Origin of the sequence: Burkholderia sp. Bp8963, from assembly GCF_003854275.1 — a bacterium.
GTDB lineage: Bacteria > Pseudomonadota > Gammaproteobacteria > Burkholderiales > Burkholderiaceae > Burkholderia.
Genome location: NZ_QTQP01000014.1, coordinates 113,099 through 157,140, shown reverse-complemented (window position 1 = coordinate 157,140; position 44,042 = coordinate 113,099). Strand labels below are relative to the sequence as shown.

Sequence of the window (44,042 nt, the reverse complement as noted above, 5' to 3'; positions counted from 1 at the left end):
CCGCCTGTTCCGTGTTGAACGGCTCGAGCATCCCGATCAGCACCGAGCCGCGTTTCAGCGACGCCATTTCGGCATCCGTCGGCGCTTGCACCTTCAGCACGATGTCGGCGGCAAACGCAGCCGACTGCTCGGTCAATTCGGCGCCGGCGGCCGCGTACGCGTCGTCGGGATAGCTGGCGGCGGTGCCGGCCCCCTTCGCGACGCTCACGTGGTGGCCGGCGCTCGCGTATTTCTTGACGGTCTCCGGCGTCGCGGCCACGCGCGCCTCGTTTGCGCGCGTTTCAGCAGGCACTCCGATATGCATCGTCGGTTCCCCCAGTCATTGTCAGTATTTCTTTCTTTCGATTCTTACTGCAACGGCGAGCCGGACAGGCTGACAGACCGGCTCACGAGCAACGGCGGTTACGTTTCACTTTAACCGAAAGCCGTGGCCGCGCCAGCGCTTTACGCACGATCGCGCGGTATTGCTGCAATGCAACATTCGACAAGCGCGCGTCGCCAGCCCGGACGACATAAGGGGTCGGAACGTCCATTGCGCTATGGCGGGCAGCGTCCGGGCGCAACCGGTAAAATGCCCACCCATGAAACCCGAAATCTGGACCCCGCATGTGACCGTCGCGGCGCTCGTCGAGCGTGCCGGCCGCTTCCTCATGATCGAGGAAGAAACTTCGACGGGCCTGCGCATCAATCAGCCGGCCGGCCATCTCGAAGCCGGCGAATCGCTCGCCGACGCGGTGATTCGCGAGACGCTCGAGGAAACCGCGCATCCGTTCGAACCCGCCGCGCTCGTCGGCGTGTATCTCGCGCACTACGAACGCCCTGGCAACGCCGGTGCGACCTATCTGCGCTTCACGTTCTGCGGCACGGCCGGCGAGCCGCTCGCCGGGCACCCGCTCGACGACGGCATCGTCCGCACGCTGTGGATGACGGCCGACGAGCTGCGCGCGTGCAGCGAGCGCCACCGTTCGCCGGCGGTGATGCGCGGCGTCGACGACTATCTCGCCGGGCGGCGCATTCCGCTCGATTTCGTCCATACGCATTCGGTCGCGCCACGGCCGGATGCGTTCGATCGTCAGGTGGTGGGCAAATGAGCAAGCGCCGTGTGGTAGTGGGCATGTCGGGCGGCGTCGATTCGTCGGTGACCGCGTGGCTGCTGAAGGAACAGGGCTACGACGTCGTCGGCCTGTTCATGAAGAACTGGGAAGACGACGACGACGGCGAATACTGCTCGACGCGCCAGGACTGGATCGACGTCGTGTCGGTCGCCGACCTGATCGGCATCGACGTCGAGGCCGTCAACTTCGCCGCCGAATACAAGGACCGCGTGTTCGCCGAGTTCCTGCGCGAATACTCGGCAGGCCGCACGCCGAACCCGGACGTGCTGTGCAACGCCGAGATCAAGTTCAAGGCGTTCCTCGATCACGCGATGACGCTCGGCGCGGAAACGATCGCGACCGGCCACTACGCGCGCGTGCGCGAGCGCGATGGCCGCTTCGAACTGCTGAAGGCATTCGATCATACGAAAGACCAGTCGTATTTCCTGCACCGGCTGAACCAGGCGCAGCTGTCGAAGACGATGTTCCCGCTCGGCGAGATCCCGAAGACGAAGGTGCGCGAGATCGCCGCGCAGATCGGCCTGCCGAACGCGAAGAAGAAGGATTCGACGGGCATCTGCTTCATCGGCGAGCGGCCGTTCCGCGATTTCCTGAACCGTTATCTGCCGACGAAACCCGGCCCGATGAAGACGCCCGACGGCAAGACGGTCGGCGAGCACATCGGCCTCGCGTTCTACACGTTCGGCCAGCGCAAGGGCATCGGCCTCGGCGGCAGCAAGGACGGCAGCGGCGAGCCGTGGTTCGTCGCCGCGAAGGACATCGCGTCGAACACGCTGTACGTCGTGCAGGGCCACGACCATCCGTGGCTGCTGTCGCGGCAGCTCGTCGCCGGCAACGTCAGCTGGACCGCCGGCGAGCCGCCGGCAGACGGCTTTGCGTGCGGCGCGAAGACCCGCTACCGGCAGGCCGACGCGGGCTGCACGTTCGCAAGGGTGGACGGCGAGCGCTTCTCGCTCACCTTCGACGACGCGCAATGGGCCGTCACGCCCGGCCAGTCGGCGGTGCTGTACGACGGCGAAATCTGCCTCGGCGGCGGCATCATCGAGTTCGCGGCGACCGGCCAGCCTGGCCAGCCGGACACCAGCTCGCCCGCGCAATCCGGCGCGCCGGCGCTCGTCGAAGCACGCTGACACGCATTCGGTTTAGACTTGCGGCACGCCGCGCCCGGCGGGACACGCTTTCCGCCAGGCCGGCGCGCCGCCGCGCAGCGTACGCATGGCGGCCTTTCGAACGTATTACGGAGTCCCCATGTTTTCAAGACGCTATCTGGCGATGTGGTGCGCCGTCCTGCTGCTGGCCGCGCTGGCCGCACTCGCCTCGGTCCATGTGCTCTCCTGGCTGTGGCTCGCGATCCCCGCGGCCCTCGTCGCGCTCGGCCTCTACGACCTCAACCAGGACCGCCACGCGATCCTGCGCAACTACCCGCTGTGGGGCCACCTGCGCTTCCTGTTCGAATTCATCCGACCTGAAATTCGCCAGTACTTCGTCGAGGACGACACCGACGAAAAACCGTTTTCGCGCGCGCAGCGCAGCCTCGTCTACCAGCGCGCGAAGAACGTCGGCGACAACCGCCCGTACGGCACCGAGCTGAACGTGAAGGCGGTCGCGCACGAATGGATCAGCCATTCGCTCGCGCCGACCAAGCTGCCGAACCACGATTTCCGCATCCGCGTCGGCGCGAGCCGCGCGCAGCCGTACGACATCTCGATCTTCAACATCTCGGCAATGAGCTTCGGCTCGCTGTCCGCGAACGCGATCCGCTCGCTGAACCTCGGCGCGAAGAAAGGCGGTTTCGCGCACGACACGGGCGAAGGCTCGCTGTCGAAATACCACCGTGAGCATGGCGGCGACATCATCTGGGAAATCGCGTCCGGCTACTTCGGCTGCCGCAACGACGACGGCACGTTCAACCCCGACAAGTTCGCGAAGCAGGCGGCCGATCCGCAGGTGAAGATGATCGAGGTCAAGCTGTCGCAGGGCGCGAAGCCCGGCCACGGCGGCGTGCTGCCGGCCGCGAAGATCACGCCCGAGATCGCCGAGACGCGCGGCGTGCCGATGGGCCGCGACTGCATCTCGCCCGCGACGCACTCGGAATTCTCGACGCCGCGCGGCCTGCTCGAATTCGTCGAGCGGCTGCGCACGCTGTCGGGCGGCAAGCCGACCGGCTTCAAGCTGTGCGTCGGCCATCCGTGGGAGCTCTTCGGGATCGCGAAGGCGATGCTCGAGACCGGCATCGTGCCGGACTTCATCGTCGTCGACGGCGCGGAAGGCGGCACGGGCGCCGCGCCGCTCGAATTCACCGACCACGTCGGCGTGCCGCTGCAGGAAGGGCTGCTGCTCGTGCACAACACGCTCGTCGGCATCGGCGTGCGCGACCGCGTGAAGCTCGGCGCGAGCGGCAAGATCATCACCGCGTTCGACGCCGCGCGCACGCTCGCGATCGGTGCCGACTGGGTGAACTCGGCGCGCGGCTTCATGTTCGCGGTTGGCTGCATCCAGGCGCAGACCTGCCACACCGGGCGCTGCCCGACCGGCGTCGCGACGCAGGACCCCGTGCGCCAGCGCGCGCTCGTCGTGCCGGACAAGGCCGATCGCGTGTACAACTTCCACCGCAATACGCTGCACGCGCTGCAGGAGCTCGTGCAGGCGGCCGGCCTGTCGCATCCGTCCGAGCTGCGCGCGCATCACATCGTGCAGCGCATCGCGCCGCACGAGGTCCGGCTGATGTCGCAGTTGCTGAAGTACCTTAAACCGGGCGCGCTGCTCGGCGGCAACCTGTGCGGCTACTCGCTGTACGACAAATGGTGGCCGCTCGCACGCAGCGATTCGTTCACGCTCGGCGACGCCGTCTATACGTCGATCGAGTGACGGCGTTGGCCTTGCAAGTCACCATGAAAAACGCGCCCGTCGGGGCGCGTTTTTCATCTGCGGAATGCGTCGGCGGCGACGCCCGCGTCATCACTGCGGCGCGACGTCCTGCGGCACCGTGTCGACGAACGACTGCCGTTGCATCAGCTTCGCGAAATGCTTGTCGAGGTTCGGGTGGCGGTCGCGCCAGTTCAGCTCGGGCATCCGGAAGTCGAAGTAGCCGAGCGCGCAGCCGAGCGCGATGTCGGCGAGCGAGTAATGATTACCGACGCACCAGGTCTTGCCACCGAGGCCCTGAGACATCGCGACGAGCGCGTCGTCGATCTTGCGCTGATGGCGCGCGATCCAGCTCGCGCTGCGGTGCTGTTCCTCGCGCAGCATGTGCTCGAGGCGGATCGCGACCGATGCGTCGAGCGCACCGTCGCACAGCGCCTCCCAGCAGCGCACCTCGACACGCTCGCGGCCGGACGGCGGAATCAGCTTGCCGACCGGCGACAGCGTGTCGACGTATTCGCAGATCACGCGGGAGTCGAACACCGCGGCGCCATCTTCCATCACGAGGCACGGCACCTTGCCGAGCGGGTTCGAGGCATGAATGTTCGTGTCCGGCGCCCAGACGTTCTCGAGCTCCAGCTTGTAGTCGATTTTCTTTTCAGCAAGCACGATTCGCGTCTTACGGACGTACGGGCTGCTGAGCGAACCGATTAATTTCATCATCTGCCTTTGTTGGGGAACCGCCGAGAGTATACGTTGTCGTCGATCATAACCGGCGAGCGACAGTCGGTAGACAATCGCCCGTCCGGCCTGTGGATGGTTTGCAACAGCCGCGCCGGCCTGCTTGCGCGCCCCTTTCGGCCTCCACTCACGCACCGCGCCCGGCGGCGCTACAATCGCACGATGAATGCGCCCCACGAAACCGCCATCGCCGTCGACGTCTACCGCCAGCGCCGTGAACGCGTGCTTGCCGCACTGCGCGCCGCGGGCGGCGGCGTCGCCATCGTCCCCACTGCGCCCGAAGTGCTGCGCAACCGCGATACGGGCTACCCGTACCGCCACGACAGCTACTTCCATTACCTGACGGGCTTCGCCGAGCCGGACGCGGTGCTCGTGCTGAACGCGTCCGCGCCGCACGGCGCGCCGCAATCGCTGCTGTTCTGCCGCGGGAAGAACGCCGACCGCGAAATCTGGGAAGGCTTCCACTACGGCCCCGAGGCCGCGCGCGATGCGTTCGGCTTCGACGCGGCGTTCGCCGTCGACGTGCTCGACACCGAGATGCCGCGGCTCCTCGCCGACGCCGGCACCGTGCATTACCGGTTCGGCGCGTCCGCCGAGTTCGACCGCCAGCTCGACCGCTGGCTCGACGCGGTGCGGGCGCAGGCGCGCACGGGCGTCGCCGCGCCGGACGCGATGCTCGACCTCACGCCGCTGCTCGACGACATGCGGCTCGTCAAGGACGTACACGAGCTCGCGATCATGATGCGCGCCGCGCACATCTCGGCACTCGCGCATCGCCGCGCGATGCAGGTGTGCCGGCCCGGCGTGCGCGAGTACGAACTCGAGGCCGAGCTGCTCTACACGTTCCGCAAGCATGGCGCGCAGTCGCCCGCGTACGGGTCGATCGTCGCTGCCGGCGCGAACGCATGCGTGCTGCACTACCCGGCCGGCAACGCGGTTGCGCAGGACGGCGACCTGATCCTGATCGACGCGGCCTGCGAACTCGACGGCTACGCATCGGACATCACCCGAACGTTCCCGGCCAGCGGGCGCTTCTCGGCGCCGCAGCGCGCGCTGTACGACATCGTGCTCGCCGCGCAGCAGGCGGCGATCGACACGACGCGCGCAGGCGTGCCGTTCGAGGCGCCGCACGATGCCGCGGTGCGCGTGCTCGCGCAGGGCCTGCTCGACACCGGCATCATCCCGAAAGCGCGCTTCTCGAACGTCGACGACGTGATCGCCGAACGGGCGTACGCGCGCTTCTACATGCACCGCACGGGCCACTGGATCGGCATGGACGTGCACGACTGCGGCGACTACCGCGAACGGCTCGCCGCGCGCGACGGCAACGGCGCGCTGCCGTGGCGCACGCTGAAGGCCGGCATGACGCTGACCGTCGAGCCGGGGCTGTACGTGCGCGCCGCCGACGACGTGCCGCCCGAATACTGGAACATCGGCATCCGCATCGAGGACGACGCGATCGTGCGCGAGCAAGGCTGCGAGCTGATCACGCGCGACGTGCCCGTCGCGGCCGCCGAGATCGAGGCGCTGATGCGTGCGGGCGCGGCGCACGGCGCGTGAACGTGCGGCGCCCCGCTTGTTCCGTCTGTTCCGCCTGTTCCGCCTGTTCCGTCTGTTCCGTCTGTTTCATCCGTTTCACGATTTTCGATGACGACCGATTCCTCTCCGGCCACGCCGCTCCATGACATCGCCATCGTCGGCGCGGGCCCCGTCGGGCTCGCGCTGGCCGGCTGGCTCGCGCGACGCAGCGCGACGCAGCAGTGGTCGATCGCACTGATCGACGCGCGCGAACCCGCCGCGAGCGCGAACGATCCGCGCGCGATCGCGGTGTCGCACGGCAGCCACGTGCTGCTCGACACGCTCGCGTGGCCCGCCGACGCGACGCCGATCGAACACATTCACGTATCGCAGCGCGGCCATTTCGGCCGCACGCTGATCGATCGCGACGAACACGACCTCGCCGCGCTCGGCTATGTCGTGCGCTACGGCTCGCTCGTGCAGGCACTTGCTGGCGCAGTCCGCCGCACGCGCGTCGAATGGCTCACGTCGACGTCCGCGCGCGCGCCGCAGCAGGACGCCGACGGCGTCACACTGACGCTCGACGGCCCGCAGGGCGAACGCACGCTGCGCGCGCGCGTCGTCGTCAATGCCGAAGGCGGGCTGTTCCATGAACAGCAGGCCGACACCGGCAACCATAGACGCGACTACGGCCAGACCGCGCTCGTCGGCACTGTGACGGTTGCCGCGCCGCGTCCGAACGTCGCGTGGGAACGCTTCACGCACGAAGGGCCGCTCGCGCTGCTGCCGCTCGGCGGCGCCGACTACGCGCTCGTGTGGTGCTGCGCGCCCGCCGATGCCGAGCGGCGCGCGGCGCTGGCCGACGATGCGTTCCTGCGCGAGCTCGGCGTCGCGTTCGGCGAACGCATGGGCCGCTTCGTCGCGATCGCCGGGCGCGCGTCGTTCCCGCTCGGGCTCAACGCCGCGCAGACCCTCGTCGACCGGCGCACCGCGATCGTCGGCAACGCCGCGCAGACGCTGCATCCGGTCGCGGGCCAAGGGCTCAACCTCGGCCTGCGCGACGCGCATACGCTCGTCGACGCGCTGTCCACGCACGGCGCCGAACCGGCCGCACTCGCAACTTTCAACGCGCGGCGCGCGCTCGACCGCCGGCTCACGATCGGCGCGACCGACACGCTCGCGCGGCTCTTCACGATCGAATCGGCGCCGCTCGCGCTGCTGCGCGGCGCGGCGCTCACCGCGCTCGAGTTCGTGCCGCCGCTCAAGACGGCGATCGCGCGTCAGATGATGTTCGGCCAGCGCAGCTGACGCCATCCGACACCGCATCTGGCACCGCATCTGACACACGTCTCGCCGCATGCACAGGGACGGCGGCGACGCGCGCGACGCGTCACACAAACCGGGTCAAATCGGCATGGCGAGGGAATACGGTAAAATGCGCGTTTTCCCTCCGCCCTTTTCGAGCCCGCGCTGGTCGCGGGCGGTGCCATTGCGATGCCCGTTATCGGCTCTCACGTATTGCGTAACAACCTGTTCGTCGCCCCGATGGCGGGCGTGACGGATCGTCCGTTCCGCCAGCTGTGCAAACGGCTGGGGGCCGGCTACGCCGTGTCCGAAATGGTGGCATCGAACGCGCAGTTGTGGAAAAGCGCCAAGACGATGCGGCGCGCGAACCACGAAGGCGAAGTCGAGCCGATCGCCGTGCAGATCGCCGGCGCCGATCCGGCGATGATGGCCGAAGCCGCCCGCTACAACGTCGACAACGGCGCGCAGATCATCGACATCAACATGGGCTGCCCGGCGAAGAAAGTCTGCAACGTCGCGGCCGGCTCCGCGCTGCTGCAGAACGAGCCGCTCGTGCAGCAGATCGTTGAGGCGGTCGTCGGCGCGGTCGGCACCGGCCCGGATGCCGTGCCCGTCACGCTGAAGATCCGCACCGGCTGGGACCGCGAGCACAAGAACGCGATCACCGTCGCGCGCCTCGCCGAAGCCGCCGGCATCTCGATGCTCACCGTGCACGGCCGCACGCGCGCCGACCTGTACCGCGGCGACGCCGAATACGACACGATCGCGGCCGTGAAGGCGGCGATCGGCATTCCGGTCGTCGCGAACGGCGACATCACGTCGCCGCAGAAGGCGAAGGCGGTGCTCGACGCGACGGGCGCCGACGCGCTGATGATCGGTCGCGCTGCGCAAGGTCGGCCGTGGCTGTTCCGTGAAATCGATCATTTCCTGCAAACTGGCGAGCTGCTGCCGCCCCCGCTGATCGACGAGATCCAGCAGGTGATGAACGAGCATCTGGAGGACCACTACGCGTTCTACGGAGAATTCACGGGAGTCCGTACTGCGCGCAAGCACATCGGCTGGTACACTCGCGGCCTTTCCGGAGCCAACGGGTTCCGGCACCGGATGAACACGCTCGATTCCACCCGCGAGCAGCTCGCCGCCGTCAATGCGTTCTTCGAGGCGCAAAAGGCGCTGTCCGATCACCTCGTCTACGTCGACGAGGACGAAGACGAGCACGGCCAGCGCGAGGCGGACGATCATAACCAGTTAGCAGCATGAGCAAGCACAACATCGAACAATGTGTCCGCGAGAGCCTGGACGTGTATTTCCGGGATCTAGACGGCTCCAATCCGCACGACGTCTATGAAATGGTGATGTCCTGCGTCGAAAAGCCGATGCTCGAGGTCGTGCTCGTACAGGCCGGCGGCAACCAGTCGCTCGCCGCGGAGTACCTCGGCATCAACCGCAACACGCTGCGCAAGAAGCTGCAGCAGCACGGCCTGCTGTAGGCAGCCGTCCCGTCCCCGTTTCCCTGGCTATTGGTGGTTCCATCATGATCAAGCAAGCGCTCATTTCCGTTTCCGACAAGACCGGCATCGTCGACTTCGCGAAGTCGCTGTCTGACCTCGGCGTCAAGCTGCTGTCGACAGGCGGCACCGCGAAACTGCTCGCCGACGCGGGCCTGCCCGTTACCGAAGTGGCCGACTACACGGGCTTCCCGGAAATGCTCGATGGGCGCGTGAAGACGCTGCATCCGAAGGTGCACGGCGGCATCCTCGCCCGCCGCGACCTGCCGGAGCACATGCAGGCGCTCGAGCAGCACGGCATCCCGACGATCGACCTGCTCGTCGTGAACCTGTATCCGTTCGTCGCGACGATCGCGAAGGACGACTGCACGCTCGCCGACGCGATCGAGAACATCGACATCGGCGGCCCGACGATGCTGCGCTCGGCCGCGAAGAACCACCGCGACGTGACGGTCGTCGTCGATCCGGCCGACTACGCGGTCGTGCTCGACGAAATGAAGGCGAACGGCAACACGGTCGGCTATGCGACCAACTTCCGTCTCGCGACGAAGGTGTTCGCGCACACCGCGCAATACGACGGCGCGATCACGAACTACCTGACGAGCCTGACCGACGAGCTGAAGCACGCGTCGCGCAACCCGTACCCGGCCACGCTGAACCTCGCGTTCGACAAGGTGCAGGACCTGCGCTACGGCGAGAACCCGCACCAGACCGCCGCGTTCTACCGCGACATCGCGACGCCCGCCGGCGCGCTCGCGAACTACCGCCAGCTGCAGGGCAAGGAACTGTCGTACAACAACATCGCCGATTCGGACGCGGCTTGGGAATGCGTGAAGACGTTCGACGCGCCGGCCTGCGTGATCATCAAGCACGCGAACCCGTGCGGCGTTGCGGTCGGCAATGATTCGGCCGACGCGTACGCAAAGGCGTTCCAGACCGACCCGACGTCGGCGTTCGGCGGCATCATCGCGTTCAACCGCGAAGTCGACGAAGCGGCCGCGCAAGCTGTCGCGAAGCAGTTCGTCGAAGTGCTGATCGCGCCGTCGTTCAGCGACGCCGCGAAGCAGGTGTTCGCCGCGAAGCAGAACGTGCGCCTGCTCGAGATCGCGCTGGGCGTTGGCCATAACGCATTCGACCTGAAGCGCGTCGGCGGCGGCCTGCTCGTGCAATCGCTCGATGCGAAGAACGTGCAGCCGCATGAACTGCGCGTCGTCACGAAGCGCCACCCGACGCCGAAGGAAATGGACGACCTGCTGTTCGCATGGCGCGTCGCGAAGTACGTGAAGTCGAACGCGATCGTGTTCTGCGGCAACGGCATGACGCTCGGCGTCGGCGCGGGCCAGATGAGCCGCGTCGACTCGGCACGCATCGCGAGCATCAAGGCACAGAACGCGGGCCTCACGCTCGCCGGTTCGGCGGTCGCGTCGGATGCGTTCTTCCCGTTCCGCGACGGCCTCGACGTCGTCGTGGCAGCCGGCGCGACCTGCGTGATCCAGCCGGGCGGCTCGGTGCGCGACGACGAAGTGATCGCGGCGGCCGACGAGCACAACATCGCGATGATCCTGACGGGCGTGCGCCACTTCCGTCACTGATCGACTGCATGCGGCCCGCGCGGCCGCGACACGAAGGCCCGGCGGCATCGCACCCGCCGGGTTTTTTATTGCGCGGAGCCGGGCGCCGGGCGCCGGGCGATGTGCGTCACGCATTGCGCGTTGCGCGATCGACGTCAACGCACATCGCAGGCCGGCAATCGGCGTGATCACGCGCCGACCGGAAGGCGCGCCACGGCATTCGTTGTAGTATCGCTGCATCCAGCATTCCTCTTCACCATGCGAATTATCGGCATCGACCCTGGCCTGCGCGTCACCGGCTTCGGCATCATCGACGTCCACGGCCACCACCTCGCCTACGTCGCGAGCGGCGTGATCCGCACGTCGACGGCGGACCTCGCGACGCGGCTCGGCACGATCTACGACGGCGTATCGACGCTGATCCGCGAACACGCGCCCGACCAGTCCGCGATCGAAAAAGTGTTCGTCAACGTGAACCCGCAATCGACACTGCTGCTCGGCCAGGCGCGCGGCGCCGCGATCTGCGGCCTCGTGTCGGGCGGGCTGCCGGTCGCCGAGTACACGGCGCTGCAGCTCAAGCAGGCCGTCGTCGGCTACGGCCGCGCGACCAAGGCGCAGATGCAGGAGATGGTCACGCGGCTGCTGAGCCTGTCCGGGCAGCCCGGCAGCGACGCCGCCGACGCGCTCGGCATGGCGATCTGCCATGCGCACGGCGGCAATACGCTCAGCACGCTCGGCGGCCTCGCGCCGGCACTCGCGAAGAAAGGGCTGCGCGTGCGGCGCGGCCGGCTCGTCGGCTGACGCCGCTTCGCCCCGCTCGCGGTGCGCGGCGAAGCGGCGCGCGCCGCCCCGCACGCCGCTACATGTTCGGCCCGGCCATCGGCTTTCCACCGCGCGTGCGCTACACTCGCGCTTTCTTCCTCGCCTCGCTGAATCCATGATCGGTCGCATCGCCGGCATCCTCCTCGAAAAGAACCCGCCTCACCTGCTCGTCGATTGCAGCGGCGTCGGCTATGAAATCGACGTGCCGATGAGCACGTTCTACAACCTGCCGCAGTCCGGCGAACGGGTCGTGCTGCTCACGCAGCAGATCGTCCGCGAGGACGCGCACCTGCTGTACGGCTTCCTGACTGCACAGGAACGCACGACCTTCCGCGAGCTGCTGAAGATCACCGGCATCGGCGCGCGCATGGCGCTCGCCGTGCTGTCCGGCATGAGCGTGCAGGAGCTCGCGCAGGCCGTGACGATGCAGGACGCCGCCCGGCTGACCCGCCTGCCCGGCATCGGCAAGAAAACGGCCGAACGCCTGCTGCTGGAACTGAAGGGCAAGCTCGGCGCCGACCTCGGCACGCTCGCCGGCGCCGCGTCGCCGTCCGACCACGCGACCGACATCCTCAACGCGCTGCTCGCGCTCGGTTATTCCGAGAAGGAAGGCCTTGCCGCGATCAAGAACGTGCCGGCCGGCACCGGCATATCCGAAGGCATCAAGCTCGCGCTCAAGGCGCTGTCGAAGGCGTAACGTTCACGCGAGCCACGCGTCCGATGCAGTGTCGCGCCGCCGCATGCGGCGCGCCAGTCGGCCGTTCGGCCAGGTTTGCCGCGCAGCGCCGCGCGGTACAATGGCCGCATGATTGAAACCGACAAACTCGCCACCGAGCGGATCATCGCCGCCACGCCCGCCTCGTCGCACGAGGAGGTGTTCGAACGCGCGCTGCGGCCGCGCCAGCTCGACGAATACGTCGGCCAGGAAAAGGTGCGCGCGCAGCTCGAGATCTTCATCGAGGCCGCCAAGCGTCGCGCCGAGCCGCTCGACCACGTGCTGCTGTTCGGCCCGCCCGGTCTCGGCAAGACCACGCTCGCGCACATCATCGCGCGCGAAATGGGCGTCAACCTGCGCCAGACGTCGGGCCCGGTGCTTGAGCGCGCGGGCGATCTCGCGGCGCTGCTGACGAACCTCGAAGCGAACGACGTGCTGTTCATCGACGAAATCCACCGGCTGTCGCCCGTCGTCGAGGAAATCCTGTATCCGGCACTCGAGGATTACCAGATCGACATCATGATCGGCGAAGGTCCGGCCGCGCGCAGCGTGAAGCTCGACCTGCAGCCGTTCACGCTCGTCGGCGCGACCACCCGCGCCGGGATGCTGACCAACCCGCTGCGCGACCGTTTCGGGATCGTCGCGCGCCTCGAGTTCTACAACGCGGAGCAGCTGTCGCGCATCGTGCGCCGCTCGGCATCGCTGCTCAACGCGCAGATCGATCCGAACGGGGCGCTCGAGATCGCAAAGCGCTCGCGCGGCACGCCGCGGATCGCGAACCGGCTGTTGCGCCGCGTGCGCGATTACGCGGAGGTGAAGGCGGACGGCAACATCACGGCGGCCGTCGCCGATGCGGCGCTCGCGATGCTCGACGTCGATCCGGTCGGCTTCGACCTGATGGACCGCAAGCTGCTCGAAGCGATCCTGCACAAGTTCGACGGCGGCCCGGTCGGCATCGACAACCTTGCCGCGGCGATCGGCGAGGAACGCGACACGATCGAGGACGTCCTCGAACCGTATCTGATCCAGCAGGGCTTCCTGCAGCGCACGCCGCGCGGGCGCGTGGCGACGCTGCTGACCTACCGCCACTTTGGGCTCGCGGCGCCCGACGCCGGCCCGGCACGCAACTCGTGGGAGATGCCCGACGGGCCATGACCGCCCGCTCGGCGCCGCGCAAGCGATGACGACGCCCATCAACCCGCCCCCCGGCGCGCCTGCGTCACACCCGCGCTGGCTCGAACCGATCCGCAAGCGGCTCGTGGCCGGCGTTACGCATCTGACGACGGGCAGCGGCCCGTCGCTCGACTTCTCGTCGCCGCCCGGCGATCCGGGCCTGTTCGGCCCCGACGCGGTCTGCTGGCGCGTGCACGCGGACTTCACGTCGATGATGACGGGCGGCATTTCCGCACTGCTGCTTCAGGCGCTGCATCCGCTCGCGCTCGCCGGCGTGTGGGATCATTCGTCGTTTCGCACCGACATCCTCGGGCGGCTGCGGCGCACCGCGACATTCATCTCCGGCACCACGTTCGGCAATCGCGCGGATGCACTCGCGCTGATCGAGCGCGTGAAGGCGATTCACGCGAAGGTGCACGGCACCGCGCCCGACGGACGGCCGTACCGCGCCGACGATCCGGCGCTGCTGACCTGGGTGCACGTCGCGGAGGTATCGAGCTTTCTCGCCGCGCATCTGCGCTACGTGAACCCGGCATTGCCGGGCGACCTGCAGGATCGCTATTACGAAGAAACGGCGCGGATCGCCGAGATGCTCGGTGCACGAGACGTACCCCGTTCGCGTGCCGAGATCGCCGCGTATCTGGCGCGCATGCGGCCCGAGCTCGAGGCCGGGCCGCGCACGTTCGAGGTGATGCGGATCCTGTTGAACGCGCCCGTCGCGCGGCCCGCGATGCGGCCCGCCGCGACGCTCGTGATGCACGCGGGCATCGATCTGCTGCCGCCCTGGGCGCAGCGCATGCTCGGTGTTTCGGCGTTCGCGCCGTTGCGGCGCGCGGTCGTCCGGCCTGGCGTGCGCGCGGTCGCGCCAGTGTTGCGCTGGGCGCTCGTCAACGGCGCATCGAAGCGTGCGCGTCGTCGGGCGACAGCGCACGGTCCATTGCATTCGGAAGAGCAAGGCGGCTGACGCGCGGTGCGCCGTCTACGGTGTTCGCCGCTGCCGATGACACCGGCTCCGGCGCGCGTCAACCCGGGTGGCAAGTGCTTGCTCCGCGCCGCAGCGCATGCTCCGCGCCACTACGGCGACAGCGTCGGCAACGCCCGCCGCCAACGCCTACAACACCTTGCTGTAGCCGTCGTCGTCGCTCGCCTCGTTCAGATGCGAGATGTCGGCCCAGTGCACGACACTCGCGCGCCCGTCCACGTAGTCGACCACATTGATGCTCGTGTTGAGCAGCTGATAGTTGCGCGGCGCATCGAGATCGAGCCCGTTCGCGAACCGGTACACGCAATCGAGCACGCCGCCGTGCGCGACGCACGCGATCCGGCCGCCCGAATGCGCGGCGACGATCGGCTCGAGCGCATGCAGCACCCGGTGATAGAACGCGCGCTGCGATTCGCCGCCTTCGGGTTCGAAGCCCGGATCGCGCGTCTGCCAGGCGGCATACGCGTCCGGAAAGCGCGCCTCGATCTCGGTGCTGTCATGGCCCTGGAAGATGCCGTATGCACGCTCGCGCAAGCCTTCGCGCAGCACGAGCGGCAGGCCGAGCGCATCGGCGGCCGGCTGCGCGGTCTGCTGCGCCCGCATCAGGTCGCTCGAATAGATCGCGTCGATCCGCGCACCGTCGCGCGCGTCGCGAGCAAGACGCGCGGCCAGCCGCTGCGCCTGCGCGACGCCCGTGTCGGCCAGCGGAATGTCGATGTGGCCCTGGATGCGCTTGATGCGGTTCCAGGCCGTCTCGCCATGACGGATGAAGAGAATCTGCATGGTAGCCATCGCGACGGCGCTCCCGGAAAGAATCAGGGCCAAATATCAGGGCAAAAATCAGGGCCGCACTTGCAGCCAGAACGTCACGGGCCCGTCGTTGACGAGCGAGACCTGCATATCGGCGCCGAATTCGCCCGTCGCGACGAGCGGATGGCGCGTACGCGCCGCGGCGACGAAGTAGTCGAACAGGCGCTCGCCCTCGTCGGGCGGCGCCGCGGGCGTGAAGCTCGGCCGCAGGCCGCTGTTCGTGTCGGCGGCCAGCGTGAACTGCGACACGAGCAGCAGACCGCCCGCGCCCCCTTCGCCATCGATGTTCGACACCGGCAGGTTCATCTTGCCGGCCGCATCGCTGAACACGCGGTAACCGAGCATCTTCGCGAGCAGCTTGTCCGCCGCCGCTTCGGTGTCGCCGCGCTCCGCGCAGACGAGCGCGAGCAGGCCCGCGCCGATCTCGCCCGTCACGCGCTCGCCGACGCGCACGTCGGCGCGCTTCACGCGCTGGATCAGCGCGATCATGCGGTCAGCGTCACGCGCGCGAAGCGGCGCTTGCCGACCTGCACGACATACTCGCCCGCGTCGACCTTGAGGCCCTTGTCCGACACGGTCGCACCGTCGATCTTCACGCCGCTCTGGTCGATGTTGCGCAGCGCTTCGCTCGTCGACGGCACGAGGCCCGCCTGCTTCAGCAACTGGCCGATCGCGAGCGGCGCGCCCGCGAGCGTCACCGACGGGATATCGTCCGGCACGCCGCCCTTCGCGCGGTGGTTGAAGTCCTCGAGCGCGCGCTCGGCGTCCACCTGCGAATGGAAGCGCGCGACGATTTCCTGCGCAAGCAGCACCTTGAAGTCGCGCGGGTTGCGGCCCGCTTCGGCCTCGCGGCGGAAGCCGACGATCTCGTCCATGCTGCGGAACGACAGCAACTCGAAGTAACGCCACATCAGCGTGTCCGAGATGCTCATCAGCTTGCCGAACATGTCGGTCGGCTTCTCGCTGATGCCGACGTAGTTGCCCTTCGACTTCGACATCTTCTCGACGCCGTCGAGGCCTTCGAGCAGCGGCATCGTCAGGATGCACTGCTGTTCCTGGCCGTACTGCTTCTGCAGTTCGCGGCCGACGAGCAGGTTGAACTTCTGGTCGGTGCCGCCCAGTTCGAGATCGGCGTTCAGCGCGACCGAATCGTAGCCCTGCATCAGCGGGTACAGGAATTCGTGGATCGAGATCGGCACGCCGCCCTGGAAGCGCTTCGTGAAATCCTCGCGCTCGAGAATCCGCGCGACCGTGTAGCGCGACGCGAGCTTGATCATCCCGTCCGCGCCGAGCGGCATCGACCATTCGCTGTTGTAGCGGATCTCGGTCTTGTCGCGGTCGAGCACCAGCGCGGCCTGCTCGAAATAGGTCTTCGCGTTCGCCTCGATCTGCTCGCGCGTGAGCGGCGGGCGCGTTGCGTTGCGGCCGGACGGATCGCCGATCAGCGACGTGAAATCGCCGATCAGGAAGATCACCGTATGGCCGAGGTCCTGCAACTGGCGCATCTTGTTCAGCACGACCGTGTGGCCGATGTGGATGTCCGGTGCGGTCGGATCGAGGCCGAGCTTGATGCGAAGCGGCTTGCCCGTGGCCGCGCTCTTCGCGAGCTTCTGCGCGAACTCTTCCTCGATCAGCAGTTCGTCGACGCCGCGCTTCGTGACGGCGAGCGCATGCCGGACTTCGTCGGTGATCGGGAAAACAGGCTTGGAACTGGGTTCGGTGCTCATCGGTGCCAGGAGGAAGGTCGCAAAAAGAAGGATTTTCCCATAACTTGCGCGCGCGTCGCTTAACGGCGGCCACGGTTGCGCGGATAATCTGGCGCAAGGCGCGCGGCAACGGCCGGCGCCGCACGATTCGGGAGGGATCAAGTGCCGCCAAGACGCCCGCCATCCGGCCATCCGGCCGACGGCGTTTATTTCGGGTTGATGTCGGGAACGAGCATGGACGGCGTCGACGGCGTCGCCGTGCGCTTCGAGGCCGGCAAGCCGCCGGCGGTGCTCGCCGAGGCGTTCGTCGGGTTTGCGCAGTCGCTGCGCGACGCATTGTTCGCGCTGCAGCAGCCGGGCGATGACGAGATCGAGCGCGAAGCACTCGCGGCCAATGCGCTCGCGGCCCGCTATGCGGTGTGCTGTCACGAACTGCAACGCACAGCGGGGCTTGCGCCCGACCAGGTGTGCGCGATCGGCGTGCACGGCCAGACGGTGCGGCACCGCCCCGAGCGTGGCTACACGCGGCAGATCAACAATGGGGCACTGCTCGCCGAGCTCACGCACATCGACGTGATTGCCGATTTCCGCAGCCGCGACGTCGCCGCGGGCGGCCAGGGCGCGCCGCTCGTGCCGGCATTCCACGCGACCGTGTTCGGCGCACCGGGCGAGACGCGCGTCGTCTGCAATCTCGGCGGCATCAGCAACATCACGATCCTGCCCGGCGAAGGCGGCAGCGTCGTGCGCGGCTTCGACTGCGGCCCGGCCAATGCGCTGATCGACGCGTGGGCGGCCCGCCATCTCGGCAAGCCGTACGATGACGGCGGCAAGTTCGCGGCGCGCGGCACCGTCGATGCCCCGCTTCTCGATGCATTGCTCGATGAGCCGTACTTCGATGCGCAGCCGCCGAAAAGCACGGGGCGCGACCTGTTCAACCCGGCGTGGCTGGACGCGAAGCTCGCCGCGTTCGCCCACGTGACGCCGGAAGACGTGCAGGCGACGCTCACGGCGCTCACCGCCGTATCGATCGCCCGCGAGATCGCGCGCCACGCGCCCGACTGCAGCGCGGTCTACGCGTGCGGCGGCGGCGCTCGCAACCCGGTGCTGCTCGACGCGCTAGGCAACGCGCTGCGTGAGCGCGGCGTGCGCGCGGCGGTCGACACCACCGCTACGCTCGGCGTGCCGCCGCAGCAGGTCGAAGCGCTGGCATTCGCGTGGCTCGCGCGCCGCTTCGCCGCGCGCGAGCCCGGCAATCTCGCGTCGGTCACGGGCGCAGCCGGCGACCGAGTGCTCGGAGCGCTCTATCCGCGTTAGCAGGCGTGCAACAGGCAGGCACAAAAAACGGGGCATGAAGCCCCGTTTTTCATTCGAGCATACCGCTCAGACCGAGAACGACGAACCGCACCCGCAGGTGGTCGTGGCGTTCGGATTCTTGATCACGAACTGCGCACCGTTCAGGTCGTCCTTGTAGTCGATTTCTGCGCCGACCAGATACTGGTAGCTCATCGAGTCGATCAACAGCTGGACGCCGTGCTTGTTCATCACGGTGTCGTCCTCGTTGACTTCCTCGTCGAACGTGAAGCCATACTGGAAGCCCGAGCAGCCGCCGCCTTGCACGAACACGCGCAGCTTCAGGTCGGGGTTGCCTTCTTCGTCGATCAATTGCTTGACCTTCTCGGCCGCCGCATCGGTAAAGACGAACGGCGCCGGCATTTCGGTCGTTGCTGCGGATTCGGTAACAGCGTTCATGCGAACTCTCCAAAAAGCTTTAGTCGCTATTGTAGGGCCGATCTCAATATCGTGCTGAAGTCCATGAAATCAACAGGTTCTTGTCGATTTCGTCAAACCGGGCGACCGGCGTGGGCGACCGGCGTGGGTGCCCGCCCTGGGCCGGCCAGCACATGCGACCGCCCTGTACACACGCAACGGCGAACCGGACGCGCATAAAAAAACCGCCAGCATGAAAGCTGGCGGTTTTTTCCGGCAGGCGCCGCCGGAAGCGGCGCACGACCGTAAAGCGCTTAACGCTTCGAGAACTGCTTTGCGCGGCGTGCCTTGCGCAGACCAACCTTCTTACGCTCGACTTCACGTGCATCGCGCGTGACGAAGCCCGCGTTCGACAGCGACGGCTTCAGCGTTGCGTCGTAGTCGATCAGCGCGCGGGTGATGCCGTGACGCACTGCGCCTGCCTGACCCGTTTCGCCGCCACCCGTCACGTTCACCTTGATGTCGAACGTCTGGCCGTGGTTCGTGAGTTCCAGCGGTTGACGCACGATCATCAGCGACGTTTCGCGCGAGAAGTAGTCAGCGATAGGCTTGCCGTTGACGATGATGTCGCCCTTGCCAGCCTTGATGAAGACACGAGCGACTGCGCTCTTGCGGCGGCCCGTACCGTAATTCCAGTTACCGATCATGTGGGCTCCCCTTAGATCTCGAGCGCCTTCGGCTGTTGAGCCGAGTGCGGATGCGTCGCTTCAGCGTAGACCTTCAGCTTCTTGATCATCGCGTAGCCGAGCGGGCCCTTCGGCAGCATGCCCTTGACCGCCTTCTCGAGCGCGCGGCCCGGGAAGCGTTCCTGCATCTTGCCGAACGTCGTTTCATAGATACCGCCCGGGTAGCCCGAGTGACGGTAGTACTTCTTGTCCAGAGTCTTGTTGCCCGTGACCTTCAACTTGCTCGCGTTGATGATGATGATGAAATCACCAGTGTCGACGTGCGGGGTGAACTCAGGCTTGTGCTTGCCGCGCAGACGGCGTGCCACTTCGCTGGCAACACGGCCGAGAACCTTATCCGTCGCGTCAATCACGTACCATTCGCGCGTCACCTCATGGGCTTTTGCGGAAAACGTCTTCATGATCGATCCAAAAAAAATGCTTTGCCCGATGTGTTCTTTCCTGCTTGTGTAGGTGCGCTTCGAGGCGCGGTGCAGGCTCTCCCTGTTCTTTTTCCGTGGGCATGAATGCGGAAAAGCCCTGAATTATAAAGGAAATGACACACCGCGGTCAAAGAGAATCCGCGCCTCGCTGCGCGGCGCGCGCGAAATCGGCGAAAATCCGGTCGTGCCCCGTTAAAACCGGACGAATCCGAGCGCCCGGGGGCACGCATCGGTGCGCAGCGTCACCACCTGCGCGCACCGGACAGGAGAACAACAAACATGATGAAGCCACGACTCACGCCCTTCTTCGCGGCCGCCCTGCTGGTCGGCGCCGCCACACCCGTCGCGGCCGACGCGGCCGACTGCAACACCAAGATCGAGACGCTCGACGCGCGGATCGCCGCGGCCCGCGAAAGCCACGCCGAAGACCGCATCGCCCGCCTGCGCGCCGTGCGCGAACGGGTCCGGCATTTCTGCTCGCGGCGCCACGGCCATGCATCTGCCGTTCACGCACCGCCACCGCCACCGCATCCACGCGGCGCGGCATCAGGCACGGCCGCGCAGACTGCCGGCCGGCAACCCGCATAGCGGTCACGCGACGCGCATTTCGCGCGTCGATCCTTGCGCAGGACGAAAAAAAGCCCGAACGACTGGTTCGGGCTTAATCCACCATTGGAGGAGGGTGGAGGAGACATTCGGAGGTTGTCGCAGCGCGACAACCAATGAGACGGATTATACGAACCCCTGCCCGACAGCACAAGAAAATTTGCATTACGAAATCGTACACCACGATACGAAATTTTTTGAATCGGCGCGGCGCATCGGATTTCATTCTAAAAATCAATACCTTGCGTTCTCCGATGATGAATCCGCCAAGCTCACCAATAGAGTAAAACCCCTAAAAAGCGGCGGGTTTATGGCGCCGCCCCATCCGCCCCACGCGGTATGTCGGCACCCGCCGGCCGACATCGTGCAGCGCATCAGCCGACCGTTGCGTCGCGGGCTACAATGCCGGTTCGAATTCGAATCAGGCAACGCTGGAGCGCAAGCATGGAATGCAAAGTAAGCTGGTTGGGACAGGACGGCATGGCATTTGCCGCCCAGACCGGAAGCGGGCACCTCGTCGCAATGGACGGCGCACCGGAAGGCGGCGGCCACAATCTGGCAGCGCGACCGATGGAGATGGTGCTGGTCGGCACCGGCGGCTGCACCGCCTACGACGTCGTGCTGATCCTGAAGAAAAGCCGCCAGGACGTTACCGGCTGCTCGGTCACGCTGAAGGCCGAGCGCGCAAGCGAAGATCCGAAGGTCTTCACGAAGATCCACTTCCACTTCACCGTCACGGGCCGCAACCTGAACCCGGCCACGGTCGAGCGCGCGATCAACCTGTCGCACGACAAGTACTGCTCCGCGTCGATCATGATCGCGAAGACGGCCGAGCTCACGCACTCGTTCGACATCGTCGCGGCCTGACCCCGCATTCCGTCGCGCACATGAAAAAAGGGCCGGCGTCTCGCAACGAGACGCCGGCCCTTCTTTTGCATTCGAACGGCAAAGCAGGCCGATAAGCCGGATTCTGTGCACGCTGCACGCCGTAGCGCGCGGCGCGTGGCAGCCATTCCTCTAGGCGCGCCATTGCTGACGCGCTCAAGCTTCCTACCCGCAGACGAGACGGGGGCCCCGTCCTGCATCCGAAAATGCGCGCCTGCCTACTTGGAATTGCTCCGGGTGGAGGTTACCGTGCCGGCGAACGTCGCCGTCGCCGCGGTGCGCTCTTACCGCACCGTTTCACCCTTACCTGATCCCGGCTTGCGCCGGGCCATCGGCGGTTTGCTTTCTGTTGCCCTGTTCCGCGTGTCGCCACGGATGGCCGTTAGCCATCACCCTGCCCTGTGGAGTCCGGACTTTCCTCGCCCCCGCCTGCCCGAAGGCGGCGGGGCCGCGACTGCCTGGCCTGCTTTGCGACGCGCATTCTAGCACTGTGCGCCGCGCGTCACACCGTCCGTGCGCGCCGCCCGCTGCGAAATACCGCCGGATCGTCGTAGAACGACGGATCGGCGTTGGCCGCGCACCAGCCCGGCACGCCCAGCACCGGCAGCGGCGAGAAGTCGCGGCTCGTCAGGTCTCGCGTCGCGAGCAGCTGCGCGACCTGCGCATCGACGTGCGCAGCCCGCCGCGCGGCCGGCCACGAAAAATAGTCGTTGCTCACTTCGACGATCCACGCGTGCGCGGTGCAGGACTTGTACGGCGCGACGAGTTTCTCGAGCAGCGCGTGCCCGACGAGCCGCACCTCGCAACGCGCGCCCCATGCGTCGCGCGCGGCCACCAGCAGCGCACGCCAGTCGAAGCCGCGCAGCGCGTCGGCGAGTGCCGGATCGGCCGTCACGAACAGCGCGGCATTCTCGTCGAACAGCGTCAGCGCGTCGCGCAACGAGCCGCGCACGGGGCCGACGCCGCCTGCCGTGTCGATCGCCGCGGCCTGGCGCGCGTTCAGCGCTGCCTTGATGCGCGGATACTCGAACCAGACGAGCGCATTGAAGAAATCGTGGAGATTGTGCCGGGTCGGCACGCCGCCCGTTGCGGCGATATGGGTCTCGTACGCGACGCCGGCCGGCAGTTCCGCTTGCGGCACGAAGCGCAGCGGCGCGCCGCGACCGTTGACGAGCGGCGTGCCGCCAGTCGTGCCATTCAGTGTGCCAGTCAGTGCGCCATTCAGCGCGGCGAGCAGCGCGGCTTCGCCGCCGAGCGCGCCGGCCTGCGCAACGCGTCCCGTTGCGGCGAACCCCGCGAGCCACGGCGCGGACCAGTCGATCCGCACAAATGCCGCCGCATCGGCGCCGGCCGGCTGGCCGGCCTCGCGCGGCGGCACCGTGTTCACGCGAGCTTCCAGCCGATCGACTCGCCTGCGCGCAGTGGCACGACCGGCGTGTCGCCCGCGAAGATCTCGAGCGGCAGCTCCCACGGTTCGCGGCGCAGCGTGACCGTCTCGCTGCTGCGCGGCAGGCCGTAGAAGTCCGCGCCGAAGAAGCTCGCGAAACCTTCGAGCTTGTCGAGCGCGCCGGCGTTGTCGAACGCCTCCGCATACAGCTCGAGCGCATGCAGCGCCGTGTAGCAGCCCGCGCAGCCGCACGCGGCTTCCTTCGCGTTGCGTGCGTGCGGCGCGCTGTCGGTGCCGAGGAAGAAACGCGGGTTGCCCGACGTCGCCGCCTCGACGAGCGCGACGCGGTGCGTCTCACGCTTGAGCACCGGCAGGCAGTAGTAATGCGGGCGGATCCCGCCGACGAAGATCGCGTTGCGGTTGTACAGCAGGTGATGCGCGGTGATCGTCGCGCCGAGCAGGCCTGGTGCCGCGTCGGCGTCACGCACGTAGTCGGCCGCGTCCTTCGTCGTGATGTGCTCGAACACGACCTTCAGGCCCGGAAAATCGCGGCGCAGCGGCGTCATCACGCGGTCGATGAACACTTTCTCGCGGTCGAACAGGTCGATCGACGCGTCGGTCACCTCGCCGTGCACGAGCAGCGGCATGCCGGTTTCCTGCATCGCCTCGAGCGTCCTCGCGCATTTCGCGAGATCGGTCACACCGTGGTCCGAGTTGGTCGTCGCGCCGGCCGGGTACAGCTTCACGCCGTGCACGAAGCCGCTTTCGCGCGCGCGGCGGATCTCGTCGGGCGGCGTGTTGTCGGTCAGGTACAGCGTCATCAGCGGCTCGAACGTCACGTCGGCAGGCACCGCGGCGAGAACCCGCTCGCGATAGGCGTGCGCCTGTTCGGTGGTCGTCACGGGCGGCTTCAGGTTCGGCATGATGATCGCGCGGCCGAACTGGCGCGCGGTGTGCGGCAGTACGGCGGCGAGCATGTCGCCGTCGCGAACGTGCAGGTGCCAGTCGTCGGGACGGGCGAGCGTCAGCGTCGCCGGGGAGGATGCGTTCGAGGCAGTCATAGGAGGGCGTCGTGAGGAACGGGGCGGGAAAATGGTGCCGGAAGTGGTGCCGGAAGACGCCGGCGCGGGCCGACTGACGGCTAACCGCAACACGGGGCCGTTTGTCGGCGGAATCCGCTTTTTACCGCTGTTGGCTCGGTGATATGCTAGAAGCAGACATTGTACCGGGGTTCACCCGGTGCCGACCGCATCAACCGGTTCAACCGGTTCATTACGCCGCTTCAGCCTGCTGCCCCCAAGTAAAATGTGCCAACTCCTAGGAATGAACTGCGCCGCGCCGACGGACGTCACATTCTCATTCACCGGCTTCGCGGCCCGGGGCGGGCTCACCGACCACCACGCCGACGGCTGGGGCATCGCATTCTTCGAAGACAAGGCCTGCCGCCTGTTCATCGATCACCAGGCATCGGCCACATCGCCGATCGCCGAGATGGTCAAGCGCTACCCGATCAAGTCGAAGAACACGATCGCGCACATCCGCAAGGCAACGCAGGGCCGCATCCTGCTCGAGAACAGCCATCCGTTCATGCGCGAGCTGTGGGGCCGGCACTGGATCTTCGCGCACAACGGCGACCTGCAGGACTACGCGCCCGACATGGAAGGCAGCGTCTATCACCCGGTCGGCACCACCGACAGCGAAAAGGCGTTCTGCGTGCTGATGCAGGGGCTGCGTGAAGCATTCCCCGGCGCACAGCCGCCGCTGCCCGAGCTGTTCGAGCGGGTCGGCGAACTGACCCGCGGCATCACCGACCACGGCGTGTTCAATTTCCTGATGTCGAACGGGCAGGCGCTGTTCGCACACTGCTCGACCCGGCTGCACTACCTCGTGCGCCGCTGGCCGTTTTCGACCGCGCACCTCGTCGACGAAGACCTGTCGATCGATTTCGCGAAGTACACGACGCCCGAGGATCGGGTCGCGGTGATCGCGACGCAGCCGCTCACCGACAACGAAGTGTGGACCGCGTTCGAGCCGGGCGAGCTGATCATGTTCCAGTGCGGCGACGTCGCCGCGCGGATGCAGATCCCGGTGCCGGCCGCCGTGCTCGAAAAGCTGCGCAACCCGGCACTCGACGCTTCGGCGTCCGCGCCCGCGCGGCCGCTGCCGGCCGTCGAGGCGGATGTCAGCGAGGACGCGTTCGACTTCTGAAGGCACGCCCGCCGCGCGCGGATACGGACGAAAAAACGCCTGGCATCGCCAGGCGTTTCCGTTTGCAGCGGCATGTGAAGAGCTGGAGGGCGGCCCCGCCCTCCCCGCTTCAGTGCAGGATCTTCGCGAGGAAATCCTTCGCGCGGTCCGAGCGCGGATTCGCGAAGAAGTCTTCCTTGCGGTCGTCCTCGACGATCGCGCCCTTGTCCATGAAGATCACGCGGTGCGCGACCTTCTTCGCAAAGCCCATCTCGTGCGTGACGACCATCATCGTCATCCCTTCCTTCGCGAGTTCGACCATCACGTCGAGCACCTCGTTGATCATCTCGGGATCGAGCGCCGAGGTCGGCTCGTCGAACAGCATCGCGATCGGGTCCATCGACAGCGCGCGCGCAATCGCAACCCGCTGCTGCTGGCCGCCCGAGAGCTGGCCCGGGAACTTGTGCGCGTGTGCCTTCAGGCCGACACGGTCGAGCAGCTTCAAGCCCTTCTCGGTCGCTTCGTCCTTGCCGCGGCCGAGTACCTTGATCTGCGCGAGCGTCAGGTTCTCGGTGATCGACAGGTGCGGGAACAGCTCGAAATGCTGGAACACCATCCCGACCTTCGAGCGCAGCTTCGACAGGTTCGTCTTCTTGTCGCCGACCGACTGGCCGTTCACGAGGATCTCGCCCTGCTGGAACGGCTCGAGGCCGTTTACGGTCTTGATCAGCGTCGACTTGCCCGAGCCCGACGGCCCGCAGACGACGACCACCTCGCCCTTCTTCACATCGGTCGTGCAGTCGGTGAGGACCTGAAACTGGCCGTACCACTTCGAAACGTTCTTGATGGAAATCATCTTGTGACCTTTTTCTGGAGACCTTTGACGAGGGCGGATGCCACCGAGCAAATCACGAAATAGCATGCGCCCGCGAACAGGATCATCTCGACGCTCGTGCCGTCGCGATCGCCGATGTTGGCGGCCGTGCGGAAGAAGTCCGCGAGACTGATCACATAGACGAGCGACGTGTCCTGGAACAGCACGATCGCCTGCGTGAGCAGCAGCGGCACCATCGCGCGGAAGGCCTGCGGCAGGATCACGAGGCGCATCGCCAGCCCGTAGTTCATGCCGAGCGCGAACGCGGCATTCACCTGCCCGCGCGGCACCGCCTGGATGCCGGCGCGGATGATCTCGGAATAATACGCGGCTTCGAACAGCGAGAACGCAACCATTGCCGACGCGAGCCGGATGTCGATCGTCGGCGACAGCCCGAGCACGCCCTGCAGCACCTGCGGCACGATCAGGAAGAACCACAGCAGCACCATCACGAGCGGGATCGAGCGGAACACCGTCACGTAGCCCTGCGCGAACCACGCGAGCGGCTTCACGCCCGACAGCCGCATCAGCGCAAGCAGCGTGCCCCAGACGATCCCGACCACGATCGCGATCAGCGTGATCTGCAACGTGATGATCGCCCCCGTCCACAGCGTCGGCAGCGCGCCGGGGATACTACTCCAGTCGAACTGATGCATCACTTGCCTCCGATATAGCCAGGCAGCCGGGATCGGCTCTCGATCCAGCGCATGAACGCCATCACGACGAGGTTGATGATCACGTATGCAAGCGTGACCGCGATGAACGATTCATACGTCTGTGCGGTGTAGTCGACGAGCTGGCGCGCCTGCGCGGACAGATCGAGCAAGCCGATCGTCGACGCGACCGCGGAGTTCTTGAAGATGTTCAGGAATTCCGACGTGAGTGGCGGCACGATGATCCGGTACGCGACCGGCAGCAACACGTAGCGATACGTCTGCCACTGCGTGAAGCCCATCGCGAGGCCTGCGGCGCGCTGGCCCTTCGGCAGCGCGTTGATGCCCGAGCGCACCTGCTCGCACACGCGCGCGCCCGTGAACAGGCCGAGACAGACGATCGACGCGGTGAAGAACTGCGTGTTCGGCGGCAGCTGCTTGATCCAGGTGCCGATCGACGGCGGCAGCAGTTCCGGCACGACGAGGTACCAGACGAAGAACTGCACGATCAACGGGACGTTCCGGAAGATCGACACGTAGACGGTGCCGATCGCAGACAGCCATTTGTTCGGCACGGTGCGCAGCACGCCGAACAGCGAGCCGACGATCAGCGCGATCACCCAGGCGGTGAGCGACACCTTGATCGTCACCCCGAACCCGGACATCAGCCATCCGAAATAAGTGGTCGGCTCGCCGGTCGACACGGGGCTCAGCAAGATACCCCAGTTCCAGTGGTATGACATGGACAAGACTCCAGCAAAAAGAAACGGAAGAAGCGTGGCCTCTTCCGTTTCGTCAGCGTCAACTCTGCTTCAACGGACGCACGGTCAGTCGAGCGCCTTGTCGTTCGGGTTCGCGTAGAGCTTCTTCATCGAGTCGGACAGCGGGAACTTCAGGTTGAGCCCCTTCGGCGGAATCGGATTCTCGAACCACTTCGCGTAGATCTTCTCGGCTTCGCCGGACTTCTCGACCTGCGCGATCGCATCGTCGACGACCTTCTTGAATTCCGTATCGCCCTTGCGCATCATGCAGCCGTACGCTTCTTCGGACTGCGGCGTGCCGACGATCACCCACTCGTCCGGCTTCTTCGCCTTCGCGCGCTCGCCCGCGAGCAGCGCGTCGTCCATCATGAATGCAACCGCGCGGCCCGATTCCAGCGTATTGAACGAATCGCCGTGATCCTTCGCGCTGATGATGTTCATGCCCATCTGCTTGTCGTTGTTCATCTTGCGCAGCAGACGCTCGGACGTCGTGCCGGCCGTCGTCACGACGGTCTTGCCCTTCAGGTCCGCGAAATCCTTGACGCCCGAGCTCTTGTTCGTCATCAGGCGGGTGCCGATCACGAAGATCGTGTCCGAGAACGCAGCCTGTTGCTGGCGTTCCGCATTGTTGGTCGTCGAGCCGCACTCGATGTCGACCGTGCCGTTCTGCACGAGCGGGATGCGGTTCTGCGACGTGACCGGGATGTTCTTCGTCTGCAGGTTCGGCAGGTTCAGCTTCTTCTTCACCGCGTCGACGACCTTCAGCTGAAACTCGCGCGAATAGCCGACCACCTGCTGGTTCTGGTCGTAGTAGGAGAACGGGATCGACGATTCGCGGTGGCCCAGCGCGATCACGCCCGTGTCCTTGATCTTCTTCAGCGTGCCGGTCTCCTGGGCATGCACGCCGCCTGCGAACGCGCAGAGCGCCGCTGCCATCAGGACTGCCTTGTGGAATTTCATTTTGTTCATCTCCTTGGCTAAAACCCGCGCCAGTGTATCAAAGTAATATTTCTGAAAGTACTGGATGTTTACCGCATTACGGATCGCCCTGTGCGCAGCCGTCCTCCTGGCTCCGGCACCCGAATGCACGCGCGGGCGACACCGGATCCGGTGCCGCCCGCGAGAGGTTCATGTACGCAATCGGGTGGATTGCGTCATGGCTTGATCGACGTCAATCTCGACGTCAATCGATCAGGGATACAGACCGCGCATTTCGCGCGCCATCAGGATGCGCTTGCACGCGACGATGAACGCCGCGGTGCGCACCGACACCTTGTGCTCTTCCGCGACCGCCCACACGCCGGCGAACGCTTCGCGCATCACGCGCTCGAGACGGTGGTTGATCTCGTCTTCGGTCCAGAAGAAGCTCGAGAAGTCCTGCACCCACTCGAAGTACGACACGGTCACGCCGCCCGCGTTCGCGATCACGTCCGGGATCACGAGCACGCCGTTCGCGCTCAGGATGTCGTCCGCCGCCGTCGTCGTCGGGCCGTTCGCGCCTTCGACGATGATCTTCGTACGAATCTTCGAAGCGTTCTTCTCGGTGATCTGGTTTTCCAGCGCAGCCGGGATCAGGATGTCGGTCTCGACCGTCCAGAACTCGTCGTTCGGCATCGGCTCCGAGCCTTCGAAGCCCGCGACGCCGCCCGTGCGTGCGACGTGGTCGAGCAGTTTGTTCGCGTCGAGGCCGGCCGGCTGGTAGATCGTGCCGGTGTGATCCTGCACTGCGATCACCTTCGAGCCCGCTTCCTGGAACAGCTTCGCCGCGATGCCGCCGACGTTGCCGAAGCCCTGCACCGCAATGCGCGCGCCGGCGATTTCGAGGCCCTTCTTCTTCGCCGCTTCGCAGCCGACGACGAACACGCCGCGGCCCGTTGCTTCCTTGCGGCCGAGCGAACCGCCGAGCGAGATCGGCTTGCCGGTCACGACGCCGGTGGCCGTCTGGCCCTGGTTCATCGAGTACGTGTCCATCATCCACGCCATCACCTGTTCGTTGGTGTTGACGTCCGGTGCCGGAATGTCGGTGTTCGGCCCGATGATGATGCCGATTTCGCTGGTGTAGCGGCGCGTCACGCGCTCGAGCTCACCACGCGACAGCTTGCGCGGGTCGACACGGATGCCGCCCTTCGCGCCGCCGTACGGCACGTTCACGGCTGCGTTCTTCACCGACATCCATGCGGACAGTGCCATCACTTCCGACAGCGTCACGTCCTGGTGGTAACGCACGCCACCCTTGCCCGGACCGCGCGAAACGTTGTGCTGCACGCGATAGCCTTCGAAGTGCGCAACGGTGCCGTTGTCGAGTTCGATCGGCACGTCGACGACCAGGATGCGCTTCGGGCGCTTCAGCGTCTCGAGCCAGCGCGACAGCGAGCCGAGGTACGGCGCGACGCGATCGACTTGCTGAAGGTAGTTGCCCCACGGGCCGAGATCGTCGGCGTGCAGGTAGGACGGGATGGACTGCAATTGCGAAGACATGGATTCTCCAACGGTCAACGGATGGCGCACATTGTCGAAAAACCCGTTTTTTTAATCCAATGCCGTTTGCTTATTCGATTATGCGTTTCTTGCATGATCGCGATTTTTCGCAAATACGCGGTCGATTTACGCAAGAACGGTCGCGATCGGCCGTCGATCCGGAGGGCCGAAAATCGTGTCGGCCGGGTGTCGATGTCAGCCGGCCGCCTCGCGCAACTCGTCGCTGACCACGTCCCATAGCGCGCGCACGAGCTTTTGCCGCGGCTCGTCGCCCTGCAGCGTGACCTTGTCGCAGTAGAGCCGGATATCCATCGTCAGCGTGAACGGATGCGCACCGCCGCGCACCGCGCGGTCGAGCCGGATCAGCCGGCCGCCCGCGACCGCGTCCTCGACCGCGCTGTGCGGCAGGAACGCGACGCCGTGGCCCGCGAGCGCCATCGCCTTCAGCCCTTCGGCCATGTCGGTTTCGTACACGCGATCGAGGAACAGCGGGGTCGGCGCGTTCGCGATGATCACCTCGGTCATGCGGCCGAGGTACGCGTTCGGCGTATACGACAGGTACGGCACGCGCGCGTCTGGCGTGCCCGGCAGCGTGTAGCGCGGCCGCCCCGCACGGCCCGGCGCCGAGAACGGGCTGATCGGCTCGCTGCCGAGCGCCAGCATGTCGTAGCGCGCGGGATCGAGCGCGACGGGGTGGCTCGGATGGTGATAGCCCATCACGAGGTCGCAGCCGCCCTCCACAAGCGACAGCACGGCGTCGTGCACGTTCAGTGCGCGCAGCCGGGTGTGAACCGGCCCCATCTTCGCCTCGATCCGCTGCAGCCAGCGCGGGAAATAGGTGAGCGACAGCGTGTGCGGCACCGCGAACTCGATCGTCGGCACCGGCGCGCCGACGTGGCCGCGCAGCAGCGTGCGTGCCTCGTGCGCCTGCGACAGCATCGTCAGCGCCTGTTCGTAGAAGATCTGGCCGGCCTGCGTGAGCCGCGTCGGATAGACCGAACGATCGATCAATTCGGTTGCGAGCCACGCCTCGAGCGCCTGGATGCGGCGCGAGAATGCCGGCTGCGACACGTGCCGCAATTCGGCGGACCGGCTAAAGCTGCGCGTCTCCGCGAGCGAGACGAAGTCTTCGAGCCATTTCAGTTCCATGCGGGCGGGCGCGGCGGGCGGCAGTCGGGAAGAAGCCGGCATTTTACCGGCGCAACGGGGCGGCGCGGCGCCGCACGCACGCGCACGGTGCCTTCGGTGCCTTCGCCGCCTTCGCGCTGGCGGTCGCAATTTGAACGGCGCGGTGCACGCCTCCGAGTGACCCGCGATCGGCCGCGATCGGCGCGCGTCTGGGGACGGCCGCGCGCCGATGGTAAAATCGTAGATTCTCCTCCCCTCGTTCGACCCGGCCCCAAGGCCCGCCCGATCATGTCCGACACTCGTCCCGATACGCTTTTCGCCCTCACCGCGCTCTCGCCCATCGACGGCCGCTACGCCAGCAAGACCGAAGCGCTGCGCGACTGGCTCTCCGAAGCCGCCTTCATGCGCCACCGCGTCACCGTCGAGGTGCACTGGCTGATCGCGCTGTCGCGCGCCGGCTTCGCGGAAGTCCCGCGCTTCTCCGACGCCGCCGAACAGTTCCTGCTGCAGCTCGTCGAGCGCTTCACCGCGCATGACGCCGCGCGCATCAAGGACATCGAGCGCGTAACGAACCACGACGTGAAGGCCGTCGAATACTGGCTGAAGGAATCGGTGAAGGGCCAGGCCGAACTCGAGAAGGCCAGCGAATTCATCCACTTCGCGTGCACATCCGAGGACATCAACAACACGTCGCACGGGATGATGCTCGCCGGCGCGCGCGAGCACGTGATCCTGCCGGCGCTGCGCACGGTCTACCAGCGCCTCGTCGCCCTCGCGCACGCGCACGCCGAGCAGCCGATGCTGTCGCGCACGCACGGCCAGCCGGCCAGCCCGACGACGCTCGGCAAGGAACTCGCGAACGTCGCTGCCCGCCTCGCGCGCGCGATCGTGCGCATCGAGAAGGTCGAGATCCTCGGCAAGATGAACGGCGCGGTCGGCAACTTCAACGCGCACCTGTCCGCGTATCCGGAATTCGACTGGGAAGCGTTCTCGCGCGACGTGATCGAGAACCGCCTGAAGCTCACGTTCAACCCGTACACGATCCAGATCGAACCGCACGACTACATGGCCGAGCTGTTCGACGCCGTGGCGCGCGCGAACACGATCCTGCTCGACCTCGACCGCGACGTGTGGGGCTACATCTCGGTCGGCTACTTCAAGCAGAAGACGAAGGCCGGCGAGATCGGCTCGTCGACGATGCCGCACAAGGTCAACCCGATCGACTTCGAAAACTCGGAAGGCAACCTCGGGCTCGCGAACGCGACGCTGCGCCACCTCGCGGACAAGCTGCCGGTGTCGCGCTGGCAGCGCGACCTCACCGATTCGACGGTGCTGCGCAACATGGGCGTCGCGCTCGGCTACTCGCTGCTCGCGTACGACTCGCTGATCCGCGGCCTCGACAAGCTCGAAGTGAACCCGCAGCGCCTGAACGAAGACCTCGACAACTGCTGGGAAGTGCTCGCCGAGCCCGTGCAGACGGTGATGCGCCGCTACGGCATCGAGAACCCGTACGAGCAGCTGAAGGAACTGACGCGCGGCAAGGGCATCACACGCGAAGCGCTGCAGCAGTTCGTCGGCACGCTCGCGATCCCGCAGGACGCGAAGGATCGCCTGCTCGAGATGACGCCCGCGTCGTACATCGGCAAGGCCGTCGAACTCGCGAAGCGTATCGCTTAACGGCCCTCGGCCTTCGGCTCGCCGTGCGCGGCGGCGGCCTCCCGGCCGCTTCCCGCGCAAATGGAAACGCCCGATGCGTGGCTTGCACGCATCGGGCGTTTTCGTTTTGGGGGCCAGCGCCGGGTTGTCCGGCGCCGCATACCGCGCTCAGCGCTGCTGCGCGCGGCCGATCTTCACCATCACCTGATCGACGATCTGTTCGGGCGTCAGCTCGATGCTGACCTCGATCGCTTCGTCCGGGCCCGGCTCCTCGAGCGTCTCGAGCTGGCTCTGCAGCAGCGACGGATCGAAAAAATGGCCGGTGCGGCTCTGCAGGCGCTCGTGCAATACAGCGAACGAGCCCTTCAGGTACACGAACCGCACATCGGTGTCGTTGCCGCGCAGCACGTCGCGATACGAACGCTTCAGCGACGAGCACGTGAAAACGGCCGTCTCGCCCGCACGCTGCTTTTCCTCGATGGCCGCACGGATCGTCCGCAACCACGGCCAGCGGTCGTCGTCGGTCAGCGGAATCCCGTGGTGCATCTTCTCCTTGTTGGCGGCGCTGTGGAACGCGTCGCCATCGGTATAGCTGCACGACAGGCGTTCCGCCAGCATCTCGCCGATCCGCGACTTGCCCGCGCCCGACACGCCCATTGCGATCAGAATCATTGACTACCCCTTGTTACAGAAACGCGCTCAGCAACAGCGTAAACGTGAGGCCAAGCACCGAGATGATCGTTTCGAGCAGCGTCCAGGTCTTGAACGTCTGGCCGACCGTCATCCCGAAATACTCCTTGATCAGCCAGAAGCCGCCGTCGTTGACGTGCGAGAAGATCAGCGAACCCGATCCCGTCGCCAGCACCAGCAGTTCCGGACGAACCGTCACGCCCGACGCGGCCGCGATCGGCGCGACGATGCCGCAGGCGGTCGTCATCGCGACCGTCGCCGAACCCGTCGCGAGACGGATCAGCGCCGCGACGAACCAGCCGAGCAGCAGCGGCGACAGATGTGCCTGCGTTGCAGTCGCGACGATCTGCTGCGAGATCCCGCTGTCACGCAGGATACCGCCGAAGCCGCCACCCGCGCCGACGATCAGCGTGATCCCGGCGATCGGCGCAAGACACTCGCCGCAGAACTTCTGGATCTGGTCGCGGTTGAAGCCCTGCAGCTTGCCGAACGTGAAGAAGCTCACCATCACCGCGATCAGCAGCGCGACGTCCGAGTTGCCGGCAAAGCGCAGCAGGTTGTTCGGAAGCGTCTTCGGTGCGAAGACCAGATCGGCCCAGCTGCCGACCAGCATCAGGATCACCGGCAGCAGGATCGTGAACAGCGTGATGCCGAAGCCCGGCAGTTCGCGCTTCTTGCCTTCAGTGTGCGATTCGACGAATTGCGCGGCAAGCGGGTTGTTCTCCGGCAGCTTCACGAACTTCGAGATCGTCAGCGCAAACAACGGACCCGCGACGATCGCGGTCGGCACGCCGACGATCAGGCCGAATGCGATCGTCTTGCCGATATCAGCGCCGTATTGCTGCACCGCGAGCAGCGCAGCCGGGTGCGGCGGGATCAGCCCGTGCACGACCGACAGGCCGGCCACCATCGGCAGGCCGACGACGAGCAGCGACTTGCCGGTGCGCTTCGCGACGTTGAACGCGATCGGGATCAGCAGCACGAAGCCGACTTCGAAGAACACCGGCAGGCCGACGATGATCGCGACGAACATCATCGCCCAGTGAATGTTCTTTTCACCGAACCAGTCGATCAGCGTGGTCGCGATCCGCTCCGCGCCGCCCGATTCCGCCATCATCTTGCCAAGCATCGTGCCAAGGCCGACGACGATCGCAATGTGGCCGAGCGTATTGCCGTTGCCCGTTTCGAACGACTTGACGATCTTGTCCATCGGCATCCCGACCACCAGGCCGAGGCCGAGCGACACGATGATGAGGACCAGGAACGGATAGACCTTGAAACGCGCGATCATCACGATCAGCGCCACGATCGCGATCACGGTGTAAATGAGCAGCATGCTGCCTTGGACAGCCCCCATGTGGACTCCTCCTTGGGATTATTCGAACCGGGCGGATCGTTGCGAGTATGCCCGGCTATGCAGGTCTCCGAAACAGCGGGCGAACCCGCCGTCAGGACGCTGAATTTTACTTATCTTTGCCGCCGAGCGATAGAACCGGTTCCATAGGCAAAAACCCTCGGTAAAACAAGCACTAAGCGCCAGTTTTACGAGGGTTGACCTGCCATTTCGTACAAGTTCAACGGGGGAGCTGGCTCGCGGCTTGCGCGAGACGCGTGACTTCCGCCCAGTCCTGCGCCGCGAGCGCGGCCTTCGGCGTGAGCCACGAACCGCCGACGCACACGACGTTCGGCAGCTTCAGGAAATTCGGCGCGCTTTCGGCCGTGATGCCGCCCGTCGGGCAGAACTTGAGCGCCGGGAACGGGCCGTGGAACGCCTGCAGCATCGGCACGCCGCCCGCCTGCTGGGCCGGGAAGAACTTGACGATCTCGTAGCCGAATTCGAGCGCCTGGATGATGTCGCTCGGCGTCATCACGCCCGGCAGCAGCGGCAGCCCCGCGTCGAGTGCGGCAAGGTGCAGGTCTTTCGTCAGGCCCGGCGACACGCCGAACTTCGCGCCGGCCCGCTTCGCCTGCGCGCAGTGCTCGGGCTTCGTGATCGTGCCGACGCCGACCACGATGTCGTCCGCGAGCTGGCTCGCGCGTTCGATCGCCTCGAGGCCCGCCGCGGTGCGCAGCGTAATCTCGAGCACCTTCACACCGCCTGTGTGCAGCGCGCGCGACACGTGCTCGCCCTGCTCGACCGTCTCGAACGCGAGCACCGGAATCACCGGGCCCAGCTTCACGATTTCGCCAATCGTCATCATCGATATCTCTCCTTGAACCTTGCCATTACGCGGTGACGCGGGCGGCCGCTTCGCCGACCAGCGCCCCGAACACCGATGCGCCGTGCTCCGCCGGCGCGGCGGCCGCGCGGAACACGCCGAACAGCTCGCGGCCGAAGCCCACTTCGTTGTCCGCCTGATGCAGCGGCTGCGCGACCGGGCGCGCGTGCCATTCGGCGTCGTCGACCTCGATATCGAGCACGCCCGCCTCGGCGTCGATCACGAGCGTGTCGCCCGTCTTCACCTTGCCGAGCGGTCCGTTCAGCAGCGCCTCGGGCGACACGTGGATCACCGCCGGCACCTTGCCCGATGCGCCCGACATGCGGCCATCGGTGACGAGCGCGACATGGAAACCCTGATCCTGCAGCACGCCGAGCAGCGGCGTCAAACGGTGCAGTTCCGGCATCCCGTTCGCGCGTGCGCCCTGGAAACGCACCACCGCGACGAAATCGCGCTTCAGCTCGCCGCGATCGAATGCTTCCTGCACGGCCTCCTGCGAATCGAACACGATCGCGGGCGCTGTTACCTTGCGATGCTCGGGCGCGACCGCCGAGATCTTGATCACGCCGCGGCCGAGCCGGCCCTGCATCAGCCGCAGGCCGCCGTCCGGCTGGAACGGCTCGCGAATGCCGCGCAGCACCTTCGTGTCGTGGCTTTCGGCCGCGCCGTCGACCCAGGTCAGCTTGCCGTCGATCAGCTTCGGCTCTTTCGTGTAGTGCGACAGGCCGCGACCGGCAACGGTCGTCACGTCCTCGTGCAGCAGCCCGCCTTCGAGCAGGTTGCGCACCAGGAACGCGATGCCGCCCGCCGCATGGAAGTGGTTCACGTCGGCCTTGCCGTTCGGATAGATCTTCGCGAGCAGCGGTACCGCGGCCGACAGTTCATCGAAATCGTCCCAGTCGATCAGGATGCCGGCCGCGCGCGCGATCGCGACGAGATGCAGCGTATGGTTGGTCGAGCCGCCCGTCGCGAGCAGCGCGACGATCCCGTTGACGATCGCCTTTTCGTCGATCACGTGGCCGATCGGCGTGTAATGGCCGCGCTCGACGGTCAGGTCGAGCACGCGTCGCGCGGCCTCGGCCGTCAGCGCGTCGCGCAGCGGGGTGTGCGGATGGACGAACGCCGAGCCCGGCAGGTGCAGCCCCATCAGCTCCATCAGCATCTGGTTGCTGTTCGCGGTGCCGTAGAACGTGCAGGTGCCGTGGCCGTGGTACGCGGCCGATTCGGCCTCGAGCAGCGCGTCGCGGCCGACCTGGCCGGTCGCGAACTGCTGGCGGATCTTCGCCTTGTCGTCGTTCGACAGGCCGCTCGTCATCGGGCCGGCCGGCACGAAGATCGTCGGCAGGTGGCCGAACTGCAGCGCACCGATCAGGAGGCCCGGCACGATCTTGTCGCAGATGCCGAGGCACAGCGCCGCGTCGAACATGTTGTGCGTGAGCGCGATTGCCGTGCCCATCGCGATCGCCTCGCGCGAGAACAGCGACAGCTCCATCCCCGCGTTGCCCTGCGTGACGCCGTCGCACATCGCCGGTACGCCGCCCGCGAACTGCGCGACGCCGCCGTTCTCGCGCGCGGCGGCCTTGATGATGTCCGGGAAATTCTTGTACGGCGCGTGCGCGGACAGCATCTCGTTGTACGCGGACACGATGCCGATGTTCGGCTGCTTGATCGCCTTGATTTCGAACTTGTCGTTGCCTTCGAGGCCCGCGAAACCGTGTGCCAGGTTCGCGCACGACAGTGCGCCTCGCGCCGGGAACTTGCCTTGCGCGCCGTCGATGCGCTGCAGGTAGGCGGAACGGGTCGGCTGGCTGCGCGCGATCACGCGTGCGGTGACTTTCGCGAGGATGGGATGCAGCGAGGACATGCTGGGCGCTCCTGTATGCCGGCCGGGACCGGCGGTTGGAATCGTGGGGACGGTCGAAAGCAACGACTGAACGCAGGCAGTCTAGTAGAAAAACTACAAGCATGCAATGCGGACTCTAGAGCCAGCCCAGCAAAATATCGCTTTAATTCCGGCAAATATCCGTATTAACCCTAGGTTACGGGTGTCGGCCACTCAGAGTTTGCATGCGATCAATGCTAGTATTTTCTTGTAGATTTTCTACAATTCGGTTGCGATACACTCGCACATCCGAACCCGATTGACGTTAGCTGCCCCATGCTGCCCCGCATCGAAGCGATCCGCACCGAACTGCGCCCGTCCGAGCGCAAGCTCGCCGACTACATCCTTGCCGCGCCGCGCGAGGTGCTCGACCTCGCGATGACCGAGCTGTCCGCGCGCGCCGGCGTCAGCCAGCCGACGATCGCGCGCTTCTGCCAGGCGCTCGGCTGCAGCGGCTTTCGCGAATTCAAGATCCGGCTCGCGCAGAGCGTCGCGCCGGGCGTGTCGTCGGTGTACCGCGACGTCGAGCCCGACGAGCCCGCGCCCGGCATCATCGGCAAGGTGTTCGACCGCACGATCGGCGCGCTGATCGAAGTGCGCAACAGCCTGTCGGCGGGCAGCGTCGCCGACGCGATCGCGCTGCTGTCGAACGCGTCGCGGATCGAGTTCTACGGCGCGGGCGGCTCGGGCATCGCGGCGCAGGACATCCAGCACAAGTTCTTCCGGCTCGGCGTGCCGAGCGTCGCATATTCCGATCCGCACACGTTCTCGATGTCGTCGGCGCTGCTCGGCCCGCAGGACGTGGTCGTCGCGATCTCGAACACGGGCCGCACGCGCGACATCATCGACGCCGCGCGTTCGGCGCTCGCGTGCGGCGCGAAGGTCGTCGCGATCACGCACAGCCACTCGCCGCTCGCGCGGCTCGCGACGGTGAGCCTCGCGTCGAACGTCGCCGAGGAAACCGACGTGTTCTCGCCGATGACGTCGCGGATGTCGCACCTCGCGATCGGCGACATTCTTGCAGTCGGCGTCGCGCTGTCGCGCGGCCCGGCGCTGATGGAACGCGTCGGCCGCGCGAAGGAAGCGATCACGCGCCGCCGGATCGACGCGAACGCGAAGGAATAGCCCGCGCGCCTGTCCGCGCACCGCTCGCGCACAATGACAAACGGCGCCCCGCGGGGCGCCGTTTTGCTTGAGGTTGCCGGATCGCCGGGTCGCTGGCCGCCGGATCGCCGGCCCCGGATCGCCGGCCGCCGGCCGCCGGATCAGAACGGCTTGATCACGACGAGCGCGACCGCCACGAGCATCCCGAGCACCGGCAGCTCGTTGAACACGCGATACCACTTGTCGGAACGGCGGTTCTCGCCGCGCTCGAACACCTTCAGCAGGTAGCCGCAGTAAGCGTGATAGACGATCAGCAGCAGCACGACGGCGACCTTCGCATGCACCCAGCCCTGCCCCTGGCCGATGCCGATCGCGAGCCACAGCCACAGCCCGCACGCGAGCGCCGGCACCGCGATGAACGTCATGAAGCGGAACAGCTTGCGCGCCATCACGAGCAGGCGCCGCACCGCGGCCGGATCGGTTTCCATCGCGAGGTTCACGTAGATGCGCGGCAGGTAGAACAGCCCCGCGAACCACGATGCGATCAGTACGATATGGAACGTCTTGACCCAGAGCATTGCCATCGGTTGCGCGCCTCGCGTTACTGACGGCCTTCGCCGTGCCCGAGCACGACGTACTTCAGCGACGTCAGCCCTTCGAGGCCGACCGGCCCGCGCGCATGCAGCTTGTCATTCGAGATGCCGATCTCCGCGCCGAGGCCGAATTCGAAGCCGTCGGCGAAGCGCGTCGATGCGTTGACCATCACGCTCGCCGAATCGACTTCGCGCAGGAAGCGCATCGCGCGGTCGTGATCCTCGGTGACGATCGCGTCCGTGTGGTGCGAGCCGTAATGGTTGATGTGCTCGATCGCGGCGTCGAGACCGTCGACGACCTTGATCGCGAGCACCGGCGCGAGATATTCGGTATGCCAGTCTTCCTCGGTCGCGTCGACGAGCGGGCCGACGCCGGCATCGGCGAGCACCGCACGCGCGGCGGCATCGACGCGCAGCTCGACGTTCTTCTCGCGATACAGGCGGCCGAGCGGCGGCAGCACGGCCTGCGCGGCGCCGCTCGCAACGAGCAGCGTCTCCATCGTGTTGCAGGTGCCGTAGCGGTGCGTCTTCGCGTTGTCGCAGACGGTGAGCGCCTTGTTCAGGTCCGCGCGATCGTCGACGTACACGTGGCAGATGCCATCGAGGTGCTTGATCATCGGCACGCGCGCCTCGTTGATCAGGCGCTCGATCAGGCTCTTGCCGCCGCGCGGCACGATCACGTCGACGTATTCGGTCATCGTGATCAGCTTGCCGACCGCCGCGCGGTCGGCGGTGGCGACGACCTGCACCGCGTCCTGCGGCAGGCCCGCCGCGGCGAGCCCCTCGCCGATCAGCTTCGCGAGCGCGGCATTGGATTCGAGTGCCTCGGAGCCGCCGCGCAGGATCGTCGCATTGCCGGACTTCAGGCACAGCGCGGCCGCGTCGATCGTCACGTTCGGGCGCGACTCGTAGATGATGCCGATCACGCCGAGCGGCACGCGCATCTGGCCGACCTGGATCCCGCTCGGGCGGAACTTCAGATTGCCGATCTCGCCGATCGGATCGGCGAGCGACGCGACCTGGCGCAGGCCTTCGACCATCGTCTTCAGCGCCTTGTCGGACAGCGTCAGGCGGTCGACGAATGCCGCATCCATCCCTTTTTCACGGGCGCGCGCGACGTCGCGTGCGTTCGCGTCCTTCAGCGCCTGCGCGTCGCGCTCGATCGCGCGGGCCACCGCATCGAGCGCCGCGTTCTTCGCTGCCGTGCTGGCGCGCGCCATCGCGCGGGAAGCGTGCCGCGCGCGGCGGCCCAGGTCCGTCATGTACTGATCGATATCCATCGTGTGACTCGAAAAGCGAGCCGCTCAATGCGGCATGAAATCATCGGGAAGCGCGCGGCGCAGCCGCGCCGGCTGTCGAAGCAATTGTATGCGGGTTGCGGACGGCGCGCTGAGGCCCGCGGCCTAGCGCCGCACGCCGCGACCCGCGGTCGGCGGTCGCTCGCCATGCGTGCCGGCGACCGTCATCGCGAGCTGGAACAGGCCATCCCACGGATCGGGCGGCGGCTCGTCCTGCGGGCGCCGGCCGGGCGTCACGGCGGACAGCCCCTTGACCTGCCGGTCGAGCCGCGCGGCGAACGACAGCGCCTTCTCGAGCACGGCTTCGGTCACGCGATTGAGCGCGGGGCCGATCAGCCGCTCGCGTGGCCCCCATACGCGGTTCTCGCGCATCAGCGTCGCAAGCGGCTTGCCGGCCGCCACGCCGCGCTTGATCCGCAGCAGCGTGCGCAACTCCTCGACGACCGCCCACATCACGAGCACGATCGCCTCGCCCTCGCCCTTCAGGCCGTCGATCATCCGCGCGAGCCGCGCGGCGTCGCCGGCGAGCATCGCTTCGTTCAGCTTGAAGACATCGTAGCGCGCGACGTTCAGCACCGCGTCGTGCACCTGCTCGAACGACAGCGCGCCCTGCGGATACAGCAGGCCGAGCTTCTGGATTTCCTGGTGCGCGGCAAGCAGGTTGCCCTCGACGCGCTCGGCGATGAACTGCAGCGCGCGCCGGCCATCGTCGCCGGCCGCGACCCGCTGGCCCTGCATCGCGAGACGCTGGCCGATCCAGTTCGGCAGCTGCGCGCGGTCGACCGGATCGATCTTCAGCGCGACGCCGCCATTCAGCAGCGCGGTGAACCACGCGGACTTCTGCGTCGCCGCGTCGAGGCGCGGCAGCGTGACGAGCACCAGCGCGTCCGGATTGTTCGCGGCAGCGAGCGCCTTCAGCGCGTCGGCGCCTTCCTTGCCCGGCTTGCCCGACGGGATCCGCAGCTCGATCAGCTGGCGTTCGCCGAACAGCGACATCGCCTGGGTCGCGCCAAGCAGCACGCTCCAGTCGAAGCCGCGCTCGACCGTATGCACCGACCGCTCGGTGAAGCCGGCCGCACGCGCGGCGGCGCGGATCCGGTCGCACGCCTCCTGCGCGAGCAGCGGCTCGTCGCCGAATACGGTGTAGAGCCCGGTCAACCCCTTCGCGAGGTGCGGCTCCAGCGCGTCAAGTCGCAGTTGCATCGGTTCGTGCGTCCACGTTTTACAGTGGCGGCGGCGGCAACGGCGCGCGCGGCGCAACGCCCGGCACCACGTCCTCCGGCGCCGGATTCAGCGAGTGGACGATCGCAAGACGCCGCATCAGCTGGTCGACCGCGTCGTTCTGCATGTCGCCGTAGAGGATATCGGCCTCCTGCGACTTCGCGTTCGTGTACTGGTCGCTGTACGTCATCGCGCGGTTCAGCGCGATCACGCTCGGCGGGATCAGCACGGTGCCGTCCTTGCCCGTCAGCGTGTAGCTCAGCGAATAGTTGAGCGCGTACTCCTGGGCCGAGCCGTACCGGTTGAGCGTCAGCGTGCTCTGGCCGCGCGACTCGGACATGCTCAGCACCGCGTCCGCCTGGTCCGGCACCTTGACGATCTTCGTGTCGCTGCCGGCCTCGACGAGCCGCGTGAAACGCGCCGCAACCGCTGGCTGCGCGCCGACGACCAGCAGGTGCTTGAACGCGTAGTCCTGCTGGCCCCGCAACTGGAAACCGCATGCCGACAGCGCGAGCGCGCTGCCGACGAGCATCAAAAACGATCTGCGGATCACCTTCGCTCCTTCAATTTGCGTCCGGACGGCCCTTCGGCCGTCAGACGACGATGTTCACGAGGCGGCCCGGCACGACGACGATCTTCTTCGCCGGCTTGCCTTCGCCAAACTTCGCGAACATCTCGTCGGCCTGCGCCGCGGCTTCGATCGCCTCGCGGCTCGCGTCCTTCGCGACCTTCAGCGCGCCACGCACCTTGCCGTTGATCTGCAGCACGAGTTCGATCTCGGCCTGCTCGAGCGCGGCCTCGTCGACCTTCGGCCACGGCGCGTCGAGCAGCGGGCCGAACTCGTCCGCGTAGCCGAGCGCCTTCCACAGCTCGAACGTGACGTGAGGCACGACCGGGTACAGCACGCGCAGCAGCACGCCGTACGTCTCGCGCAGCACCGCGGGCGTTGCGCCCTTCGCGCCGTCGATCGCGTTCAGCATCTTCATCGCGGCCGATACGACCGTGTTGTACTGCAGGCGCTGGTAGTCGAAATCGGCCTGCTTCAGCACGCTGTAGATCTCGCGGCGCAGTGCCTTGTCGGCATCGCCGAGCGTGGCCGCGTCGAACGCCGCGCGCTCCGCGAGCGCAGCGCGGTTCGCGGCGCCGAAGCTCCATACGCGGCGCAGGAAGCGGCTCGCGCCCTCGACGCCCGCGCCCGACCACTCGAGCTGCTGCTCGGGCGGCGCGGCGAACATCGTGAACAGGCGCGCGGTGTCCGCGCCGTACTGGTCGATCAGCACCTGCGGATCGACGCCGTTGTTCTTCGACTTCGACATCTTCTCGATGCCGCCGAGCACGACCGGCTGGCCGTCGGCGTTCAGCGTCGCGCCGACCGGGCGGCCCTTGTCGTCGAACGCGACGGTCACGTCGGCCGGGTTGTACCAGGTCTTCTTGCCCGATGCATCCTCGCGGTAGAACGTCTCGTTCAGCACCATCCCCTGCGTGAGCAGGTTCTTCGCCGGCTCGCCGAACTTCACGAGGCCGAGGTCGCGCATCACCTTGGTCCAGAAGCGCGAGTACAGCAGGTGCAGGATCGCGTGCTCGATGCCGCCGATGTACTGGTCCATCGGCATCCAGTAGTCGGTGCGCGCGTCGACCATCGTGGCGGCGTCCGGCGCCGTGTAGCGCGAGAAGTACCACGACGAATCGACGAAGGTATCCATCGTGTCGGTTTCGCGCTTCGCGGCCGCGCCGCACTTCGGGCACGTGCAGTTCAGGAACGCTTCCGACTTCGCGAGCGGGTTGCCCGAGCCGTCCGGCACGAGGTCTTCCGGCAGCACGACCGGCAGGTCCTGCTCCGGCACCGGCACGTCGCCGCACGACGGGCAGTGGATGATCGGGATCGGCGTGCCCCAGTAGCGCTGGCGCGACACGCCCCAGTCGCGCAGGCGCCACGTGACCTGCTTGTCGCCGAAGCCGCCGGCCTTCAGGTCGGCCGCGATCGCGTCGACCGCGTCGCCGTACTTCAGGCCGTCGTACTTGCCGCTGTTCACGCACGCCGCGACATCCTTGTCGCCGTACCATTCCTGCCACGCGTCGGTCGACCATTGCTGGCCTTCGGCCGCGATCACCTGCCTGATCGGCAGGTCGTACTTCTTCGCGAACGCGAAATCGCGCTCGTCGTGCGCCGGCACGCCCATCACCGCGCCTTCGCCGTAGCTCATCAGCACGTAGTTGCCGATCCACACCTCGACCGGCTGCTGCGTCAGCGGATGCGTGACCATGAAGCCGGTCGGTACGCCCTTCTTCTCCATCGTCGCCATGTCGACTTCGGCGACGCCGCCGCGCTTGCACTCGTCGATGAACGCCTGCAGCTCGGGCTTGTCCTGCGCAAGATGCGTCGCGAGCGGGTGCTCGGCCGCGATCGCGCAGAACGTCACGCCCATGATCGTGTCGGCGCGCGTCGTGAATACGCGCAGCAGCTTCTGCTCGCCGTCGAGCTCATACGGGAAGCCGAAGTTCACGCCGAAGCTCTTGCCGATCCAGTTCTGCTGCATGATCTTCACGCGCTCGGGCCAGCCGAGGCCGTCGAGGTCGTTCAGCAGTTCATCCGCGTACTGCGTGATGCGCAGGTAGTACATCGGGATCTCGCGCTTCTCGACGAGCGCGCCCGAGCGCCAGCCGCGGCCGTCGATCACCTGCTCGTTCGCGAGCACGGTCTGGTCGACCGGATCCCA

43 protein-coding genes, 1 other RNA gene and 1 pseudogene (1 of these 45 cut by a window edge) are annotated in these 44,042 nt (G+C 66.7%); 19 read left to right on the top strand and 26 right to left on the bottom strand.

The genetic code is table 11. The annotated features are described in order from the left end of the window. Positions 1–304 (bottom strand): annotated as a pseudogene (locus tag DID96_RS14740) (NAD(P)(+) transhydrogenase (Re/Si-specific) subunit alpha); the annotation flags it as partial. Positions 305–581: 277 nt separating this feature from the next. On the opposite strand from DID96_RS14740, the gene DID96_RS14735 reads away from it, so the two are divergent. The 3 genes from DID96_RS14735 to DID96_RS14725 all read left to right on the top strand — a co-directional run bounded on the left by DID96_RS14735 (position 582) and on the right by DID96_RS14725 (position 3,983). Then, on the top strand, positions 582–1,091 hold the full coding sequence (locus DID96_RS14735; protein WP_124600032.1) for an NUDIX hydrolase: 510 nt from the start codon (positions 582–584) through the stop codon (positions 1,089–1,091). Continuing rightward, complete coding sequence (mnmA, locus tag DID96_RS14730) at positions 1,088–2,245, top strand: tRNA 2-thiouridine(34) synthase MnmA (RefSeq protein WP_124600031.1); 1,158 nt, start codon at positions 1,088–1,090, stop codon at positions 2,243–2,245. Before DID96_RS14735 ends, mnmA begins: the two co-directional genes overlap by 4 nt. A 118-nt stretch (positions 2,246–2,363) precedes the next feature. Then, entirely contained in the window at positions 2,364–3,983 is a 1,620-nt protein-coding gene (locus tag DID96_RS14725) for an FMN-binding glutamate synthase family protein (RefSeq protein WP_124600030.1), read from the top strand. A 90-nt stretch (positions 3,984–4,073) separates the two neighbouring features. Here the strand turns inward: DID96_RS14725 and DID96_RS14720 are convergent, their stop codons facing one another. After that, entirely contained in the window at positions 4,074–4,700 is a 627-nt protein-coding gene (locus tag DID96_RS14720; protein ID WP_124600029.1) for a glutathione S-transferase family protein, read from the bottom strand. 180 nt (positions 4,701–4,880) lie between these two features. Here DID96_RS14720 and DID96_RS14715 point away from each other — a divergent pair, with 180 nt between their 5' ends. The 9 genes from DID96_RS14715 to DID96_RS14675 all read left to right on the top strand — a co-directional run bounded on the left by DID96_RS14715 (position 4,881) and on the right by DID96_RS14675 (position 14,294). After that, a complete protein-coding gene (locus DID96_RS14715; protein ID WP_124600028.1) occupies positions 4,881–6,278 on the top strand; it encodes an aminopeptidase P N-terminal domain-containing protein in 1,398 nt (465 codons plus the stop codon). Between the two features lie 87 nt (positions 6,279–6,365). Next, complete coding sequence (locus DID96_RS14710; protein WP_124600027.1) at positions 6,366–7,544, top strand: UbiH/UbiF/VisC/COQ6 family ubiquinone biosynthesis hydroxylase; 1,179 nt, start codon at positions 6,366–6,368, stop codon at positions 7,542–7,544. Between the two features lie 186 nt (positions 7,545–7,730). Beyond that, positions 7,731–8,801 carry a tRNA dihydrouridine synthase DusB gene (dusB, locus tag DID96_RS14705; RefSeq protein WP_124600026.1) on the top strand — a complete coding sequence of 357 codons (1,071 nt, stop codon included), beginning with the start codon at positions 7,731–7,733 and terminating at the stop codon, positions 8,799–8,801. Further along, positions 8,798–9,031: a Fis family transcriptional regulator gene (locus tag DID96_RS14700; RefSeq protein ID WP_006476892.1), complete on the top strand. Its 234-nt coding sequence runs from the start codon at positions 8,798–8,800 to the stop codon at positions 9,029–9,031. Before dusB ends, DID96_RS14700 begins: the two co-directional genes overlap by 4 nt. Positions 9,032–9,075: 44 nt before the next feature. Then, entirely contained in the window at positions 9,076–10,641 is a 1,566-nt protein-coding gene (gene purH, locus DID96_RS14695; RefSeq protein WP_124600025.1) for a bifunctional phosphoribosylaminoimidazolecarboxamide formyltransferase/IMP cyclohydrolase, read from the top strand. Between the two features lie 237 nt (positions 10,642–10,878). Then, complete coding sequence (ruvC, locus tag DID96_RS14690; RefSeq protein ID WP_124600024.1) at positions 10,879–11,421, top strand: crossover junction endodeoxyribonuclease RuvC; 543 nt, start codon at positions 10,879–10,881, stop codon at positions 11,419–11,421. 136 nt (positions 11,422–11,557) lie between these two features. Further along, positions 11,558–12,139, top strand: a complete 582-nt coding sequence (gene ruvA, locus DID96_RS14685) for a Holliday junction branch migration protein RuvA (protein ID WP_124600023.1) — start codon at positions 11,558–11,560, stop codon at positions 12,137–12,139. A gap of 108 nt (positions 12,140–12,247) precedes the next feature. After that, complete coding sequence (gene ruvB / locus DID96_RS14680; RefSeq protein WP_124600022.1) at positions 12,248–13,312, top strand: Holliday junction branch migration DNA helicase RuvB; 1,065 nt, start codon at positions 12,248–12,250, stop codon at positions 13,310–13,312. A gap of 25 nt (positions 13,313–13,337) precedes the next feature. After that, a complete protein-coding gene (locus DID96_RS14675; protein WP_124600021.1) occupies positions 13,338–14,294 on the top strand; it encodes an oxygenase MpaB family protein in 957 nt (318 codons plus the stop codon). Between the two features lie 147 nt (positions 14,295–14,441). Here DID96_RS14675 and DID96_RS14670 read toward each other — a convergent pair whose 3' ends face one another. From DID96_RS14670 to tyrS, 3 genes are read right to left on the bottom strand one after another with little or no spacing between them, the layout of a single operon-like run. Further along, positions 14,442–15,104: a histidine phosphatase family protein gene (locus DID96_RS14670; protein ID WP_124600020.1), complete on the bottom strand. Its 663-nt coding sequence runs from the start codon at positions 15,102–15,104 to the stop codon at positions 14,442–14,444. 48 nt (positions 15,105–15,152) lie between these two features. Then, the gene (dtd, locus tag DID96_RS14665) at positions 15,153–15,611 is read right to left on the bottom strand and encodes a D-aminoacyl-tRNA deacylase (RefSeq protein ID WP_124600019.1); all 459 of its coding nucleotides are present in this window, start codon (positions 15,609–15,611) and stop codon (positions 15,153–15,155) included. Beyond that, the gene (gene tyrS / locus DID96_RS14660; protein ID WP_124600018.1) at positions 15,608–16,849 is read right to left on the bottom strand and encodes a tyrosine--tRNA ligase; all 1,242 of its coding nucleotides are present in this window, start codon (positions 16,847–16,849) and stop codon (positions 15,608–15,610) included. Before tyrS ends, dtd begins: the two co-directional genes overlap by 4 nt. Positions 16,850–16,990: 141 nt before the next feature. Between tyrS and DID96_RS14655 the strand changes: the two genes are divergently transcribed. Beyond that, the gene (locus DID96_RS14655) at positions 16,991–18,142 is read left to right on the top strand and encodes an anhydro-N-acetylmuramic acid kinase (RefSeq protein WP_124600017.1); all 1,152 of its coding nucleotides are present in this window, start codon (positions 16,991–16,993) and stop codon (positions 18,140–18,142) included. Between the two features lie 66 nt (positions 18,143–18,208). Here DID96_RS14655 and erpA read toward each other — a convergent pair whose 3' ends face one another. From erpA to rplM, 3 genes are all read right to left on the bottom strand, one after another. Further along, positions 18,209–18,577, bottom strand: a complete 369-nt coding sequence (gene erpA / locus DID96_RS14650) for an iron-sulfur cluster insertion protein ErpA (protein ID WP_124600016.1) — start codon at positions 18,575–18,577, stop codon at positions 18,209–18,211. Positions 18,578–18,849: 272 nt separating this feature from the next. After that, positions 18,850–19,242 carry a 30S ribosomal protein S9 gene (rpsI, locus tag DID96_RS14645; RefSeq protein WP_009687897.1) on the bottom strand — a complete coding sequence of 131 codons (393 nt, stop codon included), beginning with the start codon at positions 19,240–19,242 and terminating at the stop codon, positions 18,850–18,852. 11 nt (positions 19,243–19,253) lie between these two features. Next, on the bottom strand, positions 19,254–19,682 hold the full coding sequence (gene rplM, locus DID96_RS14640) for a 50S ribosomal protein L13 (protein WP_009687896.1): 429 nt from the start codon (positions 19,680–19,682) through the stop codon (positions 19,254–19,256). A gap of 300 nt (positions 19,683–19,982) precedes the next feature. Here rplM and DID96_RS14635 point away from each other — a divergent pair, with 300 nt between their 5' ends. The 3 genes from DID96_RS14635 (at position 19,983) to DID96_RS14625 (ending at position 21,176) form a co-directional block, all read left to right on the top strand. Beyond that, the gene (locus DID96_RS14635; RefSeq protein WP_124600015.1) at positions 19,983–20,291 is read left to right on the top strand and encodes a DUF1090 family protein; all 309 of its coding nucleotides are present in this window, start codon (positions 19,983–19,985) and stop codon (positions 20,289–20,291) included. 94 nt (positions 20,292–20,385) lie between these two features. Beyond that, positions 20,386–20,769, top strand: coding sequence for a hypothetical protein (locus DID96_RS14630; RefSeq protein ID WP_124600014.1), 384 nt, complete (start codon positions 20,386–20,388; stop codon positions 20,767–20,769). Continuing rightward, positions 20,712–21,176 carry an OsmC family protein gene (locus tag DID96_RS14625; RefSeq protein ID WP_124600013.1) on the top strand — a complete coding sequence of 155 codons (465 nt, stop codon included), beginning with the start codon at positions 20,712–20,714 and terminating at the stop codon, positions 21,174–21,176. Before DID96_RS14630 ends, DID96_RS14625 begins: the two co-directional genes overlap by 58 nt. A gap of 76 nt (positions 21,177–21,252) precedes the next feature. On the opposite strand, the gene rnpB is transcribed toward DID96_RS14625, so the two are convergent. From rnpB to pyrC, 3 genes are all read right to left on the bottom strand, one after another. Then, positions 21,253–21,664, bottom strand: an RNA gene (rnpB, locus tag DID96_RS14620) — RNase P RNA component class A. A gap of 32 nt (positions 21,665–21,696) precedes the next feature. Continuing rightward, positions 21,697–22,581, bottom strand: a complete 885-nt coding sequence (locus DID96_RS14615; RefSeq protein ID WP_124600012.1) for a DUF3025 domain-containing protein — start codon at positions 22,579–22,581, stop codon at positions 21,697–21,699. Then, entirely contained in the window at positions 22,578–23,642 is a 1,065-nt protein-coding gene (gene pyrC, locus DID96_RS14610) for a dihydroorotase (protein ID WP_124600011.1), read from the bottom strand. Before pyrC ends, DID96_RS14615 begins: the two co-directional genes overlap by 4 nt. Before the next feature lie 244 nt (positions 23,643–23,886). Between pyrC and DID96_RS14605 the strand changes: the two genes are divergently transcribed. After that, on the top strand, positions 23,887–24,789 hold the full coding sequence (locus DID96_RS14605) for a class II glutamine amidotransferase (protein WP_124600010.1): 903 nt from the start codon (positions 23,887–23,889) through the stop codon (positions 24,787–24,789). Between the two features lie 109 nt (positions 24,790–24,898). Here the strand turns inward: DID96_RS14605 and DID96_RS14600 are convergent, their stop codons facing one another. The 6 genes from DID96_RS14600 to DID96_RS14575 form a co-directional block, all read right to left on the bottom strand. Continuing rightward, a complete protein-coding gene (locus tag DID96_RS14600) occupies positions 24,899–25,624 on the bottom strand; it encodes an amino acid ABC transporter ATP-binding protein (protein ID WP_124600009.1) in 726 nt (241 codons plus the stop codon). Beyond that, positions 25,621–26,298, bottom strand: a complete 678-nt coding sequence (gltK, locus tag DID96_RS14595) for a glutamate/aspartate ABC transporter permease GltK (protein WP_124600008.1) — start codon at positions 26,296–26,298, stop codon at positions 25,621–25,623. The genes DID96_RS14600 and gltK overlap by 4 nt, the downstream gene beginning before the upstream one ends. Then, positions 26,298–27,038, bottom strand: a complete 741-nt coding sequence (locus DID96_RS14590; protein ID WP_124600007.1) for an amino acid ABC transporter permease — start codon at positions 27,036–27,038, stop codon at positions 26,298–26,300. The genes gltK and DID96_RS14590 overlap by 1 nt, the downstream gene beginning before the upstream one ends. Before the next feature lie 84 nt (positions 27,039–27,122). Further along, positions 27,123–28,016, bottom strand: coding sequence for a glutamate/aspartate ABC transporter substrate-binding protein (locus DID96_RS14585; protein ID WP_185732258.1), 894 nt, complete (start codon positions 28,014–28,016; stop codon positions 27,123–27,125). Positions 28,017–28,247: 231 nt separating this feature from the next. After that, positions 28,248–29,534: a Glu/Leu/Phe/Val dehydrogenase gene (locus DID96_RS14580; protein WP_124600005.1), complete on the bottom strand. Its 1,287-nt coding sequence runs from the start codon at positions 29,532–29,534 to the stop codon at positions 28,248–28,250. A gap of 195 nt (positions 29,535–29,729) precedes the next feature. Beyond that, positions 29,730–30,683: a LysR family transcriptional regulator gene (locus DID96_RS14575; RefSeq protein WP_124600004.1), complete on the bottom strand. Its 954-nt coding sequence runs from the start codon at positions 30,681–30,683 to the stop codon at positions 29,730–29,732. 267 nt (positions 30,684–30,950) lie between these two features. Here DID96_RS14575 and purB point away from each other — a divergent pair, with 267 nt between their 5' ends. After that, positions 30,951–32,339 (top strand): adenylosuccinate lyase, encoded by a 1,389-nt coding sequence (gene purB, locus DID96_RS14570; RefSeq protein WP_124600003.1) that lies wholly within the window; start codon positions 30,951–30,953, stop codon positions 32,337–32,339. A gap of 147 nt (positions 32,340–32,486) precedes the next feature. Here purB and DID96_RS14565 read toward each other — a convergent pair whose 3' ends face one another. The 4 genes from DID96_RS14565 to edd form a co-directional block, all read right to left on the bottom strand. Beyond that, the gene (locus DID96_RS14565; protein WP_124600002.1) at positions 32,487–32,990 is read right to left on the bottom strand and encodes a gluconokinase; all 504 of its coding nucleotides are present in this window, start codon (positions 32,988–32,990) and stop codon (positions 32,487–32,489) included. Positions 32,991–33,003: 13 nt separating this feature from the next. After that, positions 33,004–34,365 carry a GntP family permease gene (locus DID96_RS14560; RefSeq protein ID WP_124600001.1) on the bottom strand — a complete coding sequence of 454 codons (1,362 nt, stop codon included), beginning with the start codon at positions 34,363–34,365 and terminating at the stop codon, positions 33,004–33,006. 217 nt (positions 34,366–34,582) lie between these two features. Further along, complete coding sequence (gene eda / locus DID96_RS14550) at positions 34,583–35,209, bottom strand: bifunctional 4-hydroxy-2-oxoglutarate aldolase/2-dehydro-3-deoxy-phosphogluconate aldolase (RefSeq protein ID WP_124600000.1); 627 nt, start codon at positions 35,207–35,209, stop codon at positions 34,583–34,585. 25 nt (positions 35,210–35,234) lie between these two features. Continuing rightward, positions 35,235–37,091, bottom strand: coding sequence for a phosphogluconate dehydratase (gene edd, locus DID96_RS14545; RefSeq protein ID WP_124599999.1), 1,857 nt, complete (start codon positions 37,089–37,091; stop codon positions 35,235–35,237). A 294-nt stretch (positions 37,092–37,385) separates the two neighbouring features. Between edd and DID96_RS14540 the strand changes: the two genes are divergently transcribed. Then, positions 37,386–38,234, top strand: coding sequence for a MurR/RpiR family transcriptional regulator (locus tag DID96_RS14540; protein WP_124599998.1), 849 nt, complete (start codon positions 37,386–37,388; stop codon positions 38,232–38,234). 140 nt (positions 38,235–38,374) lie between these two features. Here the strand turns inward: DID96_RS14540 and DID96_RS14535 are convergent, their stop codons facing one another. From DID96_RS14535 to leuS, 5 genes are all read right to left on the bottom strand, one after another. Continuing rightward, on the bottom strand, positions 38,375–38,797 hold the full coding sequence (locus DID96_RS14535; RefSeq protein WP_124599997.1) for a CopD family protein: 423 nt from the start codon (positions 38,795–38,797) through the stop codon (positions 38,375–38,377). Positions 38,798–38,814: 17 nt separating this feature from the next. Then, on the bottom strand, positions 38,815–40,086 hold the full coding sequence (locus DID96_RS14530) for a glutamate-5-semialdehyde dehydrogenase (RefSeq protein WP_124599996.1): 1,272 nt from the start codon (positions 40,084–40,086) through the stop codon (positions 38,815–38,817). Between the two features lie 123 nt (positions 40,087–40,209). Beyond that, positions 40,210–41,307 (bottom strand): DNA polymerase III subunit delta, encoded by a 1,098-nt coding sequence (holA, locus tag DID96_RS14525; protein ID WP_124599995.1) that lies wholly within the window; start codon positions 41,305–41,307, stop codon positions 40,210–40,212. A 19-nt stretch (positions 41,308–41,326) separates the two neighbouring features. Continuing rightward, positions 41,327–41,878, bottom strand: coding sequence for an LPS assembly lipoprotein LptE (lptE, locus tag DID96_RS14520; RefSeq protein WP_124599994.1), 552 nt, complete (start codon positions 41,876–41,878; stop codon positions 41,327–41,329). Positions 41,879–41,918: 40 nt separating this feature from the next. Next, a protein-coding gene (gene leuS, locus DID96_RS14515) for a leucine--tRNA ligase (protein WP_124599993.1) crosses the window boundary here: on the bottom strand, positions 41,919–44,042 show its 3' portion. 471 nt of this gene lie beyond the right edge of the window; only the last 2,124 of its 2,595 coding nucleotides appear in the window; its start codon lies beyond the right edge, outside the window; it ends in the stop codon at positions 41,919–41,921.

What these genes read in the sequence shown, in the direction of transcription:
- DID96_RS14735 (WP_124600032.1), top strand. Translation starts at nt 582, where the DNA reads ATGAAACCCGAAATCTGGACCCCGCATGTGACCGTCGCGGCGCTCGTC.
- mnmA (WP_124600031.1), top strand. Translation starts at nt 1,088, where the DNA reads ATGAGCAAGCGCCGTGTGGTAGTGGGCATGTCGGGCGGCGTCGATTCG.
- DID96_RS14725 (WP_124600030.1), top strand. Translation starts at nt 2,364, where the DNA reads ATGTTTTCAAGACGCTATCTGGCGATGTGGTGCGCCGTCCTGCTGCTG.
- DID96_RS14720 (WP_124600029.1), bottom strand. Translation starts at nt 4,700, where the DNA reads ATGATGAAATTAATCGGTTCGCTCAGCAGCCCGTACGTCCGTAAGACG.
- DID96_RS14715 (WP_124600028.1), top strand. Translation starts at nt 4,881, where the DNA reads ATGAATGCGCCCCACGAAACCGCCATCGCCGTCGACGTCTACCGCCAG.
- DID96_RS14710 (WP_124600027.1), top strand. Translation starts at nt 6,366, where the DNA reads ATGACGACCGATTCCTCTCCGGCCACGCCGCTCCATGACATCGCCATC.
- dusB (WP_124600026.1), top strand. Translation starts at nt 7,731, where the DNA reads ATGCCCGTTATCGGCTCTCACGTATTGCGTAACAACCTGTTCGTCGCC.
- DID96_RS14700 (WP_006476892.1), top strand. Translation starts at nt 8,798, where the DNA reads ATGAGCAAGCACAACATCGAACAATGTGTCCGCGAGAGCCTGGACGTG.
- purH (WP_124600025.1), top strand. Translation starts at nt 9,076, where the DNA reads ATGATCAAGCAAGCGCTCATTTCCGTTTCCGACAAGACCGGCATCGTC.
- ruvC (WP_124600024.1), top strand. Translation starts at nt 10,879, where the DNA reads ATGCGAATTATCGGCATCGACCCTGGCCTGCGCGTCACCGGCTTCGGC.
- ruvA (WP_124600023.1), top strand. Translation starts at nt 11,558, where the DNA reads ATGATCGGTCGCATCGCCGGCATCCTCCTCGAAAAGAACCCGCCTCAC.
- ruvB (WP_124600022.1), top strand. Translation starts at nt 12,248, where the DNA reads ATGATTGAAACCGACAAACTCGCCACCGAGCGGATCATCGCCGCCACG.
- DID96_RS14675 (WP_124600021.1), top strand. Translation starts at nt 13,338, where the DNA reads ATGACGACGCCCATCAACCCGCCCCCCGGCGCGCCTGCGTCACACCCG.
- DID96_RS14670 (WP_124600020.1), bottom strand. Translation starts at nt 15,104, where the DNA reads ATGGCTACCATGCAGATTCTCTTCATCCGTCATGGCGAGACGGCCTGG.
- dtd (WP_124600019.1), bottom strand. Translation starts at nt 15,611, where the DNA reads ATGATCGCGCTGATCCAGCGCGTGAAGCGCGCCGACGTGCGCGTCGGC.
- tyrS (WP_124600018.1), bottom strand. Translation starts at nt 16,849, where the DNA reads ATGAGCACCGAACCCAGTTCCAAGCCTGTTTTCCCGATCACCGACGAA.
- erpA (WP_124600016.1), bottom strand. Translation starts at nt 18,577, where the DNA reads ATGAACGCTGTTACCGAATCCGCAGCAACGACCGAAATGCCGGCGCCG.
- rpsI (WP_009687897.1), bottom strand. Translation starts at nt 19,242, where the DNA reads ATGATCGGTAACTGGAATTACGGTACGGGCCGCCGCAAGAGCGCAGTC.
- rplM (WP_009687896.1), bottom strand. Translation starts at nt 19,682, where the DNA reads ATGAAGACGTTTTCCGCAAAAGCCCATGAGGTGACGCGCGAATGGTAC.
- DID96_RS14635 (WP_124600015.1), top strand. Translation starts at nt 19,983, where the DNA reads ATGATGAAGCCACGACTCACGCCCTTCTTCGCGGCCGCCCTGCTGGTC.
- DID96_RS14625 (WP_124600013.1), top strand. Translation starts at nt 20,712, where the DNA reads ATGCCGGTTCGAATTCGAATCAGGCAACGCTGGAGCGCAAGCATGGAA.
- pyrC (WP_124600011.1), bottom strand. Translation starts at nt 23,642, where the DNA reads ATGACTGCCTCGAACGCATCCTCCCCGGCGACGCTGACGCTCGCCCGT.
- DID96_RS14605 (WP_124600010.1), top strand. Translation starts at nt 23,887, where the DNA reads ATGTGCCAACTCCTAGGAATGAACTGCGCCGCGCCGACGGACGTCACA.
- DID96_RS14600 (WP_124600009.1), bottom strand. Translation starts at nt 25,624, where the DNA reads ATGATTTCCATCAAGAACGTTTCGAAGTGGTACGGCCAGTTTCAGGTC.
- gltK (WP_124600008.1), bottom strand. Translation starts at nt 26,298, where the DNA reads ATGCATCAGTTCGACTGGAGTAGTATCCCCGGCGCGCTGCCGACGCTG.
- DID96_RS14590 (WP_124600007.1), bottom strand. Translation starts at nt 27,038, where the DNA reads ATGTCATACCACTGGAACTGGGGTATCTTGCTGAGCCCCGTGTCGACC.
- DID96_RS14585 (WP_185732258.1), bottom strand. Translation starts at nt 28,016, where the DNA reads ATGAAATTCCACAAGGCAGTCCTGATGGCAGCGGCGCTCTGCGCGTTC.
- DID96_RS14580 (WP_124600005.1), bottom strand. Translation starts at nt 29,534, where the DNA reads ATGTCTTCGCAATTGCAGTCCATCCCGTCCTACCTGCACGCCGACGAT.
- DID96_RS14575 (WP_124600004.1), bottom strand. Translation starts at nt 30,683, where the DNA reads ATGGAACTGAAATGGCTCGAAGACTTCGTCTCGCTCGCGGAGACGCGC.
- purB (WP_124600003.1), top strand. Translation starts at nt 30,951, where the DNA reads ATGTCCGACACTCGTCCCGATACGCTTTTCGCCCTCACCGCGCTCTCG.
- DID96_RS14565 (WP_124600002.1), bottom strand. Translation starts at nt 32,990, where the DNA reads ATGATTCTGATCGCAATGGGCGTGTCGGGCGCGGGCAAGTCGCGGATC.
- DID96_RS14560 (WP_124600001.1), bottom strand. Translation starts at nt 34,365, where the DNA reads ATGGGGGCTGTCCAAGGCAGCATGCTGCTCATTTACACCGTGATCGCG.
- eda (WP_124600000.1), bottom strand. Translation starts at nt 35,209, where the DNA reads ATGATGACGATTGGCGAAATCGTGAAGCTGGGCCCGGTGATTCCGGTG.
- edd (WP_124599999.1), bottom strand. Translation starts at nt 37,091, where the DNA reads ATGTCCTCGCTGCATCCCATCCTCGCGAAAGTCACCGCACGCGTGATC.
- DID96_RS14540 (WP_124599998.1), top strand. Translation starts at nt 37,386, where the DNA reads ATGCTGCCCCGCATCGAAGCGATCCGCACCGAACTGCGCCCGTCCGAG.
- DID96_RS14535 (WP_124599997.1), bottom strand. Translation starts at nt 38,797, where the DNA reads ATGGCAATGCTCTGGGTCAAGACGTTCCATATCGTACTGATCGCATCG.
- DID96_RS14530 (WP_124599996.1), bottom strand. Translation starts at nt 40,086, where the DNA reads ATGGATATCGATCAGTACATGACGGACCTGGGCCGCCGCGCGCGGCAC.
- holA (WP_124599995.1), bottom strand. Translation starts at nt 41,307, where the DNA reads ATGCAACTGCGACTTGACGCGCTGGAGCCGCACCTCGCGAAGGGGTTG.